This is a genomic window from Bacteroidota bacterium, assembly GCA_008933805.1.
In the GTDB taxonomy this organism is placed as follows: domain Bacteria; phylum Bacteroidota; class Bacteroidia; order UBA8524; family UBA8524; genus SB11.
Map to the genome: position 1 here is coordinate 1 of WBUH01000024.1, position 49,063 is coordinate 49,063.

The following is a 49,063-nucleotide window of genomic DNA, read 5'->3' on the forward strand; positions in this document are numbered from 1 at the left end:
GGTGATTAGTAGTTAGTGGTTAGCTTTTGGCCTTTAGCTGTTGGCTGTTAGCATACAAATACCATCAACAAGCAACTATCAACCAAATCCTAAATGTCAAATGATAAATAATAACCGTAAAATGAAAGAATTTACCCCCATAACCCCCAACCCCATTACCGGCCACCAACAAAACCCACCCCAAGACCTACTGATAGTGCGCCCCGCCAACCAATGGATGGAAGAAGCCGCCCGCCGACCCATTCCTCGGATGCTCTTTAGTGAGTTTTGGCATCAGGGTGAGTTGTGCATCCTGTTTGCCGATACCAACCTCGGCAAAAGCATACTGGCCGTGCAAATCGCCGATTCCATCAGTCGCGGAGTACCCATCGAAGGCTTTAAACTCGATGCGCCCAAGCAAAAAGTACTCTATTTTGATTTTGAAATGAGCGACAAGCAGTTTGAGAAACGCTACAGCATTAACTACCGCCACCATTATGCCTTTGACGATAATTTCCTGCGGATAGAAATAAACCCCAACTGCACCGATTTTGAACGCTTTGAAACCGCCCTGTTTAGCAGCATTGAGCGTGCCATAGCCACCCACAACGCCAAAGTACTGATAATTGACAACCTCACTTACTTAAAAACCCAAGCCACCGAAACCGCCAAAGAAGCCCTACCGCTGATGAAAAGCCTTAAAGAACTGAAAATGAAGCACAACCTTAGCATACTGGTAGTAGCCCACACCCCCAAACGCAGCCTTGCCAACCCCTTGACGGTAAACGATTTGGCAGGCAGTAAGCACCTTGCCAACTTTATTGACAGCCTGTTTGCCATTGGCCAAAGCTACCAAGACAAAACCCTGCGCTACCTGCTGCAACTAAAAGCCCGCGCCACCGAAATTATTTACAACGACCGCAACATAAAACTGTGCCGTATTACCCAGCCCCACAACTTCCTCGGCTTTGAGTTTATAGAGTATGGTGTAGAAAGGGAGCATTTGAGGCAGGAAGATTTAAACCATGATGAATTAGACTATCATATTACAGCCTTGAAGCTAGATGAACCTCAGCTATCACTGGGTGAAATAGCCCGAAGGCTTAATACTAATAAGATGCGGGTAAAGAGGGTTTTAGAGAGAAACGATATACCCCAATAATTTATAACCGTAACGTAACAGCATAGAGTAACGCAGTGTTGTTACGTTACGGTATTAGTCAATTTTTAGAATATATTCTACTGCGTTTAATGCCACAATGACATCGATTAAATTGCTAATTAGGCCATTTTGACAACATAAGGTTTATGGTTTGTAAATTGATAATTTTCACATAAACAATAAATTACAATACCTATGACCGATTTTAAAAAATGGATAACAGCTGTTATCGATGATGATGATGACTACAATGATGTTTGCGAGCTATTCCAAAGCATTAATAATCAAACCTCAAACACAAGGTTTGAATATGAGCAAAAAGGAAATATAATTTCTATAAAGGCTAAATGGGTGGATGACCCATTGATTTTGGTGACAGAAAAGCAAACAAACTATTTGTTAGACTACCTTAGAGAAAACTATATGGAAGGTATGGATGTAGAAAGCTATTGGAGTTATAAATATAATTTAGAAAAAGAAGATTAATACAATTTATGATGGATATTAACAGAAAATACGAAGAGATTATCAAGTTTGCACATGATGCAGAGTACGCGAAATTTACAGGGGCAGACCAAGCAACATTTGAAAAATTGCACCGAACATTAAACAGATATACATCAACACAAAATCCTGATAATAATCTTATTTGGGAGGCTGGATATATTGTAGGAAGTGTTGTTGCAATTCTTAAAACAGCCGTTGATGTAATTTCAATGAGAAGCGAGTTTGTTAATCAAAGAGAATACTTACGAAATATCGATTCAGATTTATCAGGCATTGAGTTTAATACGAATAACCAATACTCGATACTTGAAGGTATTGTTAATCGAATTTACAATTTCATTACTACACCGTAACGTAACACAACAGGCTTGTATTACTGTTACGTTACACCCACCCCGTCATTGCGAGGTCTCCCGAAGCAATCCCTGCCCATCTATACAAACGGATTGCTTCAAAACTCAAAAGCAGTTTTTCGCAATGACGATAGACGGGCGTGAGTGCGTTTCCCATCCTGAGCCTGCCGAAGGGGTGCGGTTGGCAGGCAAGTGCGGCGGTTTCCCTCCTTGGTTGGCTTGCGGGTTGGTAAGGAGGGACTAAGGGTGGTATTCAAACGGATTGCTTCAAAACCCAAAAGCGGTTTTTCGCAATGACGATAGACGGGCGTGAGTGCGTTTGCCCATTCTGAGCTTGTCGAAGGGGTGCGGTTGGCAATAGCCAAATTCTAAACTCTAATTACTAAATTCTAAAAAAGAGAAAAACCGTCATTGCGGGGTCTCCCGAAGCAATCCCTGCCACCCCCTAAATCCCCTAAAGGGGACTTTAAGCACGACGGGCAAGTGCGGCGGTTTCCCTCCTTAGCCTTGTCACCCTGAGCCTGCCGAAGGGTGCGGTTGGTAAGGAGGGATTAAGGGAGGTGTTCAAACGGATTGCTTCAAAACTCAAAAGCGGTTTTTCGCAATGACGATAGACGGACGCAAGTGCGGCTGCCCATCCTGAGCTTATCGAAGGGTGCGGTTGGCTATTACCATTCTCAAGTTTATAGGGATAGATTCCCGCCTGCGCGGGAATGACAGGGTAATGGTTGCCACTACCGTTTCTAATCAAAAAAGCCACACCCCTTGCGGGGCATGACTTTCTAAACAAACTATGAAAAACTATTTTGGTATGAAGTAACACACACGGTGTTACTAAGGTTACTATTTATTGTTGGTAGTAGGAGCAGGGACGGTAGGGTCGTTCAACCATTCAATATCCTCTTTCTTCTCACTTTTAATTGCTTCTTTGGGTTTGCCTTTGGTGCAGCTGATGTTTTTAAGTTTAAGGCCTTTTTTCTCGTCGTACTTTTTAAACTTGCTTTTTTTCATCCGTTTGGTATCGCCAAACCAGCCAAACCAAGCAGGTTTAATGTTTGATAAACGCTCGTCAAAGTAGTATATCTCGCCCTCCTTAATGTATTTGCCCATTACTATAATATCGCCTTCTTTATCGTACAAGGGGATGTCAAACTGGCCTTTGGCATTGGGTTTAAGGGTAATCATCAGGTTGTCTTTTTTATAATATACAAACAGCTCGTTCATAATTACCTTTTTAAACTTCAAGGCTTTGGTTTCTACCTTCTCTTTTTCTACCTCGGCGGTGGTTGATATGCTGATGTACTGCACCGGGTATTGAAACTCTTTTACGTAGTATTTGCACCCGCAGCCCTTCAAGTCCAAAATACTGTCGGGCTTGCCTGCATTGTCCCATATAATTTTACCGTCGGCGTTGCGCTCGGCAGTATAAAACGTAGGTTCTTTTTTATCTTCTTTAAAAGGGAATAATGCGGTGAAATTATTCAGGTTTTCCAACTCCACTTTTTTACCGTCTTCATAAAACCCGTTGATTTTTAGCACCCGTTGGTTTTTGTCCAAATAGCCGCCATCAGTGGTGTTGCTGGTGATGTTGTTTTTCAGCCAGTCGCACATATTGGCTACGTTGCCTGTTTTTACGGTAACAGCTTTGGCATTGTGCCCCTCAAAATCCCCGGTATTAAAGGATAAAATAATATCGTTTTCAATCACCTTATTGGTGTCGCCGTCCATCGGTAAATCAAGGTAAATAAAGGGATTGTCAAGGCAAATCATATTGCCCGCAGGACGGGGTTTATCCATGTTAATCCACTTATTAAGCCAGCTGCCGTCAATCTCATACACCAAACAATGGTCGTTCACCTTTTTCAACTCAATGGTTTTACGTTCCCATTTCACAGGGCCGTTGCCGTTACTCCCTTCATAAATAGCCATATCAGGGTCGATACGGTGAGCGGGTATGCTGATTTTCACATTCTTTTTTGGGTTTACGGGCTGTCCGTTAACCGTACTGGTGATGCGCATCATCCCGTTAGAGAAAAGGTAATCGCCCCTGTTGGTTTGCGGCGAAATATTATTCTCCGCCATTTGGTCGAAATTGGTAATGGGCACAAGCGTAATTTTTACCTCACGGTTAAAAGCAGGGTCAAACGTACCCTTTGGCAGGCAGGTTTTGGCGCAACCGTCCTTAATACAGGTGTCGTGGTCCATTTGTACCATAATGTCCACCCGTCGGTTTTTGTGCCGTCCCCATTCGTTACCATTATCGGCCATCGGGCTTTTTTCGCCGAAGGCAGCCGTTTTAATAATCCGCTTACTTTCAGTACCCCCGTTCAACAGGTAGGCAAGCACGCTTTTGACCCTTTTTTCTGATAATTCCTGATTATATTTCAGTTCACCGATACTATCCGTGTTTCCATAAATTTCAATACGGTGGTAGGGGTTATTAATCAGCTTATTTTTGATGCGTTGTATTTGGGCGAGGGCAGTTTTATCAAAGTTAAAACTGTCAGAATCGAAGTAGATGCTTTCTCTGATGTCGTATTGGGCAAATGCTGATACACAGCAAAATAATAATGAAACCCAGGCAGTAAGTATTTTCATGGGCGGTAGTTTTAATGGTGAACTCGTTGTTTATACCTTTTAGTGTGCAATAGGTAAACATTAATCGAAATTATTTTTATTGATAATAATTAAGGGATTTATTCGTTTTATATATTTTTTTAGTTTTTACAACACCTTACTACCGCTTATTTTTGTGAGTGATGAACCTTCGAGATGAGATTTTAAAGGAGCACAGCAAACGACAAGCGCATAAAATTGCCGCTTGGGTGGGCAGTGATGAAGACAGGTTTGAAGAATTGCTTGATTTTGTTTTAAAGGATGAACCTATTGTGAGCCAGCGGGCTGCTTATGCGTTTGGGGTGGTAGCCGATTTGCAACCTCAACTGATGCAAAAGCATTTGGAGGTGCTGATTGAAACGTTGAAGCAACCCAAGCTGCACGATGCGGTGAAACGGAATATTGTGCGGATGCTGCAAGAAGTGCACATACCCGATGATTTATTGGGTACGGTAACGGATGTGTGTTTCGGGTACTTGGCATCTGGGGTTGAGCCGATTGCTATTAAAGCATTTAGTATGACGGTGCTGCTAAAGGTTGCCCGCCGCTATCCCGATATTAAGAATGAACTTAAAATGCTGATAGAACATCAGTTAATTGATGCCTCACCCGCTACATTAAACCGCGGGCAAAAAGTGCTAAAGGAGTTGGAGAGGCTGGGTGATTAAACAATTACATTCACCATTTAGTAGTTATCATTTTATAAATCCTTGATCATTTCACAGGCTCGCTAAACCGCTTATCGGTAATAAAGGTATTATCGGTAAGGGTTTTGATAAACAGTATTAATTGGGCTTTTTGTGTTGGGGTAAGCACAATAGGAGTTTTAAGTACATTATCCAGTGTGGGGCTGTTTTTAATACCCTTGGTGTAGTGTTCCATCACGTCTTCCAGCGTTTCTATTCGCCCGTCGTGCATATAGGGGAAAGTAATGGCGGCATTTCGCAAACTGGGGACTTTAAACTTCCCCAAATCAGCATTTTGCAGGGTTATATGCTTTCGGCCTTCATCCGTAAATGCGGTATCTAATCCGTTGTTTCTAAAGCTAAAATCGGTAAACAATGGTTCTGTGTGGCAAGCAGCGCAGTTGTTTTTAAACAAAACATAACCGGCCTGTTCATCGGGGGTAAAAGAGGCTTCTCCCCGCAATACCTTGTCGTACTTGCTTTGGTGGCTCACCATCATGCCCATAAACTGTGCAAGGGAACGCATAATGGCTTGTGTGGTAACGGTATCGCTTCCAAAGGCGGCCTTAAACATAGGGCGGTAGGCAGCAATCTTACTTATTTTAGTAACTACGCCCGCCATGGTTTCGTCCATTTCTACAGGGTTGGTGATGGGGGCAAGGGGTTGCAATTCTATATGGGTAACACCGCCGTCCCAAAAAAAGGTGGGAGACCAAGCAATATTAAACAGTGCAGGACTGTTGCGAGTGCCTAAACGGCTTTGTATGCCGTGGCTAATATGATGACCCACATCTGAAAAGGCCGCGTATTGCTTGTGGCAAGTACCGCACGAAATTGTGCTGTCTTTTGATAAGGCAGGGTCGTAAAACAATTTTCTGCCCAACTCAAAACCTGCCTGCGTTACTGTGTTATTCTTAAAATCATACATAGGGGCAGGGAAGTCTGCGGGTTGCTTAAACACGTAATCGTTGGAAACAGGAGGGGTATCAGGGGCTTTGTCCGGCTTGCAGGCCGAGAAAAACACCAATAAACCTGCTGATATGTAAAGTAAAACCCTCAACAAGTTATTCAATATCAGTTACGCTGAACATATCCGCATAGTTAAGAGCGAATGCTACGGCTTCGGGCCCGTTAAGTGTTATTTGCGGGGTGTTGGTCAGTTCAAAAGCTATCGGTTTTTTAAATACTTCTTCAACATCAGCCTTTAAAAGCAGTGTGTTTGAGCCGCTTTTAACGCTGAGTGTTTTGCTGCCAAACGATGCTTCAGCCCACACTAATGCATTGTATTGACCATTAAAACCGCCTATGTGGTACACAAAGTTAGAGCTGCCAAACGGGGTGGTAAGCTGTGGGCAATCTCCTTCTACCTTAAAGAAAATATAACCTGTATTCCAGCTCCAAAACATTCCCGTAGCCGGGTCAAGGCCGCCCGTTTGCGCCCCTGATACATTGCGGGTGCTATCCACACCAATTAAAAAGCGCACGGCTTTATAGTCTTGCACTTTCACATCCTTTAAGATGAAACTAAGGCTTTGGCTTTGCTTACCGTTGATGTAATAATAGCTTTCAGGCACAGGTACCCAAGTACCGTCGGTAGTTTGCAGTTCAAAATTCGATAAGATGTATTGTATCGAACTAAACGTCATATCCTCGGTATTATCCGAAGGGTTTTTAAAGGTTGAAGTGAAATCAAACGCAGCTGCACCAAAAGTATGGTTCACCTTCACAGTTACATTACCCGTTGGGGTATTGTTAGTAGGGTTGGGGGTGTCGTTTTTATCATCGGGCTTGCAAGAGGAGAACATAACCAGCAATGCGATGAAAAGGGTGAACAGCAGGTTTATTTTTTTCATTTCAGGAGGTTTGTATAAGCTGATAGACAAATATAATGCGGTTTGCGTTGGTTTTAATCGGTGAATATTCGGGACTTATCGGTTTTTATCTCAAAGTGAACAAGCTGAAAACCTTTAGATAACGCATTAACGGGATAAACATTGTTTGCACGTGGCTGATTATAGGATTATCCTGCTTTTAACGCTCGCTACCCCCATATATATTTGCGGTATGAAAAAGGCAGTAGCTTTATTGGTGGTTGTTTTATGCGCAACGGTGGTGTTTTCTCAATCAAAAGAGAATAAAGCTGTGCTTGAAAAAGTGATGCAGCTAAATACCCAGCAAGAGTTTAAACAACTGGCAAAACTGTTTGATACGGCAAAAGGCAGGCAAGTGCCGCCTTATTTATTGTACAGGGCTTGGAATGATGTGGTGGATAAATTTGGTAACTATAAGACTACCAAAACCCTGAAAACAGAGGTGAAGAACGGTCAAGAGTTTGTGATTGAAGAGTTTGAATTTGACAGCGGTTATGTAAAAATGAAAATAGGGTTCTCTGCCAACCACATGATTACTACTTACATGCTGAAAGAAATGACCTCTAAGGCCGACAGACAGTTGGAAGAAAAGTACCGTTTGCCCGCCTATGTAACTGTAAAAAATGTGCAAGCTACTTCGGTTGAGTTTGGTAAAGCCCCTTTTATACTTAAGGGCGAGCTTACTATGCCCAAGAATGCAAAAACCGATGTACCTGTGGTGGTGATTGTTCACGGTTCAGGCCCGGGTGATATGAACGGAAAGCAAGGTCCGCAGCAACCTTACCGAGACATTGCATACGGTTTGGCAAGCAAAGGCATTGCCGTTCTTAGATACGATAAGCGAACCAATACCTATGCGGATGAATGTGCAGAGGATGATTATTTTACGGTGAACGAAGAAACCGTTTACGATGCTCAGGAAGCCGTTAGGTTTTTACATACTTATAAGGGTATTGATGCAAAGCGCATTATAGTAATAGGGCATAGCTTAGGGGGTATGATGCTGCCCCGCATTGCTGATATGGAAATACCTTTAGCGGGGGTGGTGTTTATGGCAGCTCCTGCCAAACGGCTTTCGGATAAGATTATAGAGCAGATGGATTATTTGGCCGGATTGTATCCCGATAAAAAGGAATCATACGAAAAACAAAAAGACGAGTTTGTTCGCCTGCAACGTCATTGGTACGATACTAACACCAATAAGCGTTACTTGCCTTTTGGTGTTGGTGCAAGGTATTGGGATGATATTGAGAGTTATAGCCAAACCGAAGCTGCAAAGAAAATGAAGCTGCCTATGTTGTTTTTGCAAGGTAGTCGCGATTATCAGGTTAATAATCAGGACTTTGAGTTGTGGAAAGAAGCGCTGAAAAGCAGCCCGAATGCAACGTTTAGATTGCTTAACGGACACACTCACAACATGATAGCAGGTACAGGCAAGCCTTGTCCCGAAGATTATAACATACCCGCTAATGTATCGTTGCAGGTAGTTGATGAACTAACGCAATGGATTAAAGGACTCAAGTAACATTTCTTTGCAATTCACCCAAAATATGTAGAGCAATTCGTCCAAATTCACCCGTTTGGGTGATAAGTAAAATCAACGGCTCGGCGTTATTTGCCTAAAATTTTGACGGACAATATGAAGAACATTAAGAATTTAGTTTACTGTTTAATGGCCGCGTGTATGTTGTTATCAGCTTGCAAGAAAGAGGACGATGCGAAGCCCTCAGCCGGAGAACCCGCATGGGCACCCGGCAAGTGGTTTAAGGCCAACAACCAAAAAGTATTTGATTTTATCTATAACAATAACGTTATAGACAGCTTTGTAATGAATGTACAAAAAGCAGATAGCGGTGTTTATGAAATACGCTCTTGGGATAAAACAATGAGCCAAACTGCGTTTCAGTTTTTTGACGGCGGATATTTAAAGAGTTTTAATACCGGACAAACCAAATTAAATGCAACGCGCATTGCTAAAATAGGGGCTAAACAAGGAGATACTTGGAAGGATTTTAACGGCACTGATACCGTGCAATGCACCATTAAGAATACCGGAGTGCAAGTAACTGTGCTGGCTGGTTCGTTTACTTGCACAGAAATGGAAATGCGTTATATAAAATCAGGAAACGTGCTTACTTTTTATAGTAATGATGAGTTTTCGGTGATTAAAATTGTTACCGGTACAGCACGGTACGAGTTACGCCAAACCAATTTTTAACCTTTATTAAGGGGTATTAAAATTACTGTTTTTTAATCTATTATATATTAATTATGAATACCTTGCCATCTAAATGGCGAGGTATTTTTGTTTAGTTAAAACCTTGTTGGTAGGCTTGGTTTTTCTGCTTTTTTCTAAAAATGTTGCAGCCCAGCAAGATACTGTTTGGGTGTATTATACCGTACAAAAAGGAGATAATCTATACCGCCTTTCGCTACGATATCAAGTTACCGTGCAGCAAATTATGGACTGGAACGGGCTTACCAATGCCGATGCTATAAATGTTGGGCAACGGTTGCGATTAGGTTTTAAAAAAGTAGATGGTAACACCCCGAACCCGCCCCAAACTACGCAACCTAACCAACCTGTTGAACAGCCTAAAGAAACAGGCTGGGTAATAGAACCCGATACTCCCAAACCTGAAATACCCGCACAAGCTCCAACCAAGTCATTTAAAGTCAACCATCCGTTTAATAAAGACAGCTCCCAACGACACGAGCCTGCGCTAATTTATTCAGGAACACGTATTGCACCTAAAGAAGAAGAGTTTGATACCACGGGAACGTTGGATATTACGGGCTATATAAGTGCTTACTATGCCTATTATACCGATAGTGTAGGGCCTGATTCTTACCAAAAATTCCCGACACTTTCGCCGCACAGTAACGAGGTGGGGCTAAACTTGGTACAGTTATCGGCAAAATATAAATCAGAAAAAATACGGGGAATTATTACCCTGCATTGGGGCGATATGCCTGATGCTGCTTGGTCGCCTCGTTTCAATCTGTTTCAGCAAGCCAACTTAGGCATCCGCATTGTACCCAAATTATGGTTTGATATCGGTTACTTCCGCACCCACGTTGGGTTAGAGTCGGTACAACCGCGCGAAAACATTAACTCAACAGTATCCGTCACCACTTACCTTGAGCCTTATTACTTAAGCGGAGCCAAGCTAACCTGGCAGCCATTTAAGTTTTTAACCTTACAGGCCAACGTTTTTAATCAGTTTAACGGGTACATCGAAACCAATCAATCTAAGATGCTGGGAATGTCGGCAATGATTGACCCTTCGCCCAATGTATCGATTACGTTCAACACGATGAAAACGGACGATGTACCGGATTATAACAGTGTGCACAAGCAGCGTTGGTACCACGATTTGTATATGGTTTGGAAAACAAGCAAAAGCATTTTTGGGTTTGAGGCCAATTACGGACTTCAAAAAAACTCACAAATTGCTGATAGTACAGCAACAGCGTTTATGCTAAGCGGTCAGCTGGCATTTAAATACTGCTTTACTAAACGCTTTTCAATGTATACACGAGGTGAGTATGTGAAGGACATCGATGGAATGATGTCGGGCACGTTTGCCAACGGGCAAGGAAAAAACGTGGGTATAGATATTTATGGCATAACGGGTGGGATTGAAGTAAAGCCCATCCCTAATTCATACGTGAGATTTGAATACCGCAGGCTAAACGATAACCGAAGCAAGGGGGATATATTTTATTATCAAGGTAAGTATAGAACTTTCAGAAACGAATTTGTTTTTAGCACAGGTTTTTGGTTTTAGAATGGTAAATTGCATTTATGTACGCATACGATACGCTGGTTGAGGCACTCAACGATTTACGCAAAAGGGGCTATACGCTTGATTTTAATCTAACCCCTGAGTGTTTGCATTGCACTGATAATGATTTGCGGTTGCATCCCGAAGATTTTGAAATAACTGAAACGTACCGTTTTGAGGGAGAAACGAATCCTTCTGATGAATCGATACTGTATGCCATCCAATCTAACGGCGGAGATAAAGGTGTGCTGGTAAATGCTTACGGTCTATACTCTGATCCTATGACCGATTCAATGGCCAAGAAATTGAGTTTTCATTCAATCTAACTTATAAACAACCTAATTTTTTTTAACTATGGGACTAATAGCAGAATTTAAAGAGTTTGCCATGAAAGGCAGCGTGCTTGATTTGGCTGTGGGTGTTGTTATCGGAGCGGCTTTCGCAAAAATTGTAGATTCACTGGTAGCTGATATTATTATGCCTATTGTAGGTATATTAACTGGGGGTTACGATTTTGCTAAATTATCATACAAAATGGGGAGTGCTGAACTAAAGTATGGTAATTTTATTCAGGTATCCCTCAACTTTTTAATCATAGCCTTTGTACTTTTTTTAGTAATAAAAGCAGCTAACAAGGCAAAAGCCAAACTTGTAGACTAAATAGAGAAAGATTTTATAGAAATGAGCGGTTGCAGTTTATAATACTGCAACTGCTTTTTCATTACTACCCTTGCGTAGGGTGAAGCCAAAGGTGGTGCCAACCCCAATTTTACTGCGCACATTGATAGTTTGATTGTGCGCCTCGATTATGTGCTTCACAATGGCTAATCCAAGACCACTACCGCCTTCATCGCGGCTACGGTGCCTGTCAACCCTGTAAAAGCGTTCAAACAAGCGGGGTAAGTGTATTGCATCAATACCTTCGCCGTTATCGGCCACTTCAATCAGCAGGTTTTCATCCATATCGTAAAAACTCACTAAGGTTTTGCCTTCGTTGGCTTTACCATATTTAATAGAGTTTACGATAAGGTTTACCAATACCTGTCTAATCCTGTATTTATCAGCATACACCCAAAAAGGTTTATCGCAACCTTCTTTAAACACTAAATCAACCCCTTTTTCTTTGGCGCGCATTTCCATGGCTTCAAAAATATCAAGGGTTAGGGCGTGTATATCAAACTTTTCCATCTCCATCTTCATCTGGCCGGTTTCTAACTGGCTGATGCTGATAAGATCTTCTACTAAATCGGATAGGCGGTCTAAGCTTTTTGCTGCTTTTTTAAGGAAATGGATGTTTACCTCTGGGTCGTCAATAGCCCCGTCTAACAAGGTATGTATGTAGCCTTGTATGTTAAAGATGGGGGTTTTCAGTTCGTGCGAAACGTTTCCTAAAAACTCCTTCCTAAAGGCTTCAAGTTTACGAAGTTGCTCAATTTCTGTAGCTTGAGATTTTGCCCAGTTTACCACCTCTTCGTTTACATCATCAATAGGGTTGTGCTTTAATGATGTTTCGCGCAAAGCATCGGTAAGGTGGCGTTGGGTTTTTAGCCGGTGTATGGTTTTGTATATCAGTTTAATCTTACGATAGATAAAAACCTCTATGGCAAGAAAAAACAGAATGAATGACGAAACTAATACTACGGCAAAAGAAATAATGACGTCGTTGAATTCAGGGTTGACGGCATACACCACCCCTGAAACCAACAACGCCAATGCTAATGAGGTTAATAAAGATATATTACCCGGCGTGGGATTTCGTATCATGCTTCAAACTTGTACCCAACCCCTTTTACGGTGCTAATATTCTCGTCGCCAAGTTTTTCGCGTATTTTCCGGATGTGAACATCAATAGTCCTGTCAACAACCAATACATCATCACCCCATACTTTTTCAAGAATGTTTTCGCGGGTGAAAACCTTACCGGGTTTGCTGGCAAGCAAATACAACAATTCAAACTCTTTTTTAGCCATTTGCACTTTGTGTCCCGCTTTGCTAACGCTAAAACTGTCTTTGTCAATTACCAAGTCGCCTAAAAGTATTTTAGAGGGCGATGTACTTTGGTCTTTGCGACGTAGAATAGCGTTTATGCGGCTAAGCAACACACGTGGCTTAATGGGTTTAGATATATAATCATCAGCCCCCACATTAAACCCTGCAATTTCACTGTACTCTTCGCTACGTGCGGTTAAGAACACAATAAAAGTGGCTTTAAATTCAGGCATTTCCCTAAGGCGACGGCAAGCCTCAATACCATCAAGTACGGGCATCATTACATCCAGTACAATAAGGTCGGGGTTAATTTCTTTTGCTTTCTCAATACCTTCCTGTCCGTTAGAGGCTAAGTAAACCTCATAACCTTCACGCTTCAGGTTATAGTCAATAAATTCCAGGATATCTGGTTCATCATCTACAACAAGTATCTTATATGTGTTTTTTTCCATACCACTGATTTTGTGCAAGGTTATTGGCAGGTAATAAATTCAATGTAAAGTTAACTTTAACTAATTATTAACAACCTCTGTAAGGTATTGATTTTATAAGCTTTACTATAAAAATGTATAGAAAAGAAAACACGTTTTTTAATTCAACAAGCTTTTCAACTTGTTTTCCAACTCGGCTCCTCTTAAACCTTTGGCAATAATTCGACCTTCTTTGTCAAGCAAAACAGTCATTGGTATACTTGATACGCTATACAATTTTGCAGCAGATGATTGCCATCCACCCAAATCGCTCACGTGTTGCCAAGTTAAATTGTCAGCCATAATTGCATTTTTCCATGCTTGTGCATTTTGGTCAAGCGATACGCCAAAAATCTCAAATCCTTTGTCTTTGTAAGTATTATACAAACGAACTACGTTTGGATTTTCAGCACGGCAAGGTTTACACCACGATGCCCAAAAATCAATCAGTACATATTTACCTTTTAGCGAGCTAAGACTAAGAGCTTTACCATCAGGGTTGTTTAAGGTAATTTCAGGGGCTTTTGCACCTACAGAAGTTGCCAGCCTTGTTTGAGCACGGTTTTTATAACCTGTTAGCCATTTGTTGGCAGGTTGTTTATCAATACTACTTATAATCTGCTCTTCGGTTTTCAAATCAAGATTCACCTGTAGCATTTCAATGGCAAATACTTGAGCCATCGGGCTTTTGCTGGCTGCAGTTGCTTCAGCAATTTTAACTTTTAGTTCTGCTACCAATGCCTCAATTTTGTCGTTTACTTCTTTTTGCTTAGCAGGACCGGGAGGAGGAGTTACTTGTAAAGTAGCGTCCAAGTCAATTATTTTTTGGTTATAGTCGGCATTCACTTGGGCTATTTTGCATAGCTCTTCGGTTTCTTTGCTGTTTTTAACGGTATAGGTAATTACTTGGTCATTTTTAATATCAATCTCCATGTTTGAAGTGGTATCGATAATCAAAAATACATTGCGGTAGGGGCCAAGGTTTAAAATACCGTATGTTTTTTCCCTTACAAATCCTTGAAAAACAAAATTACCCGAGGCATCAACGGCGGCAGTATCTAACGGACTGAATTTACCATCAGTGGTAAGCTCATTCAGCACAAGCTCTTTTCCAGTAAAATTGGTTATATGGCCTTTAATTTTAAAAACCTGTCCCTTTTGGCTTTCGCTTCCCAATGCTGATTGTGTTCCGCTGTCAGATTTCGAACTGCAAAAACTAAACAGTATCAGGGGAAGGAACAATAATGTTTTAAACGTATTCATAAGTCAATGTATATTTTAATTTATAGTATCAAGGTATTCTTTAAGCAATTGGCTTGCCACTTTTGGGTCGGCTTTGCCTTTGCTTTGTTTCATCACTTCACCCATAAATAATCCCAAAAGAGATTCTTTACCGGCTTTGTATTCGGCCACCTTCTCAGGAAACTTAGCAACAGCTGCTTTTATTGCTTCTTGAATAAATCCGCTATCGCTTTCCTGCAATATGTTCAATTCTTCGGCAATTTGCAAGGGGCTTTTGGTTGGGTTTTGCACCAACACAGGGAATACCTTTTGCGAAGCAGCACTGTGGCTTATTTTTCCTTCGTCAATCAATTGTATTAATGAAGCAATAGCTGAAGCGGGTAGTGTAAAATCGTCCATATCCAACGCATTCTCATTCAAGTACGATTTCACGTTTACCATTACCCAGTTGGCAGCGGCTTTATAATTGGTGGTATTACCTGCCACTTGGTTAAAATACAATGCTACTTCTTTGGTATCTGTAAGAACGCTGGCATCGTATTCACTCAGTTGGTACTTAGTGGTGTATAAGTTGTGTAACTCATCGGGCAGGGCAGGCATTTGCGCGTGTATTTCATCAACCCATGCGCGGCCTACAATCAATGGTGGCAAATCAGGTTCGGGGAAATAGCGGTAATCATTTGCAGCTTCTTTGGTACGCATACTAAAAGTAATTCCCTTAGAAGCGTCAAAACTGCGGGTTTCAGTGGTAAGGGTTTTTCCGGCTTCCAAATCATCAATTTGGCGGATGATTTCAAACTCAATCGCACGTTTCACGTTGCTGATAGAGTTCATATTTTTAACCTCCACCTTCGTACCAAACTTCTCGGCACCTTTTAACCTTACCGATACGTTAGCATCGCAACGCAGACTGCCCTCTTCCATATTACCGTCGCAAATATCAAGGTAGCGCACCAGTTTACGCACTTCTGTAAGGTATTGGTAAGCCTCGTCAGCACTGCGAATATCCGGTTCCGATACAACTTCAATCAAAGGCACACCGGCACGGTTAAAATCAACCAACGTATCATAAATATCTTGGTCGTGCATGCTTTTACCGGCATCTTCTTCCATGTGTATGCGGGTAATGCCTACATTTTTTATGCTGCCGTCTTTCAGTTTTATTTTTACTGAACCTCCGGTGCAAATAGGGGTTTTGTCTTGTGTTATCTGATAGCCTTTGGGCAAATCTGCATAAAAATAGTTTTTACGGGCATAGTGGTTTACCTCTCTAATGGTAGAACCTACAGCCAGTCCCATTTTTATGGCAAACTCAATAGCCTTTTTATTATGACGCGGCAAAGTGCCGGGATGCGCCAGCGATATTACACTAACCTGTGTATTAGGTTCGGCTCCATACTCGGTGCTATCACCACAAAAAGCTTTACTTTTTGTTAGCAATTGGGCGTGTACTTCAAGACCGATAACGGCCTCGTATTTATCATAAACGGATGTAGTTGCGGTTGCAGTCACTTTGATATTCTAATTCTGTAAGATTACAAAAATAGTGAAAGCGTTGGATGGTTGGTAGCAAGGATTCATTAAACAAACAAAAACCTGCCTTTGTGTAATACGAAGGCAGGTTTTATATTGAATTAAGGTTTGTTAGGGGTAAATGCTAATCCTTACATCTCCGGTAGGGGAAATCCTTATTCTAAATCTCATTGATGTTACTGCACAGCCTGTGCTTACTGTAAATACGCCGCTATCATATGCAACTCCTGCTGTGGGACAGCTGGGAAAATTTACAGTGAAACCACAACCAATGCACGGTGCACCACACCAACGAACATAAATTGAACAAGGAGGAGTGAGAGGGCATGGGTTTCCGCCGGAATTAGTGCCGGGAACTCCGCTAGCAAATCCCGGAACAAATAACTGTAAACCACAATAGTCAACAGTAAAACCTGCTTGGTCAGGATTAAAATTTTCTATGTCAACGCTTTGAGCGTTTGTGTTTAAACTGAATGCCATCATGGCAACTACAGTTAGAATAAGCAATTTTATTTTTTTCATGATAGATTTTGATAGTGTATATCAAATGTAGGTATTTAAAACTCATTACTGTTACTAATACGTTAAGTCTCACAGAATGAAAGGCCTTTAATATCTTTTCCCAAAAGAATTGTATAACTACTAGCGGTTAACTCATAGGCTAAATAACTAACGAAAAAGCCCCTGATGTGTTAGAGCATCAGGGGCTTCTTATAATTGGGGAAATTCATTAATTCTTCAACCACATATCCAGCCAATCAAAATACACACGGTTCCAAAGTATGCTGTTTTGAGGCTTTAAAATCCAATGGCCTTCATCAGGGAAGTACAAGAAACGGCTGGGTATATTCAGGCTTTGGGCGGCTGTAAATGCCTGCATACCTTCGCTAATCGGTACACGGAAGTCTTTTTCGTTATGAATTACCAAAATAGGCGCATCCCAGTTTTTCACAAATTTATGGGGTGAGTTTTTCTCATAGTTAGCAGTGTTTTGCCAGTAGTAACCGTTATCGTTTTTGGCAAAAAACATCTCCTCCGTAGTACCGAACCAGCTTTCCATATTAAACATACCGCAGTGTGAAATGAAGCATTTGAAACGCTTGTTGTGTATGCCTGCAAGGTAATACACACTGTAACCTCCATAGCTGGCACCCACAGCTCCCAATTTATCTTTGTTTACATACGATTCTTTGGCAACATCGTCAATGGCACTTAAATAGTCGCGCATGGGTTGGCCGCCGTAGTCGTTCATAATCGCATCGTTCCACTCGCTGCCAAAACCGGGCAAGCCGCGACGGTTAGGTGCAACAATAATGTACCCTTTTGCCGCCATCAACTGAAAATTCCAACGGTAGCTAAAGAATTGCGAAACGGCACTTTGCGGACCGCCTTGGCAATACAATAGGGTAGGGTATTGTTTAGTACTGTCAAAATCAGGAGGGTAAATCACCCAAGTAAGCATTTGCTTATTATCGGTAGTGGTAACCATTCGTTTTACCACATTGCCCCACTTAATGTTTTGATATAGAGCCGAATTGATGTTTTCAAGCGGGGTTTCTGTACCTTTTAAATCAACCTTAAATAAAGCAGCAGGACTGGCCATGCTGTTCTTCATCCCTATCAGCATCAGCGTTTTACCAATTTTGTATGGCACAACAGCATTGTAGTCGTGTTGGCCGTTGGTAATTTGGGTTGTTTTCTTGCTTTTTAGGTCAAATTCAAAAATCTGGTTGGTTGCGTTAATGGTGCTGATAAAGAAAATTTTATCCTTGTCAGGACTCCATACAAAACTTTCAACGCTGTACTTAAAGTCTTGGGTAATGTCTTGTGCATCATTGTGCAGCAAATGTCCATCAGCGGCATAAAGATCACTAAGCATAATACGGTTTTTATCTGCTTCGTTTCCGGCGCGTTCCATACTCAGCCAAGCAACTTTACCAACTTTACCGTCCATTAACTCGGCCATTTGTGGTTCATTATCATAGCCGGGACTACAATCTTTTAAAGTGGTGGTAGTTGCACCGTCAATATCATACACATAAATATCGCTATTAGTGCTGTATGCCGATTGTGTGCCGTATAGTTTCTTGCTGGTGTATAAAATCAGCTTTCCGTTAGGGCTAAAATTAATTTGCTCCTCACCGCCAAAAGGGTGCAAAGGACTGTGGTACTTTTCGCCTGCCATTATATCCTTGCCGGTATTTATGAGGTTATCTTCTTGATACGTAGCAACAAAAACGTGGCTGTAGGTATAGTCATTCCATTGTGTCCAGTGGCGGTACATTAATCCGTCAATAATGCGGGCATCCACTTTGTCAAGGTCGGGGTAAATATCCTGTACTGTTTTATCCAGTTTCACATCTTGTCCGTAGGCGATGTTTCGTAAATCAGGGCTGTATTTATACCAGTTAATACCTCCACTAATGTTAGTTACTCTTTTCAAGCCGCTACCGTCAGTGTTTATCTCCCACAACTGCACCCCTTGTTCTTTAGCACACATAAACCCAATTTTCTTACCGTCAGGTCTCCAGCGAGCCTGCATGGGATTAGTTAAGCTATCCAGCAAAACAGTTTGGGTGTTTTTCTCCAAATCATACAAATACAATACACTGGCGCCTTTGTTATCTTTTATTGAATAGCTACGGGCTGAGTATATCAGCAGTTTTCCATCGGGGGATACCTGTGGCTCACTAATGCGCTTAAACTGCCACATTAACTCGGCGGTAAGCGGGGTTTGCGCCCCAATTGCTGCGCTGTACAATACCAACAGCAGTAAATACAGTTTTTTCATGCCTGCCAAGATACTAATTTGAGTTGTTTAGAGGGATAATTTGTACCAACAACACCATTTGACTGCTAAAAGTAAAAGGGTAGTTGCCACATTAGGTTGTTATATATAGTTTGTGCTGTTTTATATAACTATATTCGGTACTGGTATATAAAAACCAATCAAACGGTCGTAAAAAGAATACATTAGTAGGTTGAGCATGAGCAAATTTTCGGGTATAGCACTATATAATAATAAGGGGATGAAATACCTCTTACAGCCAAAATACGGATGGCTGCGTCATACTATATACATTTGCTTTATACTGGCTTTTTGGACAGCTTTCGGATGGCGTTATTTTAGTGAAGGTGTAAAACCGGTTGTTCAATTAGCGGCATATGCTTTCTCATACGTAACTATTATATATTTTAACTTTTTGGTACTAATGCCGCGGTTGTTATACAAAAACCGCATTGTGTTGTATTTAGTGCTTACGTACGCCTCTTTTTTCACCGGCTATGCAATACAGCAAGCCATATACTCAGCTACTTGGGATGAATTTATGACACTGTTTGTGTTTGATGGAGCCCGTATACGCGATATGGTAATAAATGCAATTACGTTTATTATGTTTTGCGGGGTAGGTTGGGCGTTTAGTATGTTTAAAATGTGGCTGACGGATGAAAATAAAATTGTGCAACTTGAAAACGAAAAGCTACAGGCCGAATTAAGCAACCTGAAACATCAGGTAAACCCGCATTTTTTGTTTAATACTTTTAACAGTCTGTATGTAACCAGCAAAACATCGCCCGATAAAGTGCCTAACATGATTTTGGACCTTGCGGATTTGATGCGATATCAGTTAGAAGATTGCAATAAGCAAAAGGTGTTTTTAGAAAATGAAATAGCCTACATTAAAAATTTTATTGAGATAGAGAAGGTAAGAAAAGACGATGCAGACATACGATTTGACATAGAAGGAACCATTGAAAACATACTGATAGAGCCGCTTCTGTTTATACCCCTGGTAGAAAATGCATTCAAGCACGGATTGGGAAAAATGGAAAAAGGTTATGTTTTTATAACACTCAGCACACGTAATGACGGGTTAGTGTATCTTAAAGTTAAGAACAGCAAACCGACAACTCTGCTAAACGGAAAAACTCATGGCTACGGGATAGGGTTAAGTAACCTTTCCAAGCGTCTTACAATGGGTTACCCAAACAAGCACGAGCTTAGGATTGCCGAAACCGAAGAAACCTATACTGTATTTTTACAATTACAAGCTGAATGAAGTGCATAGTTATTGATGACGAGCCATTAGGCCGCAAAGGCATGGGCCTTTTAATCGACGAAATTCCTTCGTTATCGCTGGAAGAGAATTTTGGAAGCGTGGTAGACGCCGGTGCTTATTTACAAAGCAATCAGGTAGATCTTATTTTTCTGGATATTGAAATGCCGCGCATGAACGGGATTGATTTCTTACGAAATTTAATTAACCCGCCGATGGTAATTTTTACCACTGCATATCCGCAGTATGCCCTTGAAGGGTTTGAACTGGATGTGGTAGATTACTTGGTTAAACCCATTCGATTTGAACGTTTCTTTAAAGCAATCACGAAGGCGCAAGCTATTTACAACCTTTCTAAAGGCAACAGCAGCGGCGCAGGGATGGCAGCACTTGCTATTACTGATGACGATCATGTGTACGTGCGTGCCGACCGCAAGTTTGTGAAACTGTACTTAAAAGATATTAATGTGATTGAAGGGTTGAAAGACTACTCAATCATTCACACAGGCGGTGAACGTACAGTTACAGCTATGAATCTTAAAACGATTGAAAACCAATTACCCCCCGATACCTTTATCAGGGTAAACAAATCTTACATAGTAAACAAAAACCATATTTCACAGGTTGATAGCGACGTAATTTTTGTTGGTCCAAGGCAAATTCCGGTAGGAGAACGTTACCGTCAAGACTTTTTTGACAGGGTAATAAAAGACCATTGGATAAAACGCTAAACGTTTACCATTACCACCTCAATCTGCCTATTCAAAACGATTTACTGTAGCCCTATAGATTAGCATATAGCACCTGCCAATTTCTTTGGTTGGTTTGAATTAATTTGTAACTACGTCAAACCTCTAGGTTGACTTAACTTTAGTAAATTTTCCGAAAGGGGAGTTAGTTGCTTTGTACCGAGTCGGTAGTTGAATCTTCCGCCGGTCCGGTTTCTAATTCTTTAGCAAAATCGGGTATAGTGCCCACGTGCGGTAGATTTACTTTAGCTACTTCGGCGTATTGGTGTTTGGGAAAACGCTTTATCAGCTCTTCAAAAGCACTTTTTGCACGGGGATAATCCTGCAAGGCGGTTTCGTAAATAAAACCCTCAAAAAACAATGCCTCGGGAGCAAGCGCATGGTTGGGGTAATTATCATCAAGTTTTACGTATAACTCAATACTGCGGTTAAAGTTACCGGTCAGCTCGTATATTTTAGCTGCTTTAAACAGGTAATGAGGAGCAAGGGTATCATCAGCAAACTTATCTGCATATTCAGCATATAACTCAGCCCTTGCCATGGCAAGCTCGGGGTTGTGCTTCTTATCTTTAGCCTCGGCAGCTTCAATTTTTTGTTTCAGCTTTTTCTTTTCGGCATTGCAAGCCCAAAGTGATACAATTAATAAAGCGCAAAGCAGCAGTTTTAGTTTTTTCATGTGTGTAGGCAAAATTAAAGCATTTTGTCCGTATCACACACCCACAAATGCTATGCTAATGTTAATAGTGTTCTTTTCCGCCCTTTATCCTGAACATAAGGTAAGTAATTACCGCTGAGCCAACTACAGTGGGCAATAACCAAACCATCAACGGAGGCAAAAATTTGATATTAACAGCCATAAAAGCTGTTACAGTGGCAATATAGCCCGCCAGCATGCCTTGCAAATGTCTGTAAAGCCAATGTCTGGGGTCTTTAGGCGGTTTTATAAAGCGAAGTAAACTTTTACCAACAGTAAATAAGCCAATCCCCCCAAACACTAATGCCACCCACCCCATACCATCGCCTGAAGTAAGAATATAAACGCCGTATATAACCAGCAACACATCAAACAATAGGGTAATTAGCCCCACGGCCCAATCGTACCATTTTGCCTTTTGTCCGTCGTGCAAAAACTTTAAAGCTAATGAGCGACGGGCATCCCAAATGGCATAAAAACTAAAAATACCTACCAAAAACAAAAACGGAATATTTTTATAAGCAGCAATTACAAGTGCTGTGGCAGTTACAGCAAGCATACTGTAAAAGTATATTCGGCCTGCAATACGGTGTCGGGGTGTTTTGCTTCTAAGTGCAATGGCAATTGGTGCAGACACCAAAGCCAGCATACCGGCAGTAATATGAATACCAAGAAGCAGAATAATTAATGTGTTCATAGTTTTAGGTATGCAAATATTGCGGTAAGCAAAACGACACCCTATTAAAACGCGATGGTTAATCTATAAAGCAGGATAAAACATAATATGAGCACGATAAAACGTAATAGGCTGTCAAAAAGGGTAAAAAACCTTAATTTGTGCCCCACATAAGTAGTAAATGAAAAAAATAATTATAGCGGCAGCACTTTTGGCATCGTTGCAGGCTTTTGGCCAAAACAGGCAACTTACCATTGAGGAGTGCATTATGGAGCAACGGGGTAGGTTAGCTCCGGCCACACTTAGAAATCTTTCGTGGATACCCAACACCAACCTTGTGTCATGGATGGTTGAAGATGCCGTGAAGGGCAATTACCTCACCATTTTTGATTATAAAAGCCAAAGCCATACCAGCATATTGGTAGATGATATAAACTTTGCCTTGGCCAACCAACAAGCCATTGGTACACCCGGCCAGCAAACGCCAAAATTCAAAGAATTCCCTACTGATATTAAATGGTTAGATTCTGATAATCTGTTAATTATCCGCGACGGTAAGACCTTTTATCAGTACAATTATAAAGACCGTACGTTGGTGCTTGAAAACATGCTTGCAGATGATGCTCAAAACATCGATCGTCATGCAGCAACTGCAAATGCAGCCTATACGGTAGGCAATAACTTATACATTAAACCCCGCAGCGGCAATGCGTTCCCTGTTACCAAAGATGATAAACCGGGCATAGTAAACGGCCAAAGTGTACACCGTAACGAGTTTGGTATTGCAAAAGGTACCTTTTGGAGCAACGACGGTTATAAACTTGCCTATTACCGAATGGATGAGAGCATGGTTACCGAAGCTACTTACTACGGTTTTGGTTCATATCCTGGTGTAAATACATCGTTCCGATACCCGATGGCAGGACAAGCGAGCCATCAAGTGAAACTGGGGGTGTACGATGCGATAAAAAACACCACTGTATTTTTAGAAACCGGAGAGCCGCTAGAACAATACCTTACTAACATCTCTTGGAGTCCGGATGATAAATACATTTACATAGCCTGTGTAATGCGTGAGCAGGATATTATGAACCTGAAACGCTACGATGCTGTAACAGGTAAGTTGGATAAGATACTTTTTGAAGAGAAAAGCGACCGTTGGGTTGAACCTGAACACGCTGCAACCTTCTTATCAAACGATAAGAATAAGTTTATATGGCAAAGCGAACGCGACGGATTTAACCACCTATACTTATACGATACTGAAGGAAAATTAATCCGCCAGCTTACTAAAGGCAATTGGATGGTTACTGAGCTTTTGGGGATGGATGAGAAAGGCAAATTTGCCTATTACACATCAACTGCCAAAAGCCCTTTGGATAACACCGTGTATGCGGTTGAAATAGCCAGCGGAAAAATTACTGAATTGGCTACAGAAGTTGGAAAGCACTACGTGTTGTTTAATAGCAGCTACACCCATTTTATTGATAACCTTAGCAGCTACCAAGTTCCACGCACTATCAGCATTCGTGATGCTCAAAAAGGCAAGCAGGTACATCAATTACTTAACGCTCCCAACCCGTTGGCTGATTACCAATTAGGTAAAACCGAAGTCTTTACTATTAAAAGTACCGACGGAACTACTGATTTGTATGCCCGTGTTATTAAGCCCACCAACTTCGACCCGAATAAAAAATACCCTGTTGTTGTGTATGTATATGGAGGGCCACATTTCCAGTTGATTAGCAACGGATTTTTGAACAGTGCCGATTTATGGATGAACTATATGGCGCAGCAAGGCTTTGTTGTGTTTGGCTTGGATAACAGGGGTAGTGCCAACCGTGGTTTTGCATTTGAAAGTGCTATGCACAGGCAATTGGGTACGGTAGAAATGGCCGACCAATTAGCTGGTATTAATTATCTTAAAGGTCAGTCGTTTGTGGATACTAATAAAATGGCTGTTTTTGGATGGAGTTTTGGCGGGTTTATGACAACTACGCTGATGCTGAAATCGCCTAATACTTTTAAAGTAGGTATTGCAGGTGGCCCCGTAATTGATTGGAAGATGTACGAGATTATGTACACCGAGCGTTACATGGACAGCCCTATTGAAAACCCTGACGGTTATAACAACAATAACCTGCTGAATTACGTACAGAATTTGCAAGGTAAACTAATGATGATACATGGAACCAGCGATGATGTGGTGGTATGGCAACACAGCCTTGAATTTGTGAAAAAGGCAGTAAAAGCAGGCAAGCAAATGGATTACTTTGTGTATCCCGGTCATGCACACAATGTGCGCGGTAAAGACCGTGTACACTTGTATCAAAAAGTTACCGATTATATCATGGATAATATTGATAAATAATCAACAACTAATTACTAATAATTAGTTAGTTGTAATGATACTGATGATTATGTGAAATAATTTTCAGTTAATTTAAACAAAAATAGGGTGTTTTCACCCTATTTTTGTTTATACTTTTTATCAAACTTGCACGTTATAATTCAATCAATTAGCTATCATGAAAAAACTATTGGTAATCGCATTATTTATGCTGGGGTTTGCTAGCAATTCAAAATCACAAACAATTATTCATGGCCAATCGGAACCTGTTGTATTATATGAATTACATAACGGGGGCTTTTTTAAGGTGATAACTTCTGATATTTGGGTGTATGCCGACGGAAGTTATGGAATAGCAACTCCGTATTCATTACAGCCAAGTTCTCCGCCTGAAATTGATGGGATCCCAATGGTTGATTTTAGACCGATGTCTTGTTACGATGCCAGAGTAGCTTACGGCAGAACGGCCGTTAGATGTGGCCCTTATAGCGTTACTTTTGACGGAAACACAAGAGTTGTAAATTGCGGGGGAACAGATCAAACTACCTGTGAGATCAAGTTTAAAAAAGATGGCGTTGATGTTGTTATGGAAAATCCACAAATTCAGTAACTTTGATAAGTGTATCGGAGTAACTCCGGTATTGTAAAATTTATTCGTTATGAAGGCATTAACGATTTTCTTATTTGCAGTTTGGTTCTCACCTATCAGTGTTAGCGCAAACCAAACCATATCAGGTACTCTGCTTCATCGCAACGAACTAGATAGTTCCTCAAATACGCTGCTTTTCAATTTATATTCAAGCAGTTGTAAAAATTGCGTTTACTTGAACGAAGACCTAATTAATAATGCCGTTGATGCGGGTTATCAGGTCGCTTTTTGCATTTATGGCTTGGCAAAAGAAGATTTGGAGGTGTTTAAAGAAGAAAACGGCTTTGCAGATAGGTATTCTATTATTTTGGATAAAGAACTTAGTAAATGCATGATAGAAAATTCTATCTGTGTATTGAAAGGTAAACAGATAATAATAAACAAAGAATGCGGGGATGAAGAAAGTATATTCCAGTTGTTAAAAGAAGAAGCGCCTGTTAAGAGTTTTTATACAGTTCGATTAGACACCGCATATAAATTTTATTCCGGTATAGCGGCATATCAGAACGAAAGGTACAGTGTTGTAATGGATTTTAGGCATAGCCGAAGAGTTCATAAAATTAATATTGAAACAGGGAGTATTGAATCGCAATTTGCTATAAATGAAAAGCAGTGGGCAGAGAAAATTTATGATGTAATTTATAAAGGGGATGCTGTACAGGTTGCAAAATCAATGAAAGCTAGGCAACAGTATCTAAAAAGAGACCGAATGTTTGGCGATCAAGAGTTTAAGCCAGAGAATATTACAATTAAAGAGGGTCGCACTGTTTTAACTGTTGAGTTTTCATTCCCTTACGTAGATAAAGCAGGGGATACGCTAAATAAAAATACTTGTGTTATTTTTCAGTTAGATGATAGTTTAAAAATATCAGATTATTGGGTAGCCCCGTTAGAGCATTTACAAAGTGATTTTTACATCACTCATAACACAGGTGGAGCAAAGCTGTTATTTAAAGGAGATACTGTTTTTTTACCTGTAGCCTATATTTATTTTAATACTGAAGAAGCGGCCAAAAAATATAATTATGCTAAATTTATTTTAGGTAAAAACCATGAGTTGATGTTCCACTCCTTTTTACCATTCCTGGTTCCGAATGAAAAGTCAGCCATCATGCCTGATTATTACTTTTTGCACATGCATTTGCTTGAACATGGTAATGATATTGTGGGCAGCTACATTACGTTTCCCGGTATTTACAACCTATCAGAGAATACCAAAATACAGCATATTGATTTGATTGGAAGTCCAAAACGGAAATGGGATAAAAACGATTCAGTGTTGTTTGCTAATGATATTGATAATTTAAAATACTTGGTTACTTACTTTGATAGGTACAAGGATAAATATTACTTGATGCAAGCAAAAAACGCCACATGGAATACCTATACATTGTTTGATAACAATATGAATCCAATTAAGGTAATATACTCATCGCCGGTGCATCTTGATGCAGGAAATGCTTTTTATGCCAAAGATGATATTTTGTATGTATTGAAAGCAGGAACGAAAACGGAAAGTGATTTATTCATTCACAAGTACAAACTCAGTTCAATTTTCAGACAAGAGATAGACTAATTAAAGTCTGCTTAATCGAAAATAATACGAAACATACAAGCGGGTTGGCTAATATTGTAAAATATTCAGCCAACCCGTTTTTATGTTAAAAAAGTCCGGTATTATAACGGTTATATCATTACTGCTGCTTGCGTTTGCCTGTTCAAAGAAGGCAAAACAAGAACTTAAAAAGAGCGATAAATTTGCTAATGGAAAACCCATTGAATACGAGATAGAAGACAACGGAAAGTTTGTTGATATTGAAGTATATACCAAAATAAAACCCTATTTAGAGGTAATTTCTAAAAGCTACGATTCTGTAAAATACTTCTGTGTGTTAGATACCAACTACTTCTTCTACGTGTCTAACGGAACAAAAAAAGGTGTGGTTGATAAACACGGAAAAGTAATCGTACCCGTTAAATACAGTAAAATATTTAACCCCGGAGGTACGGTAAAAGGGCTGATTGAGGTTGAAGACTATAAGAAATTCGGATTGTATGATTTGGAGGGAAATGTTGTTGCTGAAGCTAAATACGAGGCCATTTATCCCGTTGACTTTAGTGGTGCAGTTGTACAAGTTAAGTTGAACGGAAAATTTGGTGTGATAACGAGTGAGGGAGCGGAGACGTTTGACGAAGCAAGTTTTGATAACCCCGATGCTTTTGTCTCACCCTATTTAACAAAAGCATCCCTTGCTTGGAAATTTGATGTAAACAGTAAAGATATTGTGTTTTTACAACCTGTAAATTATAAACAATACAAAGATGATTTGGTTGAGGGTAGGGCGGTTGTTTTTACCCCGTCATACTTGTTTGAGTTAGGTTTTTTACCTCAACAAATTGAACGTATTGTTATTGAAAAAGAAACTGATTTTGGCATTGCAGAGAGTAAAGCTAAAGTGACCGAGGTTACAAGTATTTGGGATGGTTTGCTGGCTGCCTTTGCTGAATATTACGAAGTAGGGTTGGATGCAAGGGGATATGAAACCAACAAAACCAACCTTGTAACAATGGATTCAGCGGGAAAAATAATCTCTATGGTCGAGTACTACAAACCTTATATGTATTCTTATCCCTGCGGTGATAAGGCCGATATGTTTAAAACCCGTTTTGTTGACAGCTCGTTGTTTGAAGTAAAAACGTATCAATACAGTTACGACACAAAATCGCAGGACACTACCTACGATACATACCCTGAATTTTTTTATTACTGGATTGATTCTACCGGTGAGATAACAGAATTATCATCACAAAGACGGTTTGCGTTCACTCAGTTTCTGGTGATAGATGAAAGTTATTTAAGAGGCTGTTATGCAAAGTTCGTTAACGACGATGGAGAAAAAAATGCTGTTATTAATGAACACCTTACGATTGAAGATTTGGAGGTGATGAAAAATGAAATATATGCCGATTACGGAATGATATTTACCAAACAAAAGTGGAAAAACTATTTTGGTAAAAGAAAATGGTACAGGGGTAAACTGAAGAATGTTGATGACTTATTGACTGATGTTGATAGGAAAAACATTGCCTTTATTACCGCTACTATTGAAAAAGTGAAAGCCAACCCCGATGATTATGTTTCAACAAGCGAAGGCACTATCCCTATTGTTCCTTAAAGGGATGTTTTGGCTTATAGTTGGCCTAAATGCGCTGTTTATTTTTGTTAAATCACTTAGTTATTATACTCCTAATTTTAATTCAGGCTTTTTAAGCGATAAAAAAGAAATATTTTATCAAACCATTTATCCGTATTTCTTTTACGGGCATATCAGCATATCGTCGGCAATCCTTGTTATAGGGTTATTTCAGTTTAGCAAAATTTTTAGGGCAAAGTATTTAAACACACACCGTTTACTGGGCAAATTATACATTGGCTTGGTATTGTTTGTTTCAGCTCCATCGGCATTAGTAATGGGCATTTATGCAACCGGTAACTGGTGGATTAAAGGCGGTTTTGTTATAGCATCGGTTTTGTGGTGGTGGTTTACTTACAAAGCCTATTTAGAAATTAGGAAGAAGAATGTGCAGCAACACCAACGGTATATGCAGCGTAGCTATATCATATCACTATTGGCTGTGTTTTTAAGGGTGTATTATTATTTGATAGTGGTTGTTTTTGACGCTTACACGCCTAATACCTACTTGTTTGTAGTGTATGCAAGCTGGCTGCCGAATTGGGTTTTGTTTGAATTATACGTATTGTTTAAAGACGCAAAACCTGCAATCATAAAAGCAAAATCCCCAAATTAATACTTGGGGATTTTTGCTGTACTACTAAGTAGAATGTGCTAATAAACTGCTCACGATACCATCGGGAACAGGTTGGTAGCTGTTGAAAGTTATGGTGGCTGATGCTCGCCCTGATGTTAGGGTTCTAAGTGCCGTAACATACTCAAACAACTCTGCCAAGGGAACTAACGCTACAATACGTTGTCCGTCACCATTCAAATCCAACGATTTGATAAGTCCGCGACGGCGGTTTAAATCGCCCGTAACAGCACCGGTGAACTCATCGGGAGTGATTACTTCAACTTCCATTACAGGTTCTAAAAGACCGGGGTTAGAAAGTTTAGCAGCATCTCTGAAACCGATGTGGGCAGCTTCTTCAAAATCCTGTAAATGAGAGTCCTTTTCGTGTATCGAACCATCAAAAAGCCTCACTTTTAAAGATTGAAGCGGGTAACCTGCCAAAGAGCCTTTTTGCATTGCCTGCTCAAAGCCTTTTAGCACGTTTGGAATAAATTCACGCGGGATCACTCCGCCTTTTATTTCATTCACAAACTCAAGTCCCTGCTGACCCTCACCACCGGGCAACAGTTCAAAGCTGATGTCGGCAAAGTTACCCGAACCTCCGTTTTGGCGTTTCAAAACAGTGCGGTGTATCACAGGTTTCCTCAAATACTCTTTGTAAGATATTTGTGGTTGTCCTTTCTTCACCTCAACTTTATACTCAGTTGCCAGTTTTTCAAGCACTACTTCCAAATGCAGTTCGCCCATTCCTTTCAAAATGGTTTGTCCAGTTGCAGTGTCTATCTCAACCGTAAGGGTTGGGTCTTCGTCGGTTAGGCGCGAAAGTGCCTCGCCCAATCGTGTACCGTCACCGGTAGTTTTTGGCTCAATGGCGTACCCAATCATAGGCTCAGGGAACTCCATTTTCTCAAGACTTATTGAAATACCTTCGCCACAAAGTGTGTCGCCTGTTTTCACATCCTTGAGACCAATTATGGCACCAATATCACCCGTGTTTATTTGTTCAACACTTTCTGTCTTGGCCGACATCACCCGCATGATACGTGCTACGCGTACTTTTTTGCCCGTTCTGCTATTAATAAGCGTATCACCGGCTTTCAAAACACCGGTATATACCCGCACCATGGTTAACTTACCTACAAAGTCATCGGTAACAATCTTAAATGCAAGCCCAACAAAGGGAGCATTTTCAGAGGTTGTTAACTCAACAGGTGCATGGGTTTCGTTTTCATACACTTTTATAGTAGTTATATCAGCCGGAGAAGGTAAATACCTCACCACGGCATCAATAACAGGCTGGACGCCTTTGTTCTTAAAAGCCGAGCCACAAAGCACAGGGATAAGCTGCTGTTGTAAAGTTGCATTTTGCAGCGCAGTATGCAATTCACCCGTACTTATTTCCTGTTGTGCGAGGTATTTATTTAAAATACTTTCGTTTGTAAGACTCAGTTCTTCAAGTAATTGAGTGCGCCATGTAACTGCTTCTTGTAGCAATTGTTCAGGTATCTCGCTTTGGTAAAACGACTTACCATCATCACCGTCCCAAAATATGGCTTTCATCGCTATTAAGTCAATCACACCCGCAAAACTGTCTTCAGCACCAATGGGAAGCTGAACAGGGACAGCGTTTGTGTTTAAACGTTCCCGTATCTCATTCACCACTCGTAAAAAGTCAGCACCTTGTCGGTCCATTTTGTTCACCATTATAATGCGGGGAACATTGTAACGGTTCGCCTGTCGCCAAACGGTTTCTGATTGGGGTTGCACACCTGATTTTGCGCAAAAAACAGCCACAGCACCATCAAGCACCCGCAACGAGCGTTCTACCTCGGCAGTAAAATCAACGTGGCCGGGCGTGTCTATAATGTTTATTTGGTAGTTCTCGCCGTCAAGTTTCCAATAAGTAGTAACTGCCGCCGATGATATGGTGATGCCCCGCTTGCCTTCCTGAGGGTCGGTATCCATTACCGTATTACCATCGTCAACATTGCCCATTCTATGGGTCAACCCTGTATAATACAGTGCTCTTTCGGTAAAAGTTGTCTTCCCTGCATCCACATGAGCCATAATCCCTATATTTCTTAATCTATTTATCGTTTTCATTTTTTTAATCGTTAATTGGTAAATAAAAAAAGCCCCTTGTTGCAGTAACGAGGGGCTTATAGCACAAAAACACTATTTCCACTACGCTACGTGTTGTATCGTTTATAAAGGGTTATCAATGTTTTTATTACTAATGCCATTTGTGTTATAAATATTTGTGTATTGTTTAATTTAAAATACGGTGCAAGGGGAGGAAAACAAAAAAGCCTTCACCGGTTCGGCGAAGGCTTTTGTATAAAATAGTTTAACTATTAATAGTAATAACCTTTGTATCCCGAACGTAGTTTTGCCTCCCCGTCTCTAATAAAGACGATATGCGTTGCTGCAATCATTGCAGTAATAGCAGCATTGCAGGCAAGGGGTTGGCGATATGTACGCGTGTTCATCACGGGTTTATTTTGTGCAAAGGTAACGTCCCCATTTTATTATTTCAATATTTTTTGATTTAAGTTCACATTGGGCAAACAATTATATTTGTAATACAAGCATCGGGGTGTAGCGCAGTCTGGTAGCGTGCTTCGTTCGGGACGAAGAGGTCGTAGGTTCGAATCCTGTCACCCCGACTGTTTTAATTTACTACGTTTATATTCTTAAATACACAAAAGCATACTGTGGTTAATGGGTAATACAGTTAATTTTGGGTGATGGAATTTGAAGTTACAGATGGACTTGGCATAATATCAAAACGCCCTTTGGGAAGAGGAGAGTATTTTAGAATTGACAAGCCAGTTACTATTGTATGGGACGAGTGTAAGGGTTCGGTAGCGCTATATATGTGTCTTTTGCCTTGCGATGATAAATATAGAAAACAGGTAAGGGATATGATTTTAGATTGCCTGTATAATGATTATACAAACAACGAGCAGGAATTATACACGATTCTATCCCCGTTATTTAAATTATTTGACAACGACAGGTACTCCCTAAAGTTTTACAACAATAATCAAGGCGAGTTTTTTAGAGATAATGGAATTTATGTTCCTGCTGAAAAAGTCATAAACGATAATTGGGATATTAAACTCCCTCAGCATAGTTTGAAAATTGAAGAAAAAGATAAACTTGACGAACAGTTCAAAGAGTTTATTGAAAACAATGATATTAGATATAGGGAGTATTATAAAAATCAGACTTTTGAATTTCATACAGCATCATTTTATCCGTTACATAAATTCTATTTTGTAGCAACCAGACCCGATAGTGAGATTGATGAAGGTAGAGTTAAGTTTTATGAAGAGGAGATTAAAGCGGGTAAAAAACCTTTTGTCATTGCTTTTGGTGGCTACGAAAGCTATTTTGTGCTTGACGGACACCATAAACTAAAAGCTTATCATAATTTACATTTATGCTATCCACCTGTAGTAGCAATAGAGAACTTAAGTTATATTGATGGCCAATATGATATTGATGATTTGGAGTTTCTTGATGCCAAAATGCTTCCGGGTCAAATTCAGCACATATTTGAGAATTGGTTTGAAAAAGACAGAATAATAGAAAGGCTTAAAAACCAAGGTAGCCCATTGTATAAGTATTTTAAAAATGGTGTTTATAAAACATATTATAGCAATGGTCAGACAAAGCAGGAATCCTTTTATACGAATGACGAACTGGATGGAGTAATGAAAGAGTGGTATGAGAATGGGCAATTAAAATTTGAAAAGCATTACAAGAAGGGTATTAAAAGAGGTAACTGGAAATTTTGGTATGAAAACGGTGTAGTACAAAGTATTGTTCAATATAATGAAGAAGGTCAGGTGGATGGTTATGCAGTCTCATTTCTTGAGAATGGAGAAAAGTATAGCGAAATCATTTATAGAAACAATGTCATTGTTAATAGAAATAAGAAGCAAGGGGAAAGTAAAAAAGAAAAAGTATTGGATAGCAGTTATCAAGAATATATAAAAGAATTAGGTGAGCGCACCCGAAAGGAATCTAACAACGAGTTAAAAGTGATTATTGTATTAGCAATTTATCTTCTTCTCTTCCTCTTTCTCTTTCTAATTAGGTTTCTACTATGACACAACAAATAGTTCATAGCAAGGCAATCGCCGAAACTTTTTTACAAAAAGCTATCGGCAAAGCAGGATTAGAAGATATACCTGCATTGGCCAAAGCCGTTAACAGTGAATTGCTGAGTCAAAAAATAAAATTCCCTGCACTTGAGTATTGTGCAAAAGTGTTGTATAACACGCTTCCTAATAACTTACATTTTTTATTTAATAAAGAGCTATAAAACACAAATAAATAGATAGTTGGGTGGTTATTAGCATGATATTACAGCAACACCTTAACAACCCATTACTGAAATGTGTGGATGAGGTGTCTTGTACTTAAAATGGTAGATAGTTTTGTGAATGCTGGCAGGTGAAAGAAATATTTGTCAAACTATTATCATCATTTCTTAGGGGCGGTTAAGCAATAAACCCAATTACTTAATTTTGATATACAAGCCTTCTTAGCTCAGTTGGTAGAGCATCTCATTCGTAATGAGAGGGTCGCGGGTTCAAGTCCCGTGGGGGGCTCTATTACTTCATTCCGTCGGTAAAGTGTTTTTGTTGTTTATCCTGACCAAACTTTTCCGCATTAAACTCTTTTGATTGGTTGCGGGGTATCGATAAGCTGTTCCAGCTTTCATCCCGTATCATCTTAGCGATATATACTATTTGGCCGATGTGATAGGGGTAGTGAGCCAACTGCCTGTTGATGGCATCCAATGCCGTATGCCCCTCATTCCGTATGTAGATGATTTTATCTAAATCACTTTCATTCAATGCGTTCAGTGCGTCAAACAAACATTTCCAGCCGGCTTCCCATTTTTCTATCATTTCTGCCTTTGTAGTAATGTCGTTTTCAAACTCCGCATCTCTTTCCCGCCAAGGTTTCTCTCCGTCTGAGGTTAAAAAGTCAGTCCAGCGGCTAAGCATATTGCCCCAAATGTGCTTCACTACCATAGCAATACTGTTACTTTCTGCATTGTATTGCCATTGAATATCTTCATCGTTCAGTTGTGCAAAGGTTTTGTCGCCCAGGCTTTTGTAATAGCCGAAAAGTTTGGTTACGCCTTCTAAATAGGTAGGTTGCATTGGTGTAAGGGATTTTACGGTGAATAATTGTTATTCAAAAGTCATCAATCATAAGTAATAGCAGGATGGACAAAACGTGAATTTGACTGGAAGAATAAGAATGTGAGCCTGTGAGCGTGCATTTTGCGTATTTATAAAGTTTCAAAACAAAAAACCTTATATATTCGCACCCGTAATTAAAAAACTGCCTGATAGCATGAACAAATTTGCTGTTATTTTAGCTGCCGCAACATTGGCCGTAAGTGCCTGCCACTATGGTAAACCAGAAGCCCAATCTTCATTGGAGCGTAATAAAGAGTACAAAGAGAAAGCGGCCGACCAAGGCCCTGAAATCAATCCTGATTACGTTAAAGGCGGTGCAAAACCTGCTGCAACTGATTCGGCCAAAACTGATTCTGCTGCTCCTGTGGTTGCTGCTCCCGCTGCACACTAAGTATGGAAGAATTGGTAATACCTTCTTCGGCTACTAAAGAAGAGAAGTATAAAACCCTTTTACCGCAAATTGATGCGCTGATTGAGCCTGAGGGAGACCTTACGGCCAATTTAGCCAATATTACAGCAGCCCTTCACCAATCCTTCGGGTTTTGGTGGACGGGCTTTTATCTTGTAAAAGGTAATCAGTTGGTATTAGGACCGTTTCAAGGTCCGGTTGCCTGCACCCGTATTGCCCTTGGTAAAGGTGTGTGCGGTACCGCTTGGCAACAAGCCCAAACCATTCTTGTTCCTAATGTGGACGAGTTCCCCGGGCACATTGCTTGCAGTTCAGCCTCTAAATCAGAAATAGTGGTACCAGTATTTGCCAACGGCGAGGTAGTAGCAGTGCTGGATGTAGACAGTGAACACCTTACCTTTTTTGACGACACCGATAAAATTTATTTGGAGCAGATAGCCCAACTTGCAGGAAAAAAGTTTATTTAGCGGTTCATAACTAACTGTGAACCTGATGCAGAAACCCAAAAACGTTTCCCTATTAATTACCGTAGCGGCTCTGGGCTACTTTGTAGATATATACGACCTTATTCTTTTCAACGTAATTAAGCTAAAAAGTCTTGAAGCATTGGGCATTGTGGGCCAACAGCAATTTGAATACGAAAAACTGTTGTTCAACTGTCAAATGGGCGGTATGCTGTTAGGGGGTATTTTATGGGGTATTTTGGGCGATAAAAAAGGCCGTGTTTCTGTACTTTTCGGTTCCATCTTATTGTATTCATTGGCAAACATTGTAAACGCCTTTGCCACAGGCATTGTTGATTACTCGATATACCGTTTTATAGCAGGGGTGGGGCTTGCGGGAGAATTGGGCGCAGGGATTACCCTTGTGGCCGAAACCATGCACCGCGAAAAGCGCGGATACGGAACGATGATAATTGTAACGTTTGGCGCATTAGGAGCTGTTTTAGCGGCTACAATCGGGAAAGAAGGGGAGAACATTGCCCGATGGTTAAACGGGCTTCTATCGGTTAATTTAATGGGTTGGCAAATAGCTTACTTGCTGGGAGGTGTGTTGGGTATGCTGTTGCTGCTGATGAGGGCCGGTGCCTACGAATCGGGAATGTTTGAAAGTTTGCACAAAACGTCTACAGTTCCTAAAGGAGCATTTTTATCATTGTTTACTGAGCGTAAACGCTTTGTAAAATACCTTAACTGTATATTGATTGGCTTGCCGATATGGTTTGTGGTAGGGGTGTTGATTAACTTTTCTCACAAGTTTTATGCAGAGACTTTTGCCGGACTTGAGAAACAACAATTAGTAGCCGATGCCATCATGTACACCTATTTGGGGCTGTCCTTCGGTGATTTAATAAGCGGCTTATTGAGTCAATGGTTCAGAAACCGTAAGAAAATAGTATTGGGGTATATCATCGGTATTATTGTGCTGGTGGTGGTGTACTTGCTGCGTTTTGATATATCGTACGGACAGTTTAACCTGCTTTGCTTCTTGTTAGGCTCTGCTACAGGCTATTGGGCGTTGTTTGTAACCATAGCCGCCGAGCAGTTCGGCACCAATTTGCGCAGCACGGTTACCTCAACCGTTCCCAACTTTGTACGCGGAGCGGTAGTGCCTATTACCTTCTTTTTCGGGATGATACTCAACAGTGCAGGAGCTGTTACCGCAGCCATTGTGGTGGGTTCTGTCTGTCTCGGATTGGCCTTTTTTGCCACCCTTGCTGTACCCGAAACCTTTGATAAAGACTTGGATTATTTGGAGACAGTATAAGTTGTTTATTTATAGATTAATAGCTTATTCAAGCCTTTTTGATGGTGGGCAGTTTCTGTAACGATAAAATACACCCCGTTTTCAAGCGCAGATATATCAGCAGTTGCACCATTTGACTGAGTGGTGAACGCAATCGGTATTTCTTTTCCGTTAATATCAAGCAGTTTTACTGATTGTATTTGGTTTGCTTGGACTGAAACTATGTTTTGTGCCGGATTAGGGTACACAGCAACATCTTCTTTACTTTCGACTTCATCTATTCCAACTCCGTACACATAGTATTTGGCCCAAGGCGTTCCACTTTGTGTGTTGCAAAAGTTTCTATAATAAATATCATATTGTTCTCCCACAGGAATCGACGAACCTGTTGAGCCGTCCAAAAACCATTCTAAATACCCGATACGACTATGATAATCTTTTCCACCACTTTGTTCAAAAGGAGGCTGAATAAACTTATCTATCGTGTCAATCAAATGGCCCAAAAACAGATCTTCTATCATTAAATCACAACTGTCCCAAATGTGAAACACTTTGTTAAAAAAGGCTCTGTTACGCAATTCTACTTGCCCGGGAAGCCAGCCGTTAACAGGTTCATCATTAACTGGTAAGGTTTTGGTTTCATTATAAACAAAGTGTTTTGTCTCGGTTTCCCAATACCAAGGTACAGATGGATTAGGGGTAGTAATCCAAGCTTTGTAAGTATGCAAACTGTGCCTGCGTACTAAAAATGTGTATTTAATACTATCTGTACCTGATACATTTTCTTTATTTATAACGCTATAGAAATACCTGTTTTCATAGATATGGTCACGCTGATAGTCATTTTTGATTTTATACTCGTATTCATCTCCAATATCAAAGTCATTGAAACGACGGTTGGTAAAATAATTTTTAGTGGAATAAATATGAAAAGGTTCGTACAAAAGAGTCCCTGAGGTTGAGAACCATATCCTCCCAAATGCGGGAGTTTGTAACAAACCATAATGCTTAGAAAGCAATATTTCAAACCCTTTCAACCGCGTAGTGTCAAACTTAAAATTAAATCCCGGCTTGACGTTGAATATAAATTTAAACTGTTTTACAGAATCAATTATCCCTAAAGTATCGGTATAAAGTATCTTGTTGCAATACCCTTTGATAAGTACTTTTTTATTATCAAAAAACGTAAATGTATCGTTAATTCCAGCCAGTGTATTAAGCCAAATCGTTTCATTACTGTCATTTACGAAACCATTGTATCCGTTATTTTTGATGTGTATTCTTCTACCTATCCAAGAAGTAGAGTCTTTTATTCTACCATAAATGCGTTCTGTTATGCCGATTGAATCCATTAAGAACTGTGGGTAGTTTTTAAATGTAGAGTCTCCAGCGCTATCAACTTTGATACTTACTATTTTAATTGCTTGCAGGCTGTTATCAAAAAATACCAAGTGGTCGCTATATACCGCCTGCCAGTTTTGGGCTTTAATTGAGAAAACCGAGAGAATAAATAACAGTAAGTAAAGAGGTTTCATCTATAACGAATTTAACTAAAAGACGAAATTACAAGAGCAGAAGTTTAGTCCACATAGGTTTAGCAACTTGCTGTACCCGAAACCTTTGATAAAGATTTAGACTATTTGGAAACGATATAAGTGGTAGGTTGAAGTTAAATTAGAAGCTATTGTAAATCTTTGTAAGGATAGTTAGCAAACTCATCTATTTTATAAGCAGGCTCTTTATAGCTCATTTTAGGGATATCGAGAAAAATGTCATTGGTTTTACTAACGCTAATATCGTAACCAATGTTTTCAGAGGTAGTTAAAGAAACCATGTCATATTCTTTATCATCAGCAGGAACAAATACCATACACTTTTTGTCTTTATATGGATTTTTAACTTTTTCACTACCCGTAGGAGTAGTCCAACCAATAACATTTAAGTTTTCTTTTATTCCTATTGGGTAATGTAAAAAATTTACACAACTACAAAACACTCCAAAGTCAACATCATACGGAAAAGTAATTGCGAAAGTGTTTTCAGCTGTGGCATAAAGGCGCATGGTTACTACAAGTTCTTCATAATTTGCTTCCTCAATAAATTCGATAATAGCTTTACTAACACTTTTAGGTTTTCCGTGTATAACTATCAGTGTATCGTTGGGTTTTTCTATTAATGCTTTTTTAGCCTTCTCTTTTCTGCGTTTTCGTAGAAATGGAGGTAGGTAATATTTAAGTATTACCAGTATTATTATTATCGGAATAAAAGCAAAAATGGCAACAATATCTTCACGCATTTAGTTATCGATTAATAGTTAAATATATGGCTTAATTTTATCCAGCCACAGCAATGCTTCTTTTCGTACTTCTTGTGGGCTATTTATAAGGGATTTTCTTGGGTTAAAAAACCCGTTTATATAGTTCATGTCAAGGTATTCTGAAGTTCTTTTAAAAGGCACTTCAAAACCTTCGGGTAAATCTTTGTCGCTGCTTATGGTGATAAGTGTAGTATATCTGCCTTTCATTTGTCTGCCCAAGTGCTTTTGCGAGCCCACAATATCGCTTAGTCTGTCAAAGAATATCTTCATAGTGCCACTCATAGCATACCAATATACAGGCGTGGCAAACACAATCAGTTGGTGCGAAAGCATTTGCTCTACTACTCTTAAAAATTCATCATCTGCGTGGTATTTTTCCTCGTAATTATATGGTGCGATGTTATAATCCAGTAAATCCAAAAGAGTGTATTCAGTGTCTTTAAACACCAATTCTACCAACTTTTGGGTATCGCTGTGTTTGCGGGCAGAGGCGAGGATTACTAATGTATTCAAATCAATAATTCTTTAATTCTTCTTCTATCTCTTGTATTTCATACTCCATGTGCTTATAAGTCTTTAATTTTATTAGCAATTCATTAGCTAAAATAAAATACTCATCTTTTGTGACAATTCTCTTCAAGCACATTAAAGCTTCGAATGAAGCTCCCTCTTCATCCCCCTCTTCTAAAATGTTTAATAACTCCTCTTTGGAAAGAATTATAAATCTATCTTCCCATTGGTGAATTATTTGTCCAATAATCCAATGAACCCAAATTTTATCATCACCATAATTTTTGAATACATTTTTAATGTTGGGTATTATTTGTTCTCCAGCAGGTATTAAGGCATGAGCTACATAACCAGCAGCAGGCCAGTTCATGTCTTGAATAAACTCTAACAATTCGTCGGTTTTATGTTTTAGTTTTTCAAAACCTAAGTATTGCATAACGATTCCTGCCTCTGTTGACTTGACATATTTGCCTGATGTTAACTCATCAATTTGTTCTCCAGTAATCGTATCAAATAGGTGTAATGTGTCTAATTGCTCTTCAATAGTCTTATCCCAAGATACTTTTGAAAGAAGCTGATCCAATGTTTCCATAGTTAAAGTAAAAATATAGAATTTTCTAATTAGTGTAGACTAGAATTATTATTATCAATGATATCCCGAAACAAGTTCGGGATGACTGTTCACCGTGCGCTTCTTGATTGTCAAATTGAGCATAGCGAAATTTCTTATCCTAAATATGTCAATGCCAACCTATAACACATTTGCAATAAGATGCTTCCTTCGTCAGCAGGACAGGGGCTTGCTTGGCACTCGTCATGTTGAACTTGCTTCAACATCGCATTATCAATTCACGCTAAATACTGATGATATCCCGAAACAAGTTCAGGATGGCTGGCTGTGTGCTGCGGGGTCTTTCCAAATTTGATTTGGAATCTTTGGGTAGGATGCTTTATCTCGTTCAGATTCCGGCCAATGCGCTACCCTAAGTTCAAAATAATTTCAAATTCTGACGGATTGCTTCGTCAGCCGAAGACTGTTTCCTCGCAATAACGGGGAAGCCAACCAATTTTCAAATCACCAAATCTTCAAATTAGCACCCTTCGGCAAGCTCAGGGTGAGATTACATATTCCTCCGATACTGGCCGCCTACTTCAAACAAGGAGTTGGTTATTTGTCCCAGTGAGCAGTATTTTACGGCTTCCATCAGTTGCTCAAACAGGTTGCGGTTTTCTACCGCAGCTTTTTGCAATTCGGCAAGCAGTTGGTGGGCTTTATCGGCGTGTACTTTGTGCAACGCCTCCATTGCGGTTATTTGGTAATCTTTTTCCTCTTTGGTACTGCGTATTACCTCCTGAGGCACCACCGTAGGCGAACCTTTCGACGATAAGAAGGTATTTACCCCAATTATCGGGAACTCTCCGGTATGTTTCAGTGTCTCGTAATACAAGCTCTCTTCCTGTATTTTATTGCGTTGGTACATGGTTTCCATAGCACCCAACACACCACCGCGTTCGTTAATGCGGTCAAATTCAGTCAACACAGCTTCCTCCACCAAGTCGGTAAGCTCTTCAATGATAAACGCCCCTTGTATCGGGTTTTCGTTCTTCGCCAAGCCCAACTCTTTGTTAATAATCAACTGGATGGCCATGGCGCGGCGCACGCTTTCTTCGGTAGGGGTGGTGATAGCTTCGTCGTAAGCGTTGGTGTGCAAGCTTTGGCAGTTATCGTAAATAGCGTATAAGGCTTGCAACGTGGTGCGTATATCGTTAAAATCAATCTCTTGTGCGTGTAGTGAACGGCCACTGGTTTGAATGTGGTATTTCAACATCTGGCTGCGCTCGTTAGCTCCGTATTTGTTTTTCATGGCTTTTGCCCAAATACGTCGGCTTACACGACCAATCACACTGTACTCAGGGTCGATACCGTTACTAAAGAAAAACGATAGGTTAGGGGCAAAATCGTTGATGTTCATTCCCCTGCTCAAATAGTACTCAACATACGTGAAACCATTTGATAATGTGAGTGCTAACTGCGTAATCGGGTTGGCGCCCGCTTCTGCAATGTGGTACCCGCTGATTGACACCGAGTAGAAGTTGCGCACGTTCTTATCAATAAAGTACTGCTGCACATCGCCCATTACCCGTAAGCTGAACTCTGTACTGAAAATACAGGTGTTTTGGGCTTGGTCTTCTTTCAATATATCTGCTTGCACTGTACCGCGTACCGAAGCAAGGGTTTTGGTTTTAATGGTTTCGTACACATCGGCGGGCAATACTTGGTCGCCGGTAACGCCCAACAGCATCAAACCCAATCCGTCGTTACCCTGTGGCAAATCGCCTTGGTACTTAGGTTCTGGTAAGCCTTTGGCCGCAAAAATGTCGTGTATTTTCTTTTTCACTTCATCCTCTAAGCCGTTTTGCTTGATATACAACTCACACTGCTGGTCGATGGCGGCATTCATAAAGAAGGCACACAAAATGGCCGCAGGGCCGTTAATGGTCATTGATACCGAAGTAGTAGGGTCGGCAAGGTTAAAGCCCGAATACAGCTTCTTAGCAGCATCCAAACTCCAAACCGATACTCCCGAATTACCCACCTTACCGTAAATATCCGGACGGTAATCAGGGTCTTGGCCGTAAAGTGTTACCGAGTCAAACGCAGTTGAAAGACGTTTGGCGGGCATACCCAAACTTACGTAGTGGAAGCGGCGGTTGGTACGCTCAGGGCCACCTTCGCCAGCAAACATACGGGTAGGGTCTTCGTTCTCACGTTTAAAGGGGAATACACCCGAGGTATAAGGAAACTCGCCCGGTACGTTTTCTTGCAATATCCAACGCAATAAGTCGCCCCATGCTTGGTATTTGGGTAAAGAAACTTTGGGAATGCGCGTATGTGATAATGACTCACTAAACGTTTTGATTTTCAGTTCCTTATCGCGTACTTTAAATATAAAATAATCGGCTTTATAGCTCGCTACTTTGGCATCCCATTCCTCTAACAACTTCTTGTTTTTAGGGTCAAGGTTCAATTCAACTTCCTTGTAAGCAGCTTCTAAAGCAGTTATCAAATTGTTTTTATCCGCCGTGTTGGTTTCTTTTATTGCCTCTATGCTTTGGCGCAGGCTGTAAAGTTTTTGGGCGGTAGCCACTTGTTGGTCTACCCAACGGTCATATGCACGGTTGTTTTCGGTAATCTCGCTCAAATAGCGGGTACGCTCGGGTGGGATGATGTATATCTTTTTCGACATTTCTGCCGATACCTCAAACGTTGATTTTAGCGGCGCACCTGTTTTAGCCACCAACATATCAATAATGTTGCGGTACAGGCGGTTCATACCCGGGTCGTTAAACTGTGAGGCAATCGTGCCAAACACAGGTATTTGCTCATCGGGAGTATCCCACAACTGGTGGTTGCGTTTGTATTGCTTTTTCACATCACGCAAAGCATCCAACGCACCGCGTTTGTCAAATTTGTTCAGGGCAATAATATCTGCAAAATCCAGCATATCAATTTTTTCCAGCTGTGTGGCCGCACCGTATTCGGGGGTCATCACATACAGGCTCATGTTGCTGTGCTCTATAATTTCGGTATCGCTTTGCCCGATGCCCGAAGTTTCAAGGATAATCAAATCAAACTTGGCAGCCTTTACAATATCTACCGCCTCTTTTACATACTTGCTAAGGGCAAGGTTGCTTTGGCGAGTAGCCAGCGAACGCATATACACACGGGGATTGCGGATGGCGTTCATACGGATACGGTCGCCCAGCAATGCACCGCCGGTTTTGCGTTTTGAAGGATCTACCGATATAATGGCGATGGTTTTGTCTTTAAAATCAATCAGAAAGCGGCGCACCAACTCATCCACCAGCGACGATTTACCCGCACCGCCCGTGCCTGTAATACCCAACACAGGGGTTTTAACATCGTTGCTTATTTGCTGAACTTCGGCCAAAAAGGGAATGGCTTCTTCGTAGTTGTTTTCGGCGGCTGAAATAAGACGGGCAATGGATTTCACATCGCGCTCGGCAAGGTGTTTCACTTCGCCGTTCAGGTTTTTACCGGTAGGGAAGTCGCTTTGCTGTAATAAATCGTTTATCATGCCCTGCAAGCCCATTTCACGGCCATCATCGGGCGAGTAGATACGGGCAATGCCGTACTCGTGCAGTTCTTTAATCTCTTCGGGAAGTATCACCCCGCCGCCGCCGCCAAACAGTTTTATGTGGCCGCAGTTGCGTTCCTTCAACAGGTCGTACATGTATTTAAAGTACTCCATGTGGCCACCTTGGTAGCTGGTAATGGCTATGGCCTGTGCATCTTCTTGTATCGCGCAATCCACAATCTCGGCCACGCTGCGGTCGTGCCCCAAATGTATCACCTCGGCACCGCTGCTTTGCAGTATGCGGCGCATGATGTTAATGGCGGCGTCGTGCCCGTCGAACAGGGCAGCAGCAGTAACAATGCGGATTTTGTTCTTTGGTTGGTATATCTCTACGGCGGTAGCTGTACTCATGGTTTACAGTGTATTGAAACCGCGAAGATAAGGAATTTTGGGGAGGTGGAATTAAATCTAGTAACTTATTCAAAGTTGATATATTCACTATACCAATATAGAAGCATATCAACAGTCCCTAAAATTATTTTGTCCCATTGATAAGGAGTAAGCTCGAACTCCCTGTGGTTTGCCTTCAAATGAACAATACTGCATCTCAAGTCGTACAACCAATTGCTATTTGCTTTTGCCTGCCCGTCGATTGCTTGCGCAGCAATTTTTATCCGTTTTTTATATTCACCTGGTGTTTCCTCGAAGATTTTATTTAAAGTATTCCTTTCATTTGGTCTCCAATTCAAACTAAATTCGATCTTTTCTAAAAACTCTAACTTTGTTATACTACCTTTTTTAGAAAAAATATTATTATATGGTTCATTAATATATACAATTTGATATAGCATTTCTATACATCTATATAAATCAAGAAATGCAAACTTAAATTGAAAGGATAACAAGGCCTGAATTATATTTTCATATTTAAGAATTTTTGAATCAAGTAAAACAAGATTTGATATTGCTTCTAAAGTATCGTTTGAAAATGGCAGGTTAATAAATTTTTTATTTATTGACAGATAATGAGCAATTAACTGTTGATGTTTTCTTTGGTTTGTTGAATAAAGATATTGACCAGATATCTTCATTACAAAAATATTTGGAAAAATCTTTAATAAATCATTTAGTTCATGTCCCTCATACCCTACAAGGTTCTTATGTTGAGATAAAATATTTTGCACCAATTGATCATTCGAAATGTTTTTTAAAACTGGTAATTCAAATTCATAAATAACTCCTACAAAAAGTCCAGGATTTAGTGAACAAGGCATTAAGGCTTGAGGTATATTGTCAGGGATAGAAAAACCAGTAACTACAAAATATTCATCGCCTTCAAATTCTGCTATTGAAAAAACCGCTTCTTGAGTTATTTTTAACCTATCTTTAAACTTAACCTCACATAACCATTTTTGATCAATATTATCTCCCCAAACCCATCTAGGATGATTAAAGGTATTATCATGATCATCAATACTTACATCAAACCTCATTTTTATGAGGTCAAATAATAATTCGTTAGCTTTTTTTAATGATCGGCTCATTGATTAATGAGATGAACGCCAGCAAGGAGTGAGTGTTTGCAATTGATTAGTATTAGCCAATTCAATAAATGTTTTAAATGATTTTAAGAAAAAATTCCTTTCAAATTCACCTACTTTTGAAGTTCTGACATTTAGCTGCTCATCAAGTGTTGGCAAATCAATCAGTTCAAATAATTCATTTTGAGTTTTACCGGATAAACTTTCTATGAATGTTGATATATTAAGCGTGACCTTATCAAATTTCCTTTTTTGTTCATCCTTTGAAAACTCAACACCTGGTAATCCAAAAATTTCTTGAGATAAGGCAACAACTAATCCCGCTCTAGCCGGCTGTGAAGAAAAAATATTTTTACCTGACTTAAATTTATTTAACTCTATATCTGTTGGATTGGTGTTTAACTCAGAAAAAGCTTGATCTAGATTAACTAAAAGTTTTGAAACCCCAAAAAACATCTTAGTAAATTCCTCATTACCACTGGTTTCAATTATATCTAACCTAGCAAACTCTTCTGCAAGTTCTTCTTGAATATCTATGTTAACTCTTTTAGCGCCAAAAAGCATGAATAATTCAATAAACTGGCTAGCCTGATACTGTCCCCCTTTTGTTCTGCTAGTAGCTTCATCGGAAGTAAATAATTCTAATCCTGTCACATTGGATTCAAGTTCTTTTTTCAGCTGTGAAAAAACGACTTCTATTTGCCGTTTAATATTCCAAGGAATTTGACCTGAATTCAGCACAAGCATTCTGTATATTAGGCTATTCGTAGACCTTGAAATCCACAACTCGAGTCTAATTTTTCTGTCTAAGTCTAATATATTGGATTGTTTCGCTTCAAACAATGCAGTAGTTCTTTGCATCCCATCAATAATGCTTATTTGCTCCTCAATGTTAACCTCTTTAAGTAACGGAACTACTTTTGAACTAATCTCTTCTTCTAAAGTTTCAAATTGTTTATTTGATAGATTTAGACCTAAAACAATTGGAGGAATAACTGTTCCCCTTATCAAATCATCTATTAATCGTTTTCTTATTCTTTGAGCTGATTTTGTTTTAAGAGGGGAACGTTGTCCTTCTATACCTCCCTTGTTTTTATATACATCTTCAATAAAAATCAAATAGTCTTTAATTTGTGCTGTTAATAATACTGAATAACACTCTACTCTTGTATCTTTTGAGTGATCAATATACGAGAACGCAACTTTTTCTTCTTGCATAGTAACAAAGATAAATTTGTTACTATTTTATTTTGAAGAATTGTCATAAATAATTTATCAAGGAACATGAACACCCATGTCATTTATTATAATATACTTATATAAAGAGCATTACAAAATATAAATTTATATAATCCTTGTATATTTTGACGAGAATTAAGTACCAGTTAACCCCTTCTCCAAATTGGAGAAAGACGAAGTTGGGCTGTGGTCGAAAGGCTGATTGCGGGGATGATGCCAAAACGCAAACGACTTTAGTCATTGCGATAAAACCGTCTTTGGGTTTTGAAGCAATCTGTTTACACAGTCTCAAAGGGATTGCTTCTGACAGGCTGCGCAAGGCATCGCAATGCCGGGGGCTTGGTAAAGAAGATGTTCAGCCAATCCATATTTCGATTTTCAGTCACACTTACTAAAACTTGCACTCTAATATTTTTTTTAGTGCTAAATACGTTTGTCTATTATTGTATTATTATGCGTTGGAAATAATATTTCAGAAACCTAAATAAAGTGGGAATGGAAGACAATCTTAAGGATATGGAACCAAAGGAATTGATGATACTCAATTCTAAAATAATGATTGAACTAAAGGAAAAACAGGTGATACGTACTAAAAACAATCCAATTGCAGATTATTGCGAATGGCTTGTGTCAAAAAAGTTTAACTGGAATTTACAAAAAAACTCAAATGCAGGTTTTGATATTATTGATAACGAAAATCTTAGGGTTCAAATTAAATGTAGAACATTGGAAAAAGGCAAGGGCACCCGACAATTAGGTGTAATTAGAAACCTTGATGGAGATACTTTCGATTACCTTATCGGTATTCTATTTAATGAACACATTGAAGTTGTTGAAGCATATCTGATTTCTAAACCTTTGATAATAAGGTACTCAAGATATAGTAAGCACCAAAACGGGCATATTTTATCACTAAAAGGTGAGTTGCTAAATGATAAGGAACTGAAAAATATAACCAATGAATTGCAATAAACACGTCATTTAATGCTATGAATGTTAAAGAAGAGATACCTCATCCGAACCTTCGGGATCATTTTATTCAATTTGGAACATCCACATGGACTGAAAATGAAGCCGAAGAGTATCAAACTGAATCAGTAAGAAGGGCAGTATATAATAATGGGAAATTTAGTCCTCATGGTTCAAGTGAAATCCCTATGGAGGATATGGTAATGTTGTTACGTGAATGTATAATAAGAAAAAAATTAAGCCGGTTGCAAATCCTGAAAATGATCTTTTCTACTTTCTTTAAGTATAAAAAATCAAAATGAGGCATTTGAGCGCGGTGCTGCTTTTGCCCTCATCCTGAACTATTTTAAATACGGTGAGCGTAACCCCTAAATCTCATAAAGGGGACTTTCGCCCAACGACGTACGAGTGCCAACGGCCTTGTGCGGTAGGTTCCACCTTCAGGGGGAAAGATAAAAGGGGCGAATCAGTTAATCAACAAGTCAACAAATCTGTAAATACCGACCACCCCCAGCCCCTCCTTTACCACGCACAAGTCCAACACAAGGAGGGGAGCCGCCCTGCAAGCCATTTACAGACGAACGAGATTAATAACCATTAACAAATAACCAACCCTTGAGCCTGTGCGGCTGCCAAGTCCCCCTCCTTCGGTGGGTTTGCGGGAAGGGTAAGGAGGGGTTAAAAACCATATTCGGGTTTTGACGCAACTCATTTGCATAGTTTCAAAGAGATTGCTTCTGCCAAGCTACGCAAGGCATAGCAATGACGGGGTGGCGAGAAAATCAATAAATCTGCAAGTTAACAAATCTGTAAATACCGACCACCCCCGGCCCCTCCTTTACCATGCACAAGTCTTTCACAAGGAGGGGAGCCACCCTACAAGCCTTTTATAGACGCACGATTATTGGTAATTGACAGATTGTTTGAGGATGGTGAGCTTGTGCGGCTGCCAAGTCCCCCTCCTTCGGTGGGTTTGCGGGAAGGACAAGGAGGGGTTAGGGGTGGTTTCTTAACTCACCCCAGCTATTTACCCGACTTCGAGTGCTCAATTTCCCCCTCTCTATGCAAAAGAGAGGGACGAAGTGATGAGCGTCGGGCTGTATGGTTATTCGAGGGTGAGTTAAAGGTTTTCGAATTTCGTCATTGCGATAAAACCGTCTTCGGGTTTAGAAGCAATCCGTTAGCATTGTTTCAAAGGGATTACTTCTGCCAAGCTGCGCAAGGCATCGCAATGACGGGGTGGCGAGAAAATTAGTAAATCTGCAAGTCAACAAATCTGTAAATACCGACCACCCCCAGCCCCTCCTTTACCACGCTCAAGTCCAACACAAGGAGGGGAGCCGCCCTGCAAGCCTTTTACAGACGAACGATTATTGATAATGGATTGAATATTTGGAATTGGTGAGATTGTACGGCTGTTCCCCTCCTTCGGTGAGTTTGCGGGAAGGACAAGGAGGGGTTAGGGGTGGTTAAAAACCGTCTTTGACTTTATAAGCAACTCATTTGCATAGTCTCAAAGGGATTGCTTCTGCCAAGCTGCGCAAGGCATCGCAATGACGGGGTGGCGGAGACTACCCCTAAATCCCACTTCGACTACGCTCAGTACTGGCTCTAAAGTGGCTTTTGCCCAAATACGTACGAGTGCTGACGGGTTGTGCGTGGGTTTCCCCCTGCTAAGGGGGAATACAAGGGGGTGTCAGGCCTGTATGGGTGTTCGGCGTTAAAAGTCACACCTCCCTCAATCCCTCCTTACTCAAGGAGGGAAGTCGGCGCACTATCCAATGAACGGCGAGCGAGTTTGATTAGTTGTCGGCCATCATTGGGC

44 protein-coding genes and 2 tRNA genes are annotated in these 49,063 nt (G+C 40.2%); 25 read left to right on the top strand and 21 right to left on the bottom strand.

What is annotated here, in order from left to right; genetic code table 11:
• Nucleotides 1–100: 100 nt before the first annotated feature.
• From F9K23_17635 to F9K23_17645, 3 genes are all read left to right on the top strand, one after another.
• Nucleotides 101–1,141 carry an AAA family ATPase gene (locus F9K23_17635; protein ID KAB2913180.1) on the top strand — a complete coding sequence of 347 codons (1,041 nt, stop codon included), beginning with the start codon at nt 101–103 and terminating at the stop codon, nt 1,139–1,141.
• Between the two features lie 195 nt (nt 1,142–1,336).
• Nucleotides 1,337–1,627: a hypothetical protein gene (locus tag F9K23_17640; GenBank protein ID KAB2913181.1), complete on the top strand. Its 291-nt coding sequence runs from the start codon at nt 1,337–1,339 to the stop codon at nt 1,625–1,627.
• An 8-nt stretch (nt 1,628–1,635) separates the two neighbouring features.
• Nucleotides 1,636–2,001: a hypothetical protein gene (locus tag F9K23_17645; protein ID KAB2913182.1), complete on the top strand. Its 366-nt coding sequence runs from the start codon at nt 1,636–1,638 to the stop codon at nt 1,999–2,001.
• Nucleotides 2,002–2,467: 466 nt separating this feature from the next.
• Here F9K23_17645 and F9K23_17650 read toward each other — a convergent pair whose 3' ends face one another.
• Both F9K23_17650 and F9K23_17655 read right to left on the bottom strand, forming a co-directional pair.
• Complete coding sequence (locus F9K23_17650; GenBank protein ID KAB2913183.1) at nt 2,468–2,791, bottom strand: hypothetical protein; 324 nt, start codon at nt 2,789–2,791, stop codon at nt 2,468–2,470.
• 53 nt (nt 2,792–2,844) lie between these two features.
• Nucleotides 2,845–4,599, bottom strand: coding sequence for an OmpA family protein (locus F9K23_17655; GenBank protein KAB2913184.1), 1,755 nt, complete (start codon nt 4,597–4,599; stop codon nt 2,845–2,847).
• 158 nt (nt 4,600–4,757) lie between these two features.
• Here F9K23_17655 and F9K23_17660 point away from each other — a divergent pair, with 158 nt between their 5' ends.
• Nucleotides 4,758–5,285 carry a hypothetical protein gene (locus F9K23_17660; protein KAB2913185.1) on the top strand — a complete coding sequence of 176 codons (528 nt, stop codon included), beginning with the start codon at nt 4,758–4,760 and terminating at the stop codon, nt 5,283–5,285.
• Between the two features lie 46 nt (nt 5,286–5,331).
• Here F9K23_17660 and F9K23_17665 read toward each other — a convergent pair whose 3' ends face one another.
• Entirely contained in the window at nt 5,332–6,375 is a 1,044-nt protein-coding gene (locus tag F9K23_17665) for a cytochrome-c peroxidase (protein ID KAB2913186.1), read from the bottom strand.
• Entirely contained in the window at nt 6,368–7,156 is a 789-nt protein-coding gene (locus F9K23_17670; GenBank protein ID KAB2913187.1) for a hypothetical protein, read from the bottom strand. The genes F9K23_17665 and F9K23_17670 overlap by 8 nt, the downstream gene beginning before the upstream one ends.
• A gap of 211 nt (nt 7,157–7,367) precedes the next feature.
• Between F9K23_17670 and F9K23_17675 the strand changes: the two genes are divergently transcribed.
• From F9K23_17675 to mscL, 5 genes are all read left to right on the top strand, one after another.
• A complete protein-coding gene (locus F9K23_17675; GenBank protein ID KAB2913188.1) occupies nt 7,368–8,699 on the top strand; it encodes an alpha/beta fold hydrolase in 1,332 nt (443 codons plus the stop codon).
• A gap of 114 nt (nt 8,700–8,813) precedes the next feature.
• Nucleotides 8,814–9,392 (top strand): hypothetical protein, encoded by a 579-nt coding sequence (locus F9K23_17680; protein ID KAB2913189.1) that lies wholly within the window; start codon nt 8,814–8,816, stop codon nt 9,390–9,392.
• A gap of 73 nt (nt 9,393–9,465) precedes the next feature.
• Nucleotides 9,466–10,965 (top strand): outer membrane beta-barrel protein, encoded by a 1,500-nt coding sequence (locus F9K23_17685; GenBank protein KAB2913190.1) that lies wholly within the window; start codon nt 9,466–9,468, stop codon nt 10,963–10,965.
• 17 nt (nt 10,966–10,982) lie between these two features.
• Nucleotides 10,983–11,288 carry a phosphoribosylpyrophosphate synthetase gene (locus F9K23_17690; GenBank protein KAB2913191.1) on the top strand — a complete coding sequence of 102 codons (306 nt, stop codon included), beginning with the start codon at nt 10,983–10,985 and terminating at the stop codon, nt 11,286–11,288.
• A gap of 28 nt (nt 11,289–11,316) precedes the next feature.
• Nucleotides 11,317–11,622: a large conductance mechanosensitive channel protein MscL gene (mscL, locus tag F9K23_17695; GenBank protein ID KAB2913192.1), complete on the top strand. Its 306-nt coding sequence runs from the start codon at nt 11,317–11,319 to the stop codon at nt 11,620–11,622.
• A gap of 36 nt (nt 11,623–11,658) precedes the next feature.
• Here the strand turns inward: mscL and F9K23_17700 are convergent, their stop codons facing one another.
• The 6 genes from F9K23_17700 to F9K23_17725 all read right to left on the bottom strand — a co-directional run bounded on the left by F9K23_17700 (nt 11,659) and on the right by F9K23_17725 (nt 18,987).
• On the bottom strand, nt 11,659–12,726 hold the full coding sequence (locus F9K23_17700) for a sensor histidine kinase (GenBank protein KAB2913193.1): 1,068 nt from the start codon (nt 12,724–12,726) through the stop codon (nt 11,659–11,661).
• Complete coding sequence (locus F9K23_17705) at nt 12,723–13,403, bottom strand: response regulator transcription factor (protein ID KAB2913194.1); 681 nt, start codon at nt 13,401–13,403, stop codon at nt 12,723–12,725. The genes F9K23_17700 and F9K23_17705 overlap by 4 nt, the downstream gene beginning before the upstream one ends.
• A gap of 138 nt (nt 13,404–13,541) precedes the next feature.
• Nucleotides 13,542–14,354, bottom strand: a complete 813-nt coding sequence (locus tag F9K23_17710) for a TlpA family protein disulfide reductase (GenBank protein KAB2913223.1) — start codon at nt 14,352–14,354, stop codon at nt 13,542–13,544.
• Nucleotides 14,355–14,699: 345 nt separating this feature from the next.
• Complete coding sequence (gatB, locus tag F9K23_17715) at nt 14,700–16,175, bottom strand: Asp-tRNA(Asn)/Glu-tRNA(Gln) amidotransferase subunit GatB (protein ID KAB2913195.1); 1,476 nt, start codon at nt 16,173–16,175, stop codon at nt 14,700–14,702.
• 132 nt (nt 16,176–16,307) lie between these two features.
• The gene (locus F9K23_17720) at nt 16,308–16,718 is read right to left on the bottom strand and encodes a hypothetical protein (GenBank protein ID KAB2913196.1); all 411 of its coding nucleotides are present in this window, start codon (nt 16,716–16,718) and stop codon (nt 16,308–16,310) included.
• A 208-nt stretch (nt 16,719–16,926) separates the two neighbouring features.
• Nucleotides 16,927–18,987 carry a S9 family peptidase gene (locus F9K23_17725; protein ID KAB2913197.1) on the bottom strand — a complete coding sequence of 687 codons (2,061 nt, stop codon included), beginning with the start codon at nt 18,985–18,987 and terminating at the stop codon, nt 16,927–16,929.
• Nucleotides 18,988–19,183: 196 nt separating this feature from the next.
• Here F9K23_17725 and F9K23_17730 point away from each other — a divergent pair, with 196 nt between their 5' ends.
• Entirely contained in the window at nt 19,184–20,257 is a 1,074-nt protein-coding gene (locus F9K23_17730) for a hypothetical protein (GenBank protein ID KAB2913198.1), read from the top strand.
• Nucleotides 20,254–20,985: a response regulator transcription factor gene (locus F9K23_17735; GenBank protein ID KAB2913199.1), complete on the top strand. Its 732-nt coding sequence runs from the start codon at nt 20,254–20,256 to the stop codon at nt 20,983–20,985. Before F9K23_17730 ends, F9K23_17735 begins: the two co-directional genes overlap by 4 nt.
• Before the next feature lie 163 nt (nt 20,986–21,148).
• Here F9K23_17735 and F9K23_17740 read toward each other — a convergent pair whose 3' ends face one another.
• The gene (locus tag F9K23_17740; GenBank protein KAB2913200.1) at nt 21,149–21,679 is read right to left on the bottom strand and encodes a tetratricopeptide repeat protein; all 531 of its coding nucleotides are present in this window, start codon (nt 21,677–21,679) and stop codon (nt 21,149–21,151) included.
• A 61-nt stretch (nt 21,680–21,740) separates the two neighbouring features.
• The gene (locus F9K23_17745; protein KAB2913201.1) at nt 21,741–22,394 is read right to left on the bottom strand and encodes a DUF2306 domain-containing protein; all 654 of its coding nucleotides are present in this window, start codon (nt 22,392–22,394) and stop codon (nt 21,741–21,743) included.
• A 160-nt stretch (nt 22,395–22,554) separates the two neighbouring features.
• Here F9K23_17745 and F9K23_17750 point away from each other — a divergent pair, with 160 nt between their 5' ends.
• The 5 genes from F9K23_17750 to F9K23_17770 all read left to right on the top strand — a co-directional run bounded on the left by F9K23_17750 (nt 22,555) and on the right by F9K23_17770 (nt 29,182).
• Complete coding sequence (locus F9K23_17750; protein ID KAB2913202.1) at nt 22,555–24,744, top strand: prolyl oligopeptidase family serine peptidase; 2,190 nt, start codon at nt 22,555–22,557, stop codon at nt 24,742–24,744.
• Between the two features lie 157 nt (nt 24,745–24,901).
• On the top strand, nt 24,902–25,333 hold the full coding sequence (locus tag F9K23_17755) for a hypothetical protein (GenBank protein ID KAB2913203.1): 432 nt from the start codon (nt 24,902–24,904) through the stop codon (nt 25,331–25,333).
• A gap of 280 nt (nt 25,334–25,613) precedes the next feature.
• The gene (locus F9K23_17760) at nt 25,614–26,948 is read left to right on the top strand and encodes a hypothetical protein (protein KAB2913204.1); all 1,335 of its coding nucleotides are present in this window, start codon (nt 25,614–25,616) and stop codon (nt 26,946–26,948) included.
• An 82-nt stretch (nt 26,949–27,030) separates the two neighbouring features.
• Nucleotides 27,031–28,548, top strand: a complete 1,518-nt coding sequence (locus F9K23_17765) for a YARHG domain-containing protein (GenBank protein KAB2913205.1) — start codon at nt 27,031–27,033, stop codon at nt 28,546–28,548.
• Complete coding sequence (locus F9K23_17770; protein ID KAB2913206.1) at nt 28,502–29,182, top strand: DUF2306 domain-containing protein; 681 nt, start codon at nt 28,502–28,504, stop codon at nt 29,180–29,182. Before F9K23_17765 ends, F9K23_17770 begins: the two co-directional genes overlap by 47 nt.
• Before the next feature lie 24 nt (nt 29,183–29,206).
• Here F9K23_17770 and fusA read toward each other — a convergent pair whose 3' ends face one another.
• Nucleotides 29,207–31,285 (bottom strand): elongation factor G, encoded by a 2,079-nt coding sequence (fusA, locus tag F9K23_17775; GenBank protein KAB2913207.1) that lies wholly within the window; start codon nt 31,283–31,285, stop codon nt 29,207–29,209.
• A gap of 489 nt (nt 31,286–31,774) precedes the next feature.
• Between fusA and F9K23_17780 the strand changes: the two genes are divergently transcribed.
• The 4 genes from F9K23_17780 (at nt 31,775) to F9K23_17795 (ending at nt 33,804) form a co-directional block, all read left to right on the top strand.
• A tRNA-Pro gene (locus F9K23_17780) sits at nt 31,775–31,848 on the top strand.
• 81 nt (nt 31,849–31,929) lie between these two features.
• Nucleotides 31,930–33,300, top strand: coding sequence for a hypothetical protein (locus tag F9K23_17785; protein ID KAB2913208.1), 1,371 nt, complete (start codon nt 31,930–31,932; stop codon nt 33,298–33,300).
• Nucleotides 33,297–33,515, top strand: a complete 219-nt coding sequence (locus F9K23_17790; protein ID KAB2913209.1) for a hypothetical protein — start codon at nt 33,297–33,299, stop codon at nt 33,513–33,515. Before F9K23_17785 ends, F9K23_17790 begins: the two co-directional genes overlap by 4 nt.
• 216 nt (nt 33,516–33,731) lie before the next feature.
• Nucleotides 33,732–33,804 (top strand) — tRNA-Thr (locus tag F9K23_17795).
• Nucleotides 33,805–33,807: 3 nt separating this feature from the next.
• Here the strand turns inward: F9K23_17795 and F9K23_17800 are convergent.
• On the bottom strand, nt 33,808–34,365 hold the full coding sequence (locus F9K23_17800) for a DUF1572 domain-containing protein (GenBank protein KAB2913210.1): 558 nt from the start codon (nt 34,363–34,365) through the stop codon (nt 33,808–33,810).
• A gap of 196 nt (nt 34,366–34,561) precedes the next feature.
• On the opposite strand from F9K23_17800, the gene F9K23_17805 reads away from it, so the two are divergent.
• Genes F9K23_17805 through F9K23_17815 form a run of 3 tightly spaced genes read left to right on the top strand, consistent with a single transcriptional unit; the run spans nt 34,562 to nt 36,583 of the window.
• Entirely contained in the window at nt 34,562–34,798 is a 237-nt protein-coding gene (locus tag F9K23_17805; GenBank protein KAB2913211.1) for a hypothetical protein, read from the top strand.
• Between the two features lie 2 nt (nt 34,799–34,800).
• On the top strand, nt 34,801–35,283 hold the full coding sequence (locus tag F9K23_17810) for a GAF domain-containing protein (protein KAB2913212.1): 483 nt from the start codon (nt 34,801–34,803) through the stop codon (nt 35,281–35,283).
• 25 nt (nt 35,284–35,308) lie between these two features.
• Nucleotides 35,309–36,583, top strand: coding sequence for an MFS transporter (locus F9K23_17815; GenBank protein KAB2913213.1), 1,275 nt, complete (start codon nt 35,309–35,311; stop codon nt 36,581–36,583).
• Between the two features lie 5 nt (nt 36,584–36,588).
• On the opposite strand, the gene F9K23_17820 is transcribed toward F9K23_17815, so the two are convergent.
• From F9K23_17820 to F9K23_17850, 7 genes are all read right to left on the bottom strand, one after another.
• The gene (locus tag F9K23_17820; GenBank protein KAB2913214.1) at nt 36,589–38,097 is read right to left on the bottom strand and encodes a T9SS type A sorting domain-containing protein; all 1,509 of its coding nucleotides are present in this window, start codon (nt 38,095–38,097) and stop codon (nt 36,589–36,591) included.
• Nucleotides 38,098–38,243: 146 nt separating this feature from the next.
• A complete protein-coding gene (locus tag F9K23_17825; GenBank protein ID KAB2913215.1) occupies nt 38,244–38,858 on the bottom strand; it encodes a hypothetical protein in 615 nt (204 codons plus the stop codon).
• A gap of 18 nt (nt 38,859–38,876) precedes the next feature.
• Nucleotides 38,877–39,401 carry an NAD(P)H-dependent oxidoreductase gene (locus F9K23_17830; protein KAB2913216.1) on the bottom strand — a complete coding sequence of 175 codons (525 nt, stop codon included), beginning with the start codon at nt 39,399–39,401 and terminating at the stop codon, nt 38,877–38,879.
• Nucleotides 39,394–39,981 carry a DUF5071 domain-containing protein gene (locus F9K23_17835; protein KAB2913217.1) on the bottom strand — a complete coding sequence of 196 codons (588 nt, stop codon included), beginning with the start codon at nt 39,979–39,981 and terminating at the stop codon, nt 39,394–39,396. The genes F9K23_17830 and F9K23_17835 overlap by 8 nt, the downstream gene beginning before the upstream one ends.
• A gap of 529 nt (nt 39,982–40,510) precedes the next feature.
• Nucleotides 40,511–43,900 (bottom strand): methylmalonyl-CoA mutase family protein, encoded by a 3,390-nt coding sequence (locus tag F9K23_17840; GenBank protein ID KAB2913218.1) that lies wholly within the window; start codon nt 43,898–43,900, stop codon nt 40,511–40,513.
• 65 nt (nt 43,901–43,965) lie between these two features.
• Nucleotides 43,966–45,033: a hypothetical protein gene (locus F9K23_17845; protein KAB2913219.1), complete on the bottom strand. Its 1,068-nt coding sequence runs from the start codon at nt 45,031–45,033 to the stop codon at nt 43,966–43,968.
• 3 nt (nt 45,034–45,036) lie between these two features.
• Nucleotides 45,037–46,248 (bottom strand): hypothetical protein, encoded by a 1,212-nt coding sequence (locus F9K23_17850; protein ID KAB2913220.1) that lies wholly within the window; start codon nt 46,246–46,248, stop codon nt 45,037–45,039.
• Nucleotides 46,249–46,764: 516 nt separating this feature from the next.
• Between F9K23_17850 and F9K23_17855 the strand changes: the two genes are divergently transcribed.
• Together F9K23_17855 and F9K23_17860 are read left to right on the top strand one after the other, a co-directional pair.
• Nucleotides 46,765–47,241, top strand: coding sequence for a hypothetical protein (locus F9K23_17855; protein KAB2913221.1), 477 nt, complete (start codon nt 46,765–46,767; stop codon nt 47,239–47,241).
• 17 nt (nt 47,242–47,258) lie between these two features.
• A complete protein-coding gene (locus F9K23_17860) occupies nt 47,259–47,540 on the top strand; it encodes a hypothetical protein (protein ID KAB2913222.1) in 282 nt (93 codons plus the stop codon).
• The last annotated feature ends 1,523 nt before the right edge of the window (nt 47,541–49,063 follow it).

Excerpts from the sequence above, each read along its gene's own strand:
- fusA (KAB2913207.1), bottom strand. The coding sequence starts at position 31,285 with ATGAAAACGATAAATAGATTAAGAAATATAGGGATTATGGCTCATGTG.
- F9K23_17785 (KAB2913208.1), top strand. The coding sequence starts at position 31,930 with ATGGAATTTGAAGTTACAGATGGACTTGGCATAATATCAAAACGCCCT.
- F9K23_17820 (KAB2913214.1), bottom strand. The coding sequence starts at position 38,097 with ATGAAACCTCTTTACTTACTGTTATTTATTCTCTCGGTTTTCTCAATT.
- F9K23_17710 (KAB2913223.1), bottom strand. The coding sequence starts at position 14,354 with ATGGAGATTGATATTAAAAATGACCAAGTAATTACCTATACCGTTAAA.
- F9K23_17640 (KAB2913181.1), top strand. The coding sequence starts at position 1,337 with ATGACCGATTTTAAAAAATGGATAACAGCTGTTATCGATGATGATGAT.
- F9K23_17670 (KAB2913187.1), bottom strand. The coding sequence starts at position 7,156 with ATGAAAAAAATAAACCTGCTGTTCACCCTTTTCATCGCATTGCTGGTT.
- F9K23_17700 (KAB2913193.1), bottom strand. The coding sequence starts at position 12,726 with ATGATACGAAATCCCACGCCGGGTAATATATCTTTATTAACCTCATTA.
- F9K23_17745 (KAB2913201.1), bottom strand. The coding sequence starts at position 22,394 with ATGAACACATTAATTATTCTGCTTCTTGGTATTCATATTACTGCCGGT.
- F9K23_17725 (KAB2913197.1), bottom strand. The coding sequence starts at position 18,987 with ATGAAAAAACTGTATTTACTGCTGTTGGTATTGTACAGCGCAGCAATT.
- F9K23_17690 (KAB2913191.1), top strand. The coding sequence starts at position 10,983 with ATGTACGCATACGATACGCTGGTTGAGGCACTCAACGATTTACGCAAA.
- F9K23_17850 (KAB2913220.1), bottom strand. The coding sequence starts at position 46,248 with ATGCAAGAAGAAAAAGTTGCGTTCTCGTATATTGATCACTCAAAAGAT.
- F9K23_17730 (KAB2913198.1), top strand. The coding sequence starts at position 19,184 with ATGAGCAAATTTTCGGGTATAGCACTATATAATAATAAGGGGATGAAA.
- F9K23_17860 (KAB2913222.1), top strand. The coding sequence starts at position 47,259 with ATGAATGTTAAAGAAGAGATACCTCATCCGAACCTTCGGGATCATTTT.
- F9K23_17825 (KAB2913215.1), bottom strand. The coding sequence starts at position 38,858 with ATGCGTGAAGATATTGTTGCCATTTTTGCTTTTATTCCGATAATAATA.
- F9K23_17845 (KAB2913219.1), bottom strand. The coding sequence starts at position 45,033 with ATGAGCCGATCATTAAAAAAAGCTAACGAATTATTATTTGACCTCATA.
- F9K23_17655 (KAB2913184.1), bottom strand. The coding sequence starts at position 4,599 with ATGAAAATACTTACTGCCTGGGTTTCATTATTATTTTGCTGTGTATCA.
- F9K23_17635 (KAB2913180.1), top strand. The coding sequence starts at position 101 with ATGATAAATAATAACCGTAAAATGAAAGAATTTACCCCCATAACCCCC.
- F9K23_17675 (KAB2913188.1), top strand. The coding sequence starts at position 7,368 with ATGAAAAAGGCAGTAGCTTTATTGGTGGTTGTTTTATGCGCAACGGTG.
- F9K23_17720 (KAB2913196.1), bottom strand. The coding sequence starts at position 16,718 with ATGAAAAAAATAAAATTGCTTATTCTAACTGTAGTTGCCATGATGGCA.
- mscL (KAB2913192.1), top strand. The coding sequence starts at position 11,317 with ATGGGACTAATAGCAGAATTTAAAGAGTTTGCCATGAAAGGCAGCGTG.
- F9K23_17740 (KAB2913200.1), bottom strand. The coding sequence starts at position 21,679 with ATGAAAAAACTAAAACTGCTGCTTTGCGCTTTATTAATTGTATCACTT.
- F9K23_17685 (KAB2913190.1), top strand. The coding sequence starts at position 9,466 with ATGGCGAGGTATTTTTGTTTAGTTAAAACCTTGTTGGTAGGCTTGGTT.
- F9K23_17815 (KAB2913213.1), top strand. The coding sequence starts at position 35,309 with ATGCAGAAACCCAAAAACGTTTCCCTATTAATTACCGTAGCGGCTCTG.
- F9K23_17750 (KAB2913202.1), top strand. The coding sequence starts at position 22,555 with ATGAAAAAAATAATTATAGCGGCAGCACTTTTGGCATCGTTGCAGGCT.
- F9K23_17810 (KAB2913212.1), top strand. The coding sequence starts at position 34,801 with ATGGAAGAATTGGTAATACCTTCTTCGGCTACTAAAGAAGAGAAGTAT.
- F9K23_17765 (KAB2913205.1), top strand. The coding sequence starts at position 27,031 with ATGTTAAAAAAGTCCGGTATTATAACGGTTATATCATTACTGCTGCTT.
- F9K23_17680 (KAB2913189.1), top strand. The coding sequence starts at position 8,814 with ATGAAGAACATTAAGAATTTAGTTTACTGTTTAATGGCCGCGTGTATG.
- F9K23_17790 (KAB2913209.1), top strand. The coding sequence starts at position 33,297 with ATGACACAACAAATAGTTCATAGCAAGGCAATCGCCGAAACTTTTTTA.
- F9K23_17835 (KAB2913217.1), bottom strand. The coding sequence starts at position 39,981 with ATGGAAACATTGGATCAGCTTCTTTCAAAAGTATCTTGGGATAAGACT.
- F9K23_17855 (KAB2913221.1), top strand. The coding sequence starts at position 46,765 with ATGGAAGACAATCTTAAGGATATGGAACCAAAGGAATTGATGATACTC.
- F9K23_17645 (KAB2913182.1), top strand. The coding sequence starts at position 1,636 with ATGATGGATATTAACAGAAAATACGAAGAGATTATCAAGTTTGCACAT.
- F9K23_17735 (KAB2913199.1), top strand. The coding sequence starts at position 20,254 with ATGAAGTGCATAGTTATTGATGACGAGCCATTAGGCCGCAAAGGCATG.
- F9K23_17770 (KAB2913206.1), top strand. The coding sequence starts at position 28,502 with ATGATTATGTTTCAACAAGCGAAGGCACTATCCCTATTGTTCCTTAAA.
- F9K23_17800 (KAB2913210.1), bottom strand. The coding sequence starts at position 34,365 with ATGCAACCTACCTATTTAGAAGGCGTAACCAAACTTTTCGGCTATTAC.
- F9K23_17705 (KAB2913194.1), bottom strand. The coding sequence starts at position 13,403 with ATGGAAAAAAACACATATAAGATACTTGTTGTAGATGATGAACCAGAT.
- F9K23_17755 (KAB2913203.1), top strand. The coding sequence starts at position 24,902 with ATGAAAAAACTATTGGTAATCGCATTATTTATGCTGGGGTTTGCTAGC.
- F9K23_17805 (KAB2913211.1), top strand. The coding sequence starts at position 34,562 with ATGAACAAATTTGCTGTTATTTTAGCTGCCGCAACATTGGCCGTAAGT.
- F9K23_17840 (KAB2913218.1), bottom strand. The coding sequence starts at position 43,900 with ATGAGTACAGCTACCGCCGTAGAGATATACCAACCAAAGAACAAAATC.